At 65.7% G+C, this 55,000-nt stretch carries 60 protein-coding genes (2 of these 60 only partly in view); 34 read left to right on the forward strand and 26 right to left on the reverse strand.

Annotation, left to right across the window (positions count from 1 at the left end):
* Both GRX03_RS16480 and serA read left to right on the forward strand, forming a co-directional pair.
* Positions 1-66, forward strand: the 3' end of a protein-coding gene (locus GRX03_RS16480; protein ID WP_201289158.1) for a DUF7556 family protein. It extends 102 nt beyond the left edge of the window; 66 of the gene's 168 nt are visible here — the last part of the coding sequence; the start codon falls outside the window, past its left edge; the stop codon is at positions 64-66.
* Between the two features lie 98 nt (positions 67-164).
* Positions 165-1,751, forward strand: coding sequence for a phosphoglycerate dehydrogenase (serA, locus tag GRX03_RS02485; RefSeq protein WP_159762602.1), 1,587 nt, complete (start codon positions 165-167; stop codon positions 1,749-1,751).
* A gap of 15 nt (positions 1,752-1,766) precedes the next feature.
* Here the strand turns inward: serA and GRX03_RS02490 are convergent, their stop codons facing one another.
* Positions 1,767-3,602, reverse strand: coding sequence for an outer membrane protein assembly factor BamB family protein (locus GRX03_RS02490; protein WP_159762603.1), 1,836 nt, complete (start codon positions 3,600-3,602; stop codon positions 1,767-1,769).
* Between the two features lie 160 nt (positions 3,603-3,762).
* On the opposite strand from GRX03_RS02490, the gene mbhE reads away from it, so the two are divergent.
* The 13 genes from mbhE to GRX03_RS02555 all read left to right on the forward strand — a co-directional run bounded on the left by mbhE (position 3,763) and on the right by GRX03_RS02555 (position 16,016).
* A complete protein-coding gene (gene mbhE / locus GRX03_RS02495; RefSeq protein WP_159762604.1) occupies positions 3,763-6,108 on the forward strand; it encodes a hydrogen gas-evolving membrane-bound hydrogenase subunit E in 2,346 nt (781 codons plus the stop codon).
* A complete protein-coding gene (locus GRX03_RS02500) occupies positions 6,105-6,566 on the forward strand; it encodes an MnhB domain-containing protein (RefSeq protein WP_368277904.1) in 462 nt (153 codons plus the stop codon). Before mbhE ends, GRX03_RS02500 begins: the two co-directional genes overlap by 4 nt.
* Positions 6,563-6,907: a sodium:proton antiporter gene (locus GRX03_RS02505; RefSeq protein ID WP_159762605.1), complete on the forward strand. Its 345-nt coding sequence runs from the start codon at positions 6,563-6,565 to the stop codon at positions 6,905-6,907. The genes GRX03_RS02500 and GRX03_RS02505 overlap by 4 nt, the downstream gene beginning before the upstream one ends.
* Positions 6,904-8,493 (forward strand): complex I subunit 5 family protein, encoded by a 1,590-nt coding sequence (locus tag GRX03_RS02510; RefSeq protein WP_159762606.1) that lies wholly within the window; start codon positions 6,904-6,906, stop codon positions 8,491-8,493. Before GRX03_RS02505 ends, GRX03_RS02510 begins: the two co-directional genes overlap by 4 nt.
* Positions 8,490-9,119 (forward strand): Na+/H+ antiporter subunit E, encoded by a 630-nt coding sequence (locus GRX03_RS02515; RefSeq protein ID WP_368277905.1) that lies wholly within the window; start codon positions 8,490-8,492, stop codon positions 9,117-9,119. Before GRX03_RS02510 ends, GRX03_RS02515 begins: the two co-directional genes overlap by 4 nt.
* Entirely contained in the window at positions 9,112-9,405 is a 294-nt protein-coding gene (locus GRX03_RS02520) for a monovalent cation/H+ antiporter complex subunit F (RefSeq protein ID WP_159762607.1), read from the forward strand. The genes GRX03_RS02515 and GRX03_RS02520 overlap by 8 nt, the downstream gene beginning before the upstream one ends.
* A gap of 31 nt (positions 9,406-9,436) precedes the next feature.
* Entirely contained in the window at positions 9,437-9,829 is a 393-nt protein-coding gene (gene mnhG, locus GRX03_RS02525; RefSeq protein WP_159762608.1) for a monovalent cation/H(+) antiporter subunit G, read from the forward strand.
* Positions 9,830-9,883: 54 nt separating this feature from the next.
* Complete coding sequence (locus GRX03_RS02530; protein WP_159762609.1) at positions 9,884-11,032, forward strand: PQQ-dependent sugar dehydrogenase; 1,149 nt, start codon at positions 9,884-9,886, stop codon at positions 11,030-11,032.
* Positions 11,033-11,075: 43 nt separating this feature from the next.
* The gene (locus GRX03_RS02535; RefSeq protein ID WP_159762610.1) at positions 11,076-12,041 is read left to right on the forward strand and encodes a cation diffusion facilitator family transporter; all 966 of its coding nucleotides are present in this window, start codon (positions 11,076-11,078) and stop codon (positions 12,039-12,041) included.
* 49 nt (positions 12,042-12,090) lie between these two features.
* Complete coding sequence (locus tag GRX03_RS02540; RefSeq protein WP_159762611.1) at positions 12,091-13,017, forward strand: NAD-dependent epimerase/dehydratase family protein; 927 nt, start codon at positions 12,091-12,093, stop codon at positions 13,015-13,017.
* Positions 13,018-13,066: 49 nt separating this feature from the next.
* Positions 13,067-13,612, forward strand: a complete 546-nt coding sequence (locus GRX03_RS02545; RefSeq protein ID WP_159762612.1) for a gluconate 2-dehydrogenase subunit 3 family protein — start codon at positions 13,067-13,069, stop codon at positions 13,610-13,612.
* Entirely contained in the window at positions 13,609-15,195 is a 1,587-nt protein-coding gene (locus GRX03_RS02550) for a GMC family oxidoreductase (RefSeq protein WP_159762613.1), read from the forward strand. Before GRX03_RS02545 ends, GRX03_RS02550 begins: the two co-directional genes overlap by 4 nt.
* 173 nt (positions 15,196-15,368) lie before the next feature.
* Positions 15,369-16,016 carry a dolichyl-phosphate hexose transferase gene (locus tag GRX03_RS02555; RefSeq protein ID WP_233739819.1) on the forward strand — a complete coding sequence of 216 codons (648 nt, stop codon included), beginning with the start codon at positions 15,369-15,371 and terminating at the stop codon, positions 16,014-16,016.
* Positions 16,017-16,022: 6 nt separating this feature from the next.
* On the opposite strand, the gene GRX03_RS02560 is transcribed toward GRX03_RS02555, so the two are convergent.
* The 7 genes from GRX03_RS02560 to icd form a co-directional block, all read right to left on the reverse strand.
* The gene (locus GRX03_RS02560; protein ID WP_159762615.1) at positions 16,023-18,080 is read right to left on the reverse strand and encodes an ArnT family glycosyltransferase; all 2,058 of its coding nucleotides are present in this window, start codon (positions 18,078-18,080) and stop codon (positions 16,023-16,025) included.
* A gap of 34 nt (positions 18,081-18,114) precedes the next feature.
* Positions 18,115-19,779, reverse strand: coding sequence for an ABC transporter permease (locus GRX03_RS02565; protein WP_159762616.1), 1,665 nt, complete (start codon positions 19,777-19,779; stop codon positions 18,115-18,117).
* A 25-nt stretch (positions 19,780-19,804) separates the two neighbouring features.
* The gene (locus tag GRX03_RS02570; protein ID WP_159762617.1) at positions 19,805-20,983 is read right to left on the reverse strand and encodes an extracellular solute-binding protein; all 1,179 of its coding nucleotides are present in this window, start codon (positions 20,981-20,983) and stop codon (positions 19,805-19,807) included.
* Between the two features lie 39 nt (positions 20,984-21,022).
* A complete protein-coding gene (locus GRX03_RS02575) occupies positions 21,023-22,186 on the reverse strand; it encodes an alpha-1 4-glucan-protein synthase (protein ID WP_159762618.1) in 1,164 nt (387 codons plus the stop codon).
* A 23-nt stretch (positions 22,187-22,209) separates the two neighbouring features.
* Positions 22,210-23,286, reverse strand: coding sequence for a lysylphosphatidylglycerol synthase transmembrane domain-containing protein (locus GRX03_RS02580; protein ID WP_159762619.1), 1,077 nt, complete (start codon positions 23,284-23,286; stop codon positions 22,210-22,212).
* 187 nt (positions 23,287-23,473) lie between these two features.
* The gene (locus tag GRX03_RS16845; protein WP_267902752.1) at positions 23,474-23,605 is read right to left on the reverse strand and encodes a hypothetical protein; all 132 of its coding nucleotides are present in this window, start codon (positions 23,603-23,605) and stop codon (positions 23,474-23,476) included.
* 273 nt (positions 23,606-23,878) lie between these two features.
* Positions 23,879-25,141 (reverse strand): isocitrate dehydrogenase (NADP(+)), encoded by a 1,263-nt coding sequence (icd, locus tag GRX03_RS02585; RefSeq protein WP_159762620.1) that lies wholly within the window; start codon positions 25,139-25,141, stop codon positions 23,879-23,881.
* A 149-nt stretch (positions 25,142-25,290) separates the two neighbouring features.
* On the opposite strand from icd, the gene GRX03_RS02590 reads away from it, so the two are divergent.
* Together GRX03_RS02590 and map are read left to right on the forward strand one after the other, a co-directional pair.
* Positions 25,291-26,148 (forward strand): isoaspartyl peptidase/L-asparaginase, encoded by an 858-nt coding sequence (locus tag GRX03_RS02590; RefSeq protein WP_159762621.1) that lies wholly within the window; start codon positions 25,291-25,293, stop codon positions 26,146-26,148.
* 31 nt (positions 26,149-26,179) lie between these two features.
* Positions 26,180-27,070 carry a type II methionyl aminopeptidase gene (gene map, locus GRX03_RS02595; RefSeq protein ID WP_159762622.1) on the forward strand — a complete coding sequence of 297 codons (891 nt, stop codon included), beginning with the start codon at positions 26,180-26,182 and terminating at the stop codon, positions 27,068-27,070.
* A 6-nt stretch (positions 27,071-27,076) separates the two neighbouring features.
* On the opposite strand, the gene GRX03_RS02600 is transcribed toward map, so the two are convergent.
* Positions 27,077-27,277 carry a DUF7835 family putative zinc beta-ribbon protein gene (locus GRX03_RS02600; protein ID WP_159762623.1) on the reverse strand — a complete coding sequence of 67 codons (201 nt, stop codon included), beginning with the start codon at positions 27,275-27,277 and terminating at the stop codon, positions 27,077-27,079.
* A 306-nt stretch (positions 27,278-27,583) separates the two neighbouring features.
* Between GRX03_RS02600 and GRX03_RS16485 the strand changes: the two genes are divergently transcribed.
* The 7 genes from GRX03_RS16485 (at position 27,584) to GRX03_RS02630 (ending at position 32,132) form a co-directional block, all read left to right on the forward strand.
* Entirely contained in the window at positions 27,584-27,760 is a 177-nt protein-coding gene (locus tag GRX03_RS16485; protein ID WP_201289159.1) for a hypothetical protein, read from the forward strand.
* 86 nt (positions 27,761-27,846) lie between these two features.
* On the forward strand, positions 27,847-28,395 hold the full coding sequence (locus tag GRX03_RS02605; RefSeq protein WP_159762624.1) for an HIT family protein: 549 nt from the start codon (positions 27,847-27,849) through the stop codon (positions 28,393-28,395).
* 159 nt (positions 28,396-28,554) lie between these two features.
* Positions 28,555-28,842: a hypothetical protein gene (locus GRX03_RS02610; RefSeq protein WP_159762625.1), complete on the forward strand. Its 288-nt coding sequence runs from the start codon at positions 28,555-28,557 to the stop codon at positions 28,840-28,842.
* Positions 28,843-28,889: 47 nt separating this feature from the next.
* Complete coding sequence (gene twy1, locus GRX03_RS02615) at positions 28,890-29,864, forward strand: 4-demethylwyosine synthase TYW1 (RefSeq protein ID WP_159762626.1); 975 nt, start codon at positions 28,890-28,892, stop codon at positions 29,862-29,864.
* Positions 29,865-29,953: 89 nt separating this feature from the next.
* Entirely contained in the window at positions 29,954-31,234 is a 1,281-nt protein-coding gene (locus GRX03_RS02620) for a PH domain-containing protein (RefSeq protein WP_159762627.1), read from the forward strand.
* A 50-nt stretch (positions 31,235-31,284) separates the two neighbouring features.
* Positions 31,285-31,797 (forward strand): peptidylprolyl isomerase, encoded by a 513-nt coding sequence (locus tag GRX03_RS02625; protein WP_159762628.1) that lies wholly within the window; start codon positions 31,285-31,287, stop codon positions 31,795-31,797.
* Positions 31,797-32,132 (forward strand): ferredoxin, encoded by a 336-nt coding sequence (locus GRX03_RS02630; RefSeq protein ID WP_159762629.1) that lies wholly within the window; start codon positions 31,797-31,799, stop codon positions 32,130-32,132. Before GRX03_RS02625 ends, GRX03_RS02630 begins: the two co-directional genes overlap by 1 nt.
* On the opposite strand, the gene GRX03_RS02635 is transcribed toward GRX03_RS02630, so the two are convergent.
* Positions 32,133-32,675 (reverse strand): GNAT family N-acetyltransferase, encoded by a 543-nt coding sequence (locus GRX03_RS02635; RefSeq protein WP_159762630.1) that lies wholly within the window; start codon positions 32,673-32,675, stop codon positions 32,133-32,135.
* 104 nt (positions 32,676-32,779) lie between these two features.
* On the opposite strand from GRX03_RS02635, the gene GRX03_RS02640 reads away from it, so the two are divergent.
* Positions 32,780-33,454, forward strand: coding sequence for an MBL fold metallo-hydrolase (locus tag GRX03_RS02640; protein WP_159762631.1), 675 nt, complete (start codon positions 32,780-32,782; stop codon positions 33,452-33,454).
* Positions 33,455-33,648: 194 nt separating this feature from the next.
* Positions 33,649-35,379 carry a helicase C-terminal domain-containing protein gene (locus tag GRX03_RS02645; RefSeq protein ID WP_368277906.1) on the forward strand — a complete coding sequence of 577 codons (1,731 nt, stop codon included), beginning with the start codon at positions 33,649-33,651 and terminating at the stop codon, positions 35,377-35,379.
* A 5-nt stretch (positions 35,380-35,384) separates the two neighbouring features.
* On the opposite strand, the gene GRX03_RS02650 is transcribed toward GRX03_RS02645, so the two are convergent.
* Positions 35,385-36,116 (reverse strand): GNAT family N-acetyltransferase, encoded by a 732-nt coding sequence (locus GRX03_RS02650; protein ID WP_159762632.1) that lies wholly within the window; start codon positions 36,114-36,116, stop codon positions 35,385-35,387.
* Positions 36,117-36,213: 97 nt separating this feature from the next.
* Here GRX03_RS02650 and GRX03_RS16490 point away from each other — a divergent pair, with 97 nt between their 5' ends.
* Together GRX03_RS16490 and GRX03_RS02655 are read left to right on the forward strand one after the other, a co-directional pair.
* Positions 36,214-36,378, forward strand: coding sequence for a hypothetical protein (locus GRX03_RS16490; protein ID WP_201289160.1), 165 nt, complete (start codon positions 36,214-36,216; stop codon positions 36,376-36,378).
* Positions 36,375-37,214, forward strand: coding sequence for a BKACE family enzyme (locus tag GRX03_RS02655; protein WP_159762633.1), 840 nt, complete (start codon positions 36,375-36,377; stop codon positions 37,212-37,214). Before GRX03_RS16490 ends, GRX03_RS02655 begins: the two co-directional genes overlap by 4 nt.
* Here GRX03_RS02655 and GRX03_RS02660 read toward each other — a convergent pair whose 3' ends face one another.
* The 7 genes from GRX03_RS02660 to GRX03_RS02690 form a co-directional block, all read right to left on the reverse strand.
* On the reverse strand, positions 37,215-38,858 hold the full coding sequence (locus GRX03_RS02660) for a sensor histidine kinase (RefSeq protein WP_159762634.1): 1,644 nt from the start codon (positions 38,856-38,858) through the stop codon (positions 37,215-37,217). It abuts the gene before it with no gap.
* 83 nt (positions 38,859-38,941) lie between these two features.
* Complete coding sequence (locus GRX03_RS02665) at positions 38,942-39,343, reverse strand: hypothetical protein (protein ID WP_159762635.1); 402 nt, start codon at positions 39,341-39,343, stop codon at positions 38,942-38,944.
* Positions 39,340-40,998, reverse strand: coding sequence for an FAD-dependent monooxygenase (locus tag GRX03_RS02670; protein ID WP_159762636.1), 1,659 nt, complete (start codon positions 40,996-40,998; stop codon positions 39,340-39,342). The genes GRX03_RS02665 and GRX03_RS02670 overlap by 4 nt, the downstream gene beginning before the upstream one ends.
* A 2-nt stretch (positions 40,999-41,000) precedes the next feature.
* On the reverse strand, positions 41,001-42,671 hold the full coding sequence (locus GRX03_RS02675; protein ID WP_159762637.1) for an electron transfer flavoprotein subunit alpha/FixB family protein: 1,671 nt from the start codon (positions 42,669-42,671) through the stop codon (positions 41,001-41,003).
* Positions 42,672-42,673: 2 nt separating this feature from the next.
* The gene (locus GRX03_RS02680) at positions 42,674-43,555 is read right to left on the reverse strand and encodes an electron transfer flavoprotein subunit beta/FixA family protein (protein WP_159762638.1); all 882 of its coding nucleotides are present in this window, start codon (positions 43,553-43,555) and stop codon (positions 42,674-42,676) included.
* A 120-nt stretch (positions 43,556-43,675) separates the two neighbouring features.
* Positions 43,676-44,014, reverse strand: a complete 339-nt coding sequence (locus GRX03_RS02685; protein WP_159762639.1) for a 4Fe-4S dicluster domain-containing protein — start codon at positions 44,012-44,014, stop codon at positions 43,676-43,678.
* Between the two features lie 101 nt (positions 44,015-44,115).
* The gene (locus GRX03_RS02690; protein ID WP_159762640.1) at positions 44,116-45,837 is read right to left on the reverse strand and encodes a glutamate--tRNA ligase; all 1,722 of its coding nucleotides are present in this window, start codon (positions 45,835-45,837) and stop codon (positions 44,116-44,118) included.
* 92 nt (positions 45,838-45,929) lie between these two features.
* Between GRX03_RS02690 and GRX03_RS02695 the strand changes: the two genes are divergently transcribed.
* The 3 genes from GRX03_RS02695 to sod all read left to right on the forward strand — a co-directional run bounded on the left by GRX03_RS02695 (position 45,930) and on the right by sod (position 48,917).
* The gene (locus GRX03_RS02695; RefSeq protein ID WP_159762641.1) at positions 45,930-46,541 is read left to right on the forward strand and encodes a hypothetical protein; all 612 of its coding nucleotides are present in this window, start codon (positions 45,930-45,932) and stop codon (positions 46,539-46,541) included.
* A gap of 80 nt (positions 46,542-46,621) precedes the next feature.
* A complete protein-coding gene (locus GRX03_RS02700; protein WP_159762642.1) occupies positions 46,622-48,040 on the forward strand; it encodes a cryptochrome/photolyase family protein in 1,419 nt (472 codons plus the stop codon).
* 265 nt (positions 48,041-48,305) lie between these two features.
* A complete protein-coding gene (sod, locus tag GRX03_RS02705; RefSeq protein WP_159762643.1) occupies positions 48,306-48,917 on the forward strand; it encodes a superoxide dismutase in 612 nt (203 codons plus the stop codon).
* Positions 48,918-48,999: 82 nt separating this feature from the next.
* On the opposite strand, the gene GRX03_RS02710 is transcribed toward sod, so the two are convergent.
* From GRX03_RS02710 to GRX03_RS02725, 4 genes are all read right to left on the reverse strand, one after another.
* On the reverse strand, positions 49,000-49,692 hold the full coding sequence (locus GRX03_RS02710; protein ID WP_159762644.1) for an SDR family NAD(P)-dependent oxidoreductase: 693 nt from the start codon (positions 49,690-49,692) through the stop codon (positions 49,000-49,002).
* Between the two features lie 69 nt (positions 49,693-49,761).
* Positions 49,762-49,932 carry a DUF1289 domain-containing protein gene (locus tag GRX03_RS02715; RefSeq protein WP_159762645.1) on the reverse strand — a complete coding sequence of 57 codons (171 nt, stop codon included), beginning with the start codon at positions 49,930-49,932 and terminating at the stop codon, positions 49,762-49,764.
* A gap of 6 nt (positions 49,933-49,938) precedes the next feature.
* Positions 49,939-50,310, reverse strand: a complete 372-nt coding sequence (locus GRX03_RS02720; RefSeq protein WP_159762646.1) for a VOC family protein — start codon at positions 50,308-50,310, stop codon at positions 49,939-49,941.
* A 43-nt stretch (positions 50,311-50,353) separates the two neighbouring features.
* Complete coding sequence (locus GRX03_RS02725) at positions 50,354-51,496, reverse strand: sensor histidine kinase (protein ID WP_159762647.1); 1,143 nt, start codon at positions 51,494-51,496, stop codon at positions 50,354-50,356.
* Between the two features lie 136 nt (positions 51,497-51,632).
* On the opposite strand from GRX03_RS02725, the gene GRX03_RS02730 reads away from it, so the two are divergent.
* From GRX03_RS02730 to GRX03_RS02740, 3 genes are read left to right on the forward strand one after another with little or no spacing between them, the layout of a single operon-like run.
* Entirely contained in the window at positions 51,633-51,899 is a 267-nt protein-coding gene (locus GRX03_RS02730; RefSeq protein WP_159762648.1) for a DUF5827 family protein, read from the forward strand.
* Positions 51,896-52,705, forward strand: a complete 810-nt coding sequence (locus tag GRX03_RS02735; RefSeq protein ID WP_159762649.1) for an ATPase — start codon at positions 51,896-51,898, stop codon at positions 52,703-52,705. The genes GRX03_RS02730 and GRX03_RS02735 overlap by 4 nt, the downstream gene beginning before the upstream one ends.
* A 50-nt stretch (positions 52,706-52,755) precedes the next feature.
* Positions 52,756-53,226 (forward strand): cupin domain-containing protein, encoded by a 471-nt coding sequence (locus tag GRX03_RS02740; protein WP_159762650.1) that lies wholly within the window; start codon positions 52,756-52,758, stop codon positions 53,224-53,226.
* Between the two features lies 1 nt (position 53,227).
* Here the strand turns inward: GRX03_RS02740 and GRX03_RS02745 are convergent, their stop codons facing one another.
* From GRX03_RS02745 to GRX03_RS02760, 4 genes are all read right to left on the reverse strand, one after another.
* Positions 53,228-53,806 carry an MBL fold metallo-hydrolase gene (locus GRX03_RS02745; RefSeq protein WP_159762651.1) on the reverse strand — a complete coding sequence of 193 codons (579 nt, stop codon included), beginning with the start codon at positions 53,804-53,806 and terminating at the stop codon, positions 53,228-53,230.
* 66 nt (positions 53,807-53,872) lie between these two features.
* On the reverse strand, positions 53,873-54,283 hold the full coding sequence (locus GRX03_RS02750; protein ID WP_233739771.1) for a DoxX family protein: 411 nt from the start codon (positions 54,281-54,283) through the stop codon (positions 53,873-53,875).
* 108 nt (positions 54,284-54,391) lie between these two features.
* Positions 54,392-54,853 (reverse strand): NuoI/complex I 23 kDa subunit family protein, encoded by a 462-nt coding sequence (locus GRX03_RS02755; protein ID WP_159762652.1) that lies wholly within the window; start codon positions 54,851-54,853, stop codon positions 54,392-54,394.
* 46 nt (positions 54,854-54,899) lie between these two features.
* Positions 54,900-55,000: the 3' portion of a complex I subunit 1/NuoH family protein gene (locus tag GRX03_RS02760; protein ID WP_159762653.1), read on the reverse strand. The gene runs 952 nt beyond the window's last position; the window shows 101 of its 1,053 coding nt (coding positions 953-1,053); its start codon lies beyond the right edge, outside the window; it ends in the stop codon at positions 54,900-54,902.

Here is a 55,000-nt window from a genome sequence, read left to right on the forward strand (position 1 = left end):
AACACAGACGACGCGTTCGTGACGATGCCGCTCGAGGAGGCAGCGTCGCTGCCGGCCTGGCGGTAACGGGGGGTACACTTTCTGTCGTGTGCGGGTACGTGTCACGTTCACAGGCGTGTCTCCAGAAAACAAAGGTTATCTCCCCGCCACGGTTTGTAACGCGCATGAAGGTACTCGTCACCGACCCGATTGCGGAGGCTGGCATCGAACGGATACGCGAACAGGGCCACGAGATCGAGAAGGCGTACAACCTCTCTCAAGAGGAACTGCTCGATGCCGTCGTCGACGCGAACGCCCTGATCGTCCGCTCGGGGACGGAGGTCACCCGCGAGGTGCTCGAAGCCGCCGAGGAACTGGTCATCGTCGGCCGAGCCGGGATCGGTGTCGACAACATCGATATCGAGGCCGCGACGGACAACGGGGTCATCGTCGCCAACGCGCCGGAGGGCAACGTCCGGGCGGCCGCGGAACACACCGTCGCAATGACGTTCGCGACGGCCCGCTCGATTCCGCAGGCCCACGAACGCCTCTCCGACGGCGAGTGGGCCAAGGGTGACTTCCTGGGGACCGAAGTCAACGACAAGACCCTGGGCATCGTCGGCTTCGGCCGGGTCGGTCAGGAAGTCGCGAAGCGACTGAACAACCTCGGGATGGAACTCGTCGTCTACGATCCGTACATCAGCGAGGAACGCGCCGAGCAGCTCGGCGCGGAGCTCGTCAACGATCTCACGGAGTGTCTCCGCGCGGCTGATTTCGTGACGATCCACACGCCGCTGACCGACGAGACCGAGAACATGATCGGCGCCGAGGAACTCGCACAGCTCGAAGGCGGCTACGTCATCAACTGCGCCCGCGGCGGTATCGTCGACGAGGAAGCGCTCGCCGAGGCCGTCGACGACGGGATCCTCAGCGGCGCTGCGGTCGATGTCTTCGCCAACGAACCGGTCGAACGGGACAACCCCCTTCTGTGGGTCGAGGATATCATCGTCACGCCACACCTCGGTGCCTCGACCGAGGCCGCCCAGGAGAACGTCGCCACCGAAACCGCCGAACAGATCCTCGCGGCCTTCGAGGAGGAGCCGGTGATGAACGCCCTGAACGCCCCCTCCGTCGACGAGAGCTCCTTCCCGAAAATCGAGCCGTACATCGACCTGGCGGACACCGCCGGCAAGATTGCGGTCCAGTTGTTCGACCAGCGCGTCGAGGAAGTCGATGTCGAGTACTTCGGTGACATCGCCGACGAGGACGTTGATCTCGTCACCGCCAGCGCGCTCAAAGGCGTCTTCGAGCCCCTGGAGTGGCAGGTCAACGCCGTCAACGCTCCCCGGGTCGCCGAGCGCCGCGGCATCGACGTGACCGAATCCAAGTCCCGCCAGAGCGAGGACTTCCAGTCCCGCGTGACCGTCACGGTCAGCAACGACGAGGACAGCGTCAGTGTCTGTGGCACGCAGTTCGTCGGCGACGACTCCCGCATCATCCGGATCGACGGCTACCGCGTCGACGCGATTCCCCACGGCCACATGCTCGTCGCACGCAACGAGGACGCTCCCGGCGTCATCGGCTTCATCGGCAGCGTCCTCGGCGAGGCCGACATCAACATCGCGGGGATGTTCAACGGCCGCGAGACCATCGGCGGTGAGGCGCTGTCGGTCTACAACCTCGACGACCCGGTCTCGGAGGAGGTCCTCGAGGAACTCAACGCCGACGACCGCGTCATCGACACGAAGTACATCTCGCTGAACGGTCGGTAACGCCCGCAGAACAGCCTACTTTTCGTCCGTTTCGTTGCTGTCGATACCGACCTCGGGTCGCTCGAGCAGTCCGTCGAGGCCGTCCTCCGGCGTGTCCGGACGGCCGACCATCGTCCTGACCGTCTCGCCGGGCGCGACGGTCGCCTCGAAGGTCAGCCGCTCGCCGAGTCGCCACCCCTCGTTGAGCGGCTGGTCCGCGAGGGCGTCGGCCTCCCCGAGCACCGGTTCGCTGATGGTGATCTGTACCGGATCGTCCCGCGCGGATTCGATCTCGTACGCCGTCACCGGAGCGTCGAGCGTGTCGTCGACGTACTTTTTGACGATCACGTCCTCGCGGGCGACGGTCTCGCTGTGTTCGGCGCGGCTGATCACGTCGCCGACGATCACCGACCAGACCTCGGTCTCGCTGCGCCGGTCGAAACCCGGCATGTCGGGCTCCTCCTCCTCGTCTTCGTAGAGTTTCTCGATGGGGGCCTCCTCGACCTCGAACTGCTTGGCCCAGTCTGAGGTGAACAGCACGTACAGCCCGCCGGCGAGGACCCCGAAAAACGTCACCGCGGCCGCCGGCAGCACGAGAAACCCGAAGGGGCTGGTCTCGGGCGTCCCCAGGGGGCTGTCTTCGACCGTCGAGTTGGTGGTCGTCCCCGGCGAGAGCGTCACGTCGGCGCCGGATTCGAGCGCGTACAGTCCGCTGTTCTCGCTGCCGATGTAGAGCCGTCCGCCCGCGACCGCGGGCGAGGCCGAAATCGTCCCCAGGAGCTCGGTACTCCACCGCTCGTCTCCCTCCGTGGTCAGCGCGAACACGTCGTTGCCGAAGTTCGTGACGTACACCGTGCCGTCGACGACCGCCGGCGTGGAGTTTATCTGGCGTCCGGTGTCGAACCGCCACTGTTCCTCGCCCGAATTCACGTCTACCGCGTGGAGGAACTGATCTCTGGCCCCGACGTAGACGTAGTTCGAGGTCGCCGCTGGGGCTGCGACGATCGCTCCGCCGGTCTCGTATGTCCACTCCTGTTGACCGTTGGCGCTGTCGAGTGCGTAGACGAACCCGGCCGCGCTCTGGACGGCCGTGACGTAGACGGACCCGTTCGCCACCACGGGGGTCGTCTGGATCTGTCCGTTCGGGACGATCCGCTCCCACTTCTCCTCGACACCGCTTTCGGTCTCCGTGAGTGCGTAGACGAGACCGCCCGTGTTCGCGGCGTAGACGGTCACGCCGCCGTCGGTGACGACCGCGGGTCCGCCCCGAATCTCCACGTCGTCGGTCGTCTGTTCGCCCGTATCGAACGTCCAGAGCTCGGAGCCCGCCTCCGCGTCGATTGCGTAGACGGAGCCGTCGGTGCTCGTCGCGTAGACGGTCCCGTCGTAGACGACCGGCGCACCGCGAACCGCCCGCTCGGTGTCGAACCGCCACTGTAGTTCGGCGGTGTCCGTGTCGATCGCTCGGACGGTTCCGCTCTCGTTGCCGACGTACACCGTCCCGTCGGCGACCGTCGGGGGCGCTTCCGAGGGCGCACCCAACCCGACCGGCCAGCCGTCGACCAGTTCGCCGGTCGTCGCGTCGACGGCGTAGAGGTTACCGTCTCGGTTCGCGGCGTAGACCACCCCGTCGCTGACGGCGACGCTGGCGCGGTAGGCCTCCTCGGCGTCGAGATACTGCCACGACCCGCCGGGGTTTTCGGTCACCCCGGTTCCGTTGGGATTGTGTCCTGTGTGTGTCCGGTCGTAGCCGAAGGTCGGCCACTCCTCCGCAGTCGACTGCTGGGCGCTGACGCCATCGGCGACGGCCGCTCCCACCGCGGCCGTCCCGATCGTACCCAGCAACTCCCGGCGCGTACATCCCGAGTCCATTACCCCCAGTTACGTGTCCGGGGTTAAAACGGCGTTCTCTCGCACCGATGGGTCGCCCCGCGACACCGCTCGTCGTCGCCTCCGGTCCGGCGACTCCTGTCGACGGACCGACTGGAGTCGGTCGGCTTAAGTCAGATCTGTCCGTGAGTGCACACAATCGATGGCCGATCTGTTCGTCCTCGCCCTGGCGATTGCCCTCCCGTTCCTCGCGGCGGTGTTCGCGCCCCTTCTGTACCGCTTGCTCGGGGAGACCGTCGGCTACGTCGGCGCGGTCGTCGCCGCCGTCTGCTTCGCTCTACTGCTCACCCAGGTCGGTGCCGAGGGGACCGTCTCGACCCCCTGGATTCCCTCCATGGATGTCGCCTTCCGGTTCACCGTCGACGCCTTCGGGTTGCTCTTCGCCCTGCTGGCCAGCGGCATCGGGATCCTGATCTTCGCGTACGCGAGGGAGTACATGCACGGCAAGCCGGATCTCGGTCGCTTCTACATGGCCCTGCTCGCCTTCATGGGCTCGATCCTCGGGGTCGCGCTGGCGGCCGATCTCGTCGCGCTCTTTCTGTTCTGGGAGCTGACCAGCGTCTGTTCGTTCGTGTTGATCGGCTACTACACCGACGACGCGGAGTCGCGGTACTCGGCACGGATGGCGATGGTGATTACCGTCGGCGGGGGTCTCTGCCTGCTCGTCGGCATCCTCCTGATCGCGGTCGGCGCCGAGTCGGTCGGGCTGGCACCGTTCGACCTCGCGGCGATTCTCGCCAACCGCGGCGCGGTCGCTGACGCCATGCGCGCACAGGGCGTCTTCCTCCCGGCGCTCGCGCTGGTCGCCGTCGCCGCCGCCGCCAAGTCCGCGCAAGTTCCGCTGTACGTCTGGCTGCCCGGTGCGATGGTCGCCCCGACCCCCGTCTCGGCGTTTCTACACTCCGCGACGATGGTCAAGGTCGGCGTCTACGCCCTCGGCCGTCTCCGCCCGCTCTTTCACGGTCCCGAGTGGATGGCGCTGGTCGCGACTCTCGGGATGGTGACGATGACCGTCGGCGCGCTGTTGGCCGTCCTCGCGACCGACATCAAGGAACTGCTGGCGTACTCGACGGCCAGCCACCTCGGCCTCATGGTCGCGGCCTTCGGCTTCGAGTCACACTACGGCGCGGAGGCGGGGGCCTTTCACCTGTTCAACCACGCGCTGTTCAAGGCCACGCTCTTTCTGGTCGCGGGAATCGTCGCCCACGAGGCCGGCACTCGGGCCATCGACGACCTCGGCGGCCTGCGCGAGGATCTGCCGATCACCGCCGGTATCACCGTCCTCGCCGCGCTGAGTATGGCCGGCATTCCGCCGTTCAACGGCTTCTACTCCAAGGAGATCCTCTTCGAGGCCGCGTGGGAGGCCGCCGTCCACGGCGGCGGACTCCTGTGGCTCTACCCCGCGACGGCGGTGTTCGCGAGCGTCTTTACCGTGCTGTACTCGCTTCGGTTTCTCTGGCTGTTTTTCGGCCCCCGGCCCGACGGCCTCGGTCCGGTCCACCGCGCGCCGCTCGGTCTCCTCGCGCCGCCGGCGGTGCTTGCCGTCGCCGTCGCCGCCGTCAGCGTCGTTCCCGGCGTCGCCATCGATCTCCTCGTCGACGACGCCGCGAGCGCGACGGCGGTGAGCCACGTCGAAATCCACGCCGGCATCCCCACGTCGCTGTCAGGGCCGGTCGTCATGAGCGCGATCACCATCGCCGTCGGCGTCGCCGCGTTCCCGTTTTACGACCGCATCCGCGCGTCCCTCGAGCGCGTTCGCGCGGCGACGACGCTCGTTCACCCGACGGTTGGGTACGACGCTCTCCTCTCCGCGACGGACCGTGCGAGCGGTCTCGTCGGACGCTCGGTCCACAACGGATTGATCCGGACCTACGTCTGGTGGGTGTTGCTCTCCGCCTGTGTCCTCACCGTCGCGGGGTACGCCACGGCCACGACCGGCCTGCCGACGCCTGCCGTCGCGGAGACGCCGGTCGCGCTCGTTCTCGTCCTCGCCGTCGCCGTCGTCGCTGCCGTCGCGGTCACGACCGCCGACAGTCACGTGACCGGCGTGCTCACGCTGGGGATTCTCGGCTTTATGGTCGCAATCTTCTACATCCTCGCCAGCGGCGCGGACCTGGCGCTGACACAGTTGGTCGTCGAGACGCTGTTGCTTCTCATCTTTCTGCTCGTCCTGGAGGAGCTACCGGCGTACTACGGCGAAATCGACCTGCTCCGGGCGGCGAGAGACGGTGCGCTCTCGGTCGCCGTCGGCGCGACGGCGTTCGTCTCGGTGCTGTACGCGGCCCCCGACGGGGCCGGCGCTCCGACCCCGACGGCGTCGTTTTTCACGAACAACGCGATTCCGGAGGGCGGCGGTGCGAACATCGTCAACGTGATCCTTACGGATTTCCGGGCGTTCGATACACTCGGTGAGTCGATCGTGATCGTGCTGGCCGCGCTCTCGGTGCTCGTCCTGCTGACGATGCGAGACAGGGGTGAGACACAGTGACGACCGTCATCACGCGGACGACCGCACGGATCGTCGTCCCGATCATTCTCGTCGTCGCCGTCTCGCTGTTTCTGCAGGGCCACAGCCTCCCCGGCGGCGGTTTCATCGGCGGCGTGCTCACCGTCGCGGCGTTCACGCTGGTGTACGTCGCCTACAACCTCGACTACCTGGAGGCCGGCGTCCTGGACCGAGAGGTCGATTACGACCGCCACATCGGCCAGCACCGCACGGTCGCGGCGTACCGTCGCCTGTTCGTGTTCGGACTAGCCGTCGTCGTCGGGAGCGCCGTTGCCGGACTGTTCGTCGGGTCGCCGTTTCTCGCACAGACGTACACGTACGTCCACCTCCCGCTGTTTGGCGAAATCGAACTGGCGAGCGCGGTCGTCTTCGACCTCGGCATCTACTGCGTGGTCGTCGGTGGCCTGCTGACGATCTTCTCGGTGGTGGGTGCGGAATGAGTCTCGCACTCGCCGCGACGGTCGGCGTGCTCTTCGCCTTCGGGACCTTCCTGCTGCTGCGCGACGACCTCGTGAAAGTGGTCTGGGGGCTGGCAATTCTCTCACAGGCGGCGAACGTCTATCTCATCTCGATGGGCGGGATCACCGAACCGACCGGCGATACGGTTCCCGTCCTCGCGGAGTACTACGCGCCGTTTCCCGAGACGGCCGATCCGGTCGTCCAGGCGCTCGTCCTGACGGCCATCGTCATTAGCTTCGGGATGACCGCCTTCGCGCTGGCGCTGTCCTACCGCGCCTACCAGGAAAACGAGACAATCGACGTGACGGAGTGGCCACAATGAGTCTGCTGGCACTCGCTCCGATGCTCGCCGTGTTGCTCACCGGGACAGCGGCCCTGCTGGTCCGCGGATGGCCCCGCCTCCAGCGGGGGGTGAGTGTCCTCGGAACCCTCGGGTACGCCGGCGCGGTCGGCTCTCTCTGCTGGCAGGTCGTCTCCGGCGGCGCTGTCGTCTATCAGGTCGGCGGCTGGCGCGCCCCCTTCGGGATCACGCTCGTCGCGGATGCCCTGTCGGCGTTCATGCTCGCGCTCACGGCTATCGTCGCCGTCTACGCGGTCGTCTTCTCGGTTCGGTTCATCGACGACCGCAACCAGCGGGTCTACTACCACCCCATGTTTCAGTTTCTCCTGCTGGGCGCGACCGGCGCGTTGCTGACGGGGGATCTGTTCAACCTGTTCGTCTGGTTCGAGGTGATGCTGATGGCGAGTTACGTCTTCGTCGCCTTCTACGGCAACGCACAGCACACCGCCGCCGCCGTCCGGTACGTCGTGCTCAACATCATCGGCGGCGTGTTGATGTTGCTCGGCATCGGTGGACTCTACGCGACGACTGGCACGCTGAACATGGCCGATATGGCTCGCGTCCTCGCCGACCCCGGCGGCGTCACCGGGGCGGTCGTCGGTCTCTCGGCGCTGATCTTCGTCACGTTCGCGCTGAAAGCCGGGCTCGTCCCGTTTCAGTTCTGGGTTCCCTCGGCCTACCGCGCCGCGCCGCTGCCGGTCGTCGCGGTCTTCGCCGGTGCGACGAAGAAGGTGGGGATCTACGCGATCATCCGGCTGTATTTCACCGTCTTCGGAAACGCGGACCTCTCGGTGGCGGTCCCGGGTGCCGACGCCGGATCGTCGATCGGGTTTCTCGCCCCCGTGTTGGTTCTGATGGGCGTGGCGAGTATCCTCGTCGGCGGTCTCGGCGCGGTCACCCGGGACTCTCTGGACGAGTTGTTCGCGTACTCCAGTATCGGACAGATCGGTTTCATCGCCGTTCCCATCGGCATCGCCGCCGCGAGCACCGGTTCGCTCCGACATCTCGGCGTGCTCGCCGCGCTGGTCTTCGCGTTCCACCACGCGGTGACCAAGGGCCTGCTCTTTTTGTCGACCGGCGTCATCCGTGACGCTGTGGGGACGACACGACTCTCTCGGCTCGGTGGCCTCGCCGATAGCTCGCCGGCGTTTGCGAGCGTGATGCTCGTCGGCGGACTGTCGCTGGTGGGAATCCCTCCGCTCGCTGGCTTTTTCGGCAAACTGTTCGTCTTCGACGCCGCGTCCCGGCGGTTCGCCGTGGCCGCCGCCGGAACGGAGACGACCGCCGGTGCCGCGGCGATTCTGCTCGTCCTCGTCGTCGGTGCCGTGCTGACGATTCTGTACTCGACGCGCGCGTGGATGGGTGCGTTCTGGGGCGGTCAGACCGAGGCCGTCGTGCGCGGCCGGATCGATCCCGTCGAGGTCGCGCTGCTGTCGACGTTTGCCGCCGTCGTTCTCGCCTCCGGCGTCGGCTTCGAGCCGATCGTCCAGTTTGCCGACGCCGCCGCCGACGCCGCGCTCGATACCGACGGTTACGTCGACCTCGTTCTCGGGGGTGAGCGCTCGTGAAGATCAGACGGTGGCTCGTCGCCGGCCTGCTGTTCGCCGTGCTGTGGGTGTTCGTCGCCGGACCGAAACCGAAGCCCCAGCCGGTGGGCACGACCTTCCTCGTCGGTCTCGGCGTCGGCCTCCCCGTCGCCTACGTCTTCCGCCGACTCTACGGTGAGGAAGTTGACGTCAGCCAGACGCTTTCGGCGGTCCCGTACGTCTTCCTGTACGTGCTGGTCTTCTTCAAGGAGGTGCTGATCGCGAACCTCGACGTGGCCTATCGCGTGCTCGTCCCGGACCGGGCGCTGGAACCGCAGGTGGTGCTGGTTCCGCTCCGCGTCGAGACGGCGCTGGGGGTGACGACGATTGCCAACAGCATCACGATCACCCCGGGGACGGTGACGCTCGATCACGACCCCGACGAGAACGCGCTGTACGTCCACATGATCGACGGCCGCTCGCCCGAGGCGGTCGTCGAACCGATCCGTCAGTGGGAGGACTACGCGCTGATGATCTTCGACGAGCGGCGGTCGCCGGCCGACCCGCCGCCGGAGATCACGGTCCACCCGCCGGATCACCCCCCGGAGCCGAAGAGCATCTCCGAGGACGAGCGCCGCGAGCGCGTCGGAGGTGAGAACGATGGTTGACGCGACGACGGCGACGGTCATCGACGCCGCGCTGATCCTCGTCGCGGCGCTGTGTCTGCTCTGTGGCTACCGGGTCATCCGCGGCCCGACGGTTCCGGATCGCGTCGTCGGTCTCGACACCATCGCGACGAACGTCATCGCGATTGCGATGCTGGTCGCGCTGAAGACCGACCGGGGCCTGTTCGTCACGGTGAGTATCGTCCTCGCCATCATCGGTTTTCTCTCGACGGTGACGGTCGCGAAGTACATCACTGAAGGCGACATCATCACGCGGAGGCAACGATGACTCGCCGTGGCCCCGCGGGAGGTGGGCGCTGATGGTGGACCTGCACGTCGTCGAGCAGGTGACGATCAGCGCCCTCGTCGTGGTCGGCTGTTTCTTCCTCGCGGTCGGCACGCTCGGACTGCTTCGGCTCCCGAACGTCTACAACCGGATGCACGCCACGAGCAAGCCGACGACGCTCGGCACCGCGACCATCTTCCTTGCGGGATTCGTCCAGTTCGGCCCCGGCGGCGCCGGTCTCACCTCGCTGGTCGGGATCGTCTTCCTCTTTCTGACCGTCCCGACGGGAGCGCACATGATCGCCCGCGCCGCACAGAAGATCGGCGTCCCCTTCCTCGGCAGCGTCACCTGGCCGACCGAACACCGCGACGCCGACCCCGACAGTCCCGCGACTCGTCCGGAAGGCGACGACACCCCGGAGGACTGATCGGCTGGTCAGCCCCTGCACGACCCTTTTCACCCTCGGGCACCAATCCAGGTCGTGAACCGTCGGACGTTCGGCATCGGCGTCGGTGTCGGTGCCGTCGCGACGATCGTCGCCCTCGCCGTTCTCGTAGTCGCCGCTGTGCTCGTGTTCGGGCTGCCCGTCGACCAGTTTTTCGCGCCGACCGAGACCGGAGCCGGGTCCGGACTCTCGGCCGAGACCGTCGAATACGAGGTCCTCGCGGAGAACCTGGACGTCCCGTGGGAGGTGGTCGTCCTCGGTGAGGGGCGCTATCTCGTCACGGAGCGGTCCGGCGACCTCCTGCTGATCGAGGACGGCCAACGGCGCGTGCTCGAACAGTTCGACGAACTCGACACCCCACCGCTGGGAGAGGGCGGCTTGCTCGGCATCGCCGTCCATCCGAACTTCGAGGAGAACAACTATCTCTACGTCTACCAGACCGTCGCCCGCGAGTCAGTCGAGAACACGGTCCGCCGTTACGAGGTCGACTTCGCCTCTAACGAGCTTCGAAACGAGACGGTCATCATCGACGGCATCCCGAGCGACCGGTTTCACAACGGCGGTCGGATCGCCTTCGGGCCGGACGACCACCTCTACGTGACGACCGGTGACGCGACCCAGTCCGACCTCGCACAGGACCGCGGTTCGCTGGCGGGCAAGATCCTCCGACTCACCCCCGACGGCGGGGTCCCCGAGGACAACCCCTTCGGCAACGAGGTGTACTCCTACGGCCACCGCAACCCGCAGGGGCTGGCGTGGGACGATCGGGGCCGGCTCTGGGCGACCGAACACGGGTCGGACGCGCGGGACGAACTCAACCTCGTCGAACGGGGCGCGAACTACGGCTGGCCGGAGATTCGCGGCGACGAGACCGCCCCGGAGATGCGTTCGCCCGTCTTCCACTCCGGCGCGTACGAGACCCGGGCTCCGGCGGGGACGGCCGCCGTCGACGGCAGCGTGTTCTTCGCCGGGCTACGCGGCGAACGCCTGTACGAGGCGACGATCACCGGCGAACGAGTGAGCGCCTTCACCGCGCACTTCTCTGGCGACTTCGGTCGGATCCGCGGCGTCACGGTCGGCCCCGACCGGGAGTATCTCTACCTCACGACCAGCAACACCGACGGCCGCGGCGAGCCGGGGGCGGACGACGACCGACTGATTCGGATCCCCCTGGCGGCCTTTTGATCGGACCGAAACCTGTTTGTGCGATCCTCCTGACAGGTGGCGTATGGCCGGACAGAACACGGGCGTCGTCCTCGCGGCGATGATCGCCAACGGAGCAATCGCGGTGTTGAAGTTCATCGGCTATCTGCTCACGGGGAGTCCGTCGATGCTCGCGGAGACGTATCACTCGATTTCCGACACCGGCAACCAGGTGTTGCTCCTGATCGGGATCAAGTACAGCCAGCGCGGGGCCACGGAAGTCCACCCCTACGGCTACGGCAAAGCGCAGTTTTTCTTCGCCTTTCTCGTCTCGGTGCTACTGTTCGGTGTCGCCGGGTGGGAGAGCCTGAAACACGGGATCCACGAACTCCGGGCCGGCGGTCACGGAACCGAGACCGGCGCGGCCGAGTTCCTCAGCTTCACACTCGACGTCTCGCTTCCGGTCGACGCCTTCTGGGTATCGGTCGCGATTCTAGTGGGCGCAATCCTCTTCGAGACGTACGCCTTCGTGAAGGCTCGGGCCGAACTCAAACGGCAGATGGACGAGTACGGCTGGTCGGGCTACCGGGAAACCTTCTCCGAGACCAGCGATATCACGACGCTGACAGCCTTTACCGAGGACACGATCGCGCTAATCGGTCTCGTCGTCGCGCTGGTCGGCCAGGCGGCCTCCCGAGCGACCGGCAACCCGACCTACGACTCCCTCGGTGCGGTGGTCATCGGCGTGTTGCTGATGCTCTTTGCGCTGTTGCTCGCCTTCGAGAACAAGCGGCTGATCCTCGGGGAGAGTCTCGCCACGGACGTGGAACGGGATCTACAGGCCGCCATCACCGATCACGACGGCGTCGCCCACGTCGACGACTTCCGGACGATGTTCATCGGCACGGGCCAGGTTCTCGTCACGGCGGACGTAAGCTTCGACTCGGGACTCGAAACCGGTGAGATCGACGAGGACATCCAGCAACTCGAATCGAAGTTGGAGGGGATCGACGACCGCGTGAAACTGGTCTACATCGAGCCCCGACTCTGAGGCCGCCCCCGATCAGAAGGTCTACTACCTCGGCCGTCCAGGATCGGATATGTCACTGTCAGCCGAGCGGATTCTCGTCACGGGCGGTGCGGGCTTTGTCGGCTCACATCTCGTCGAGCGACTACTCGCGGACGGCCACGACGTGCGCGTGGTCGACGACCTCTCGAACGGAAACGAGACGTGGCTCCCCGACGAGGTGGAACTAGTCACCGGCGATCTGGCGGATCCGGAGATAGCCGCGGAGGCGATCACCGCCGACCTCGACCTCGTCGTTCACCTCGCGGCCGACAAAGACGCCTCCCGGGACGACATCGCCCAGTTTCAGTCGAACACGACGCTGACCGAGACGGTGCTGGATCGCATGGAGGCGGTCGGCCTCGATCGGATCGCATTCACCTCCTCCTCGACGGTCTACGGCGAGGCCCCTCGGCCGACGCCGGAGGATTTCGCCCCGCTGGAACCGATCAGCATCTACGGCGCGGGTAAACTCGCCGAGGAGAGTCTACTTTCGGTCTACGGCCACAGCCACGGCTTCACGGTCTGGACCTTCCGGTTCGCCAACGTCGTCGGCCCGCGGCTCCGGGGGGCGGTCGTCCCGGATTTCATCGAGAAACTCCGCGCCGATCCCGACCACCTCGAAATTCTCGGTAACGGCCGCCAGGAGAAGTCCTACCTCCACATCGAGGACTGCGTCGACGCCATGTTGCACGTGATCGAACACACCGACGATCCGGTCAACACGGTCAACCTCGGCACCCGGACGACGACCTCCGTCGACCGCATCGCGAGTATCGTCGCCGAGGAGATGGGCGTCGACCCCGACCGATCCTACACCGGCGGCGACCGGGGCTGGACCGGCGACGTACCGAAGATGCGCCTCTCGATCGAGAAACTCGCCGCGCTCGGCTGGGAGCCGACGCGGTCGAGCGACGAGGCGATCCGGGCGGCGACCCGAGAACTGCTCACAGAGCTGTAGACGGGGCGGTTTCGACGAGTATAAGGGTTTAGGCAGACCTAATCCGGGTATGGAGCTGACCCGCCGTGACGCCGTCGCCGCGCTGGCCGCAATCGGTGGTGCCGGCGGCGCGGCCTACGGCTACTCCCGTCTTCGCGACGACGACTCCCCGGAGCCGTCGAGCCCCTCTGACGAGCACGTCCTCGACACGATGCAGGCGGTCGCGGAGGTCGTCTATCCGAGCGAACTCTCGGGAAGAGAGGCGTTCGTCGAGGAGTTTGCCAGCGCGCGGCTGGCGACCGACGACCACGGCGCGGGGATCAGAGAGGCGGTGGCGGTTCTGGACGACCACACCGATACCTGGTACGACGAACAGTTCGTCTCGCTCCCGGCAGTCGTCCGTGAGAACGCCCTCGAAAACTTGGGCGCGGACGTCGCGGACGAGGATCCGACTGGCTCGACGGCCGAGCGGGTCCGTTACTATCTCGTCAACGAACTGTTGCTCGCGCTGTACAGTTCACCGACCGGCGGGAAACTCGTCGGCATCGAGAACCCGCAGGGCCACCCCGGCGGCATCGAGAGCTACCAGCAGGGCCCGGACGCACTCGACAGATGACCGACCGAACGCCCGTCTCCGACGCTTCCGTCTGCGTGATCGGTGCGGGACCGGCGGGCGCGCTCGTCGCGGACAGCCTCGCCGCCGACTACGAGGTAGTGGTCCTCGACGCCGGCCCGCGGTTCGACCCCGACGAGCGCGTCGACCGCCAGGAGCGGGCCATCCGGCCCTACTACGACCGCCCCGACGTGTGGGAGATGGGCGGTCCCCGCGACGATCACGACGCCAGCGGCGAGTGGTTCTACCCGCTGAACCACGCCCGCGTGAAAGGCATCGGTGGCTCGACGCTGCACTGGCAGGGGATGGTGATGCGCCTCCACGAGGACGATTTCAATTCCGGCAGCGCCCGTGGGGTCGGCCCGGACTGGCCCATCGAGTACGAGGATCTGCGCCCGTACTACGCCCGGGCGGAGCGGGAACTGGGCGTCGCCGGGGCCGACGACAACCCCTACGGCCCGCCCCGCGAACAGCCGTATCCCCTGCCTGCCTTTCCGCCCTCCTACAGCGACTCGCTGTTCGCCGAGGCCTGCGAGCGTCTGGGCATCGACATGCACTCGGTCCCGAACGCTCGCAACTCCGAGCCCTACCAGGGGCGCAGCCAGTGTGTCGGCTACGGCACCTGCCAGCCCGTCTGTCCCTCCGGCGCGAAGTACGACGCTACCGTCCACATCGACAGCGCAGAGCGCCGCGGAGCGACCGTGATCGACCGCGCTCCGGTGCAGTATCTCGAACACGGCCCCGAACGGATCGACGCGGCCGTCTACGCCACCCCCGACGGCGAGGAACACACACAGCAGGCGGAGGCGTTCGTCCTCGCCTGCGGCGGCGTCGAGACGCCCCGACTCCTCCTGCTGTCGGCGTCAGAGACCTACCCCGACGGACTGGCCAACACGAGCGGCGCGGTCGGCCGGTACTTCATGGACCACCTCTTCGCCGGGACCGGCGGCGTCGTCGACGAACGGACGCGTCAGAACCACGTCGGCTTCTACACGAGTTCCTCACAGCAGTTCTACGACGAGGCCGACGAGGAGTTCGCGCCGATCAAACTCGAATTCTTCAACTACGACGGCCCGTCCCCGGTCGAGACGGCGCTGTCGGCCGACGAGTGGGGCGACGACCTGCTCGGCCGACTCCGCGAGGACTACGGCAACCACCTCGGCATCGGCGCGCTGGTCGAACAGCGCCCGCAGGCAGAGAGCTACGTCGGTCTCGGCGAAGAGACCGACAACCACGGCAACCCGGTGCCCGACGTTCACTGGACCGTCGACGACCGCGCACTGCGGACTATCGAACGGGCTAACAGGATTCAGGAGCGGATCCTGAACGAACTCGACGCGGAAATCACCTGGCAGGTCGGTCCCGACGGAACCGGGCCCGCCTACCACCACATGGGCACGACTCGAATGGGGACCGACCCCACCGACAGCGTCGTCGACCCGGAGTGTCGCACGCACGACCTCGACAACTGCTGGATCGCCTCCAGCAGCGTCTTCCCGACCGGCGGCGCGGTCAACCCGACGCTGACCATCGCCGCGCTCGCGCTCCGGACCGCGGACGCAATCGACCGCTCGCTCGATAGTTGACGCGGCGACACTAATTTAGGCAGACCTAAACGCTTAACCGTCCCTAGTAGCAAGGCAGCACAATGAGTCGAGCAGAGGACGAATCACCGGGTACAGAGGAGGAGCCATCCGTTACCGCCGTCGAATCGGTCGCCGACGACGAGCCGTACACGTTCGAGGACCTGAGTGTCGTGATGGGGACTTACAACGAGGAGGAGGCGATCGAGACGGTGCTGACGGATATCGAGGAGGTCACCGACGGCAAAGCGGAGGTCGTCTGTGTCGACGGGTCGTCCGATAGAACTCCGGAGATTGCCCGCGAACACGGTGCGACGGTGATCGAACAGGAACCGCAGGGTTACGGCGTCGCCGTGCGCGAGGCGATTCTCACGCCGGACCGACCGATCGTCGTCACGACCGACTGCGACGATACCTACCCGATGGAACAGCTCCCCGAGTTTCTCGACCTGATCAACGAGGGGTACGACGTGGTCAGCGGCGACCGTCTCTACCACGGTGCCGAGGCGATGCCGGCGTTCAACCGACTCGGCAACCACCTCTTCGCCCTCGGCGCGAGCGTCCTGATGGGGACCCGCGTCCACGACACGACGACGGGCATGCGCGCGTACCGCCGCGAACTCGTCGAAGAGATCGAGTGGACCGAGAACACCGGCCTCTCCGCCGAACTGCTGATCCGACCGGTGATGCGCGGCTACGACGTTCGCGAGCACCCGATCAACTACGCCGAGCGCAAAGGCGAGACGAAACTCGACCCCATCGAGGGCGGCGCTGCTATCGCCAAGTCAATCGTCAAGGTCGCGCTCGAAGAACGGTTCCGCTGACGGTCCTCACTCGCCTTTTACGGAGAGATTCGCTCGCATCGAAATCCCGTCGCGGTGCTCGCCGGGCACGTACGCGGACTCGCCGCCACACCGCGAGGGGACCCGACACACCTCCAGATACGGCGACAGCGCCCGGTACTGCCCCTCCTCGCGGATCAGCGGCAGCCTGACGACGTACTCGAAGCCGCCGAGGCCACCCTGTCCGACGTAGCCGACCAACCGGAGGTCGCTCTCGCCGTCGTGGGCGACGGTGAGATTCTGCCGGAAGGCGGACGAACGGACGGCGATACTGCCGTCGTCAGCGACCACCGTCGCCTCGATTTCCTCGCTGATCCGGACGGTCGTGCTGTTGCCCTCGCCGTCGACGCTGGCTCGGAGTTGGATTACCTCCGCCGAATCCGGGACGCCGAGCGTGAGATTCATTCGCACCCGTTCGCCGCTGACGTGTTCGATCTGTCGGAGTCGCGGTGCGACCGACCGGCCGGTAAACGGTGCCCACTCGCCGCGGATCGTGTACCGGTACAGCGTCCGCTCGGGGAAGGCTTCTGCCACCGCGAACTCCCGGTGTTGGAGGGCGTAGATCACCTCCCCGTCGAAGCCGGGGTCGTTGCGCAGTTTCTGGAACGGGTGGTTGAGCCAGTCGCCGTACGGCGTCGGCAGATAGACCAGCCCGTTCTCGACGGACTGCTCCTCGAAAGGCTGGTAGGCCGTTTCGTACTCCTGGGTCGTCTCGTAGTTCTCCGCGAGCGGAACGGCGACCGCTCCGGCGGTCACCCCCGCCACGACGAGGACGGCGACGACTCCGATCGTCGGGAGCGCCCGCGCGGCGGGGCCGTCGAGCCGTCGCTGGAGGTCGACGACAGCCGACCAGAGCCACCTGAGCCCCACCGCGCAGAGTGTCACTGTCGACAGCAGCAGTCCGACGTGGTAGTACGGACCGAGCACGGCGACGAGCCCGTCGCTGGGGTCGCCGAGTTCACCGAGGACGTTCAGCGTCCCCCAGAAGTAGACGTTTCCGAGTGTGATCGTCAGCCCCGTCCCGAGGACTGCGAGTAACCGAGGATCGGTCCGTCGCGTCGTGTCTCGGAGGACTGTGCCGGCGCCGACCGCAGCGATCACGCCCCCGAGCGGCGCGGCCGGCACCCACCGGGTGAGATAGTACCAGAGGTTCCGAGCGTTCGCTTCTATTGCCAGCGCGGGCGTGTACTCACGGTCGTAGCCGGCGATTTCCCGTTCACCGAAGCCGAGTCCGTCCCGCGGGGCGAAGGCCTCGTAGGGGAACAGCAGGGGGTCGCCCGTCATGACGGCGTTGTAGCTCAGCGCGACGGTGACGCCGACCAGGCCGAGCGCGGCGATGATCGCCTGTCGCAGTATCGTCGCCCGGTCGAGGCTCCGCAGCGTCCACAGCGCGTGGCAGACGAACGGGGTTGCGAACAGCACGGCAGTGTACGGGCGTGCCCAGAAGGACAGCCCCACCACCGCCCCGGCGACGGCGGCCCACCGTCCGCTGTCGAGGCGGTCGGCCCGAAGATACGCCCACGCGAACAGCAGATTCAACGTGAACGCCGGCACGTACGGGAGAAAGACCGCCGCCTGGAGGACGAACAGCGGTGAGACGACGAGTAGCCCCGCCGCGAGCAGTCCGGTTCTGTCGTCGATCACCTCGCTGACGACGGCGTCGGTCAGCGCGACGGCCAGCGCGGCCAGCACGGCCAGCGTGAGCCGATACGAGCCGACGAGACCGCCGAGCGCGAACAGCCCGGCCGTGACCGGCGTGTACTTGGGGTAGATTCCCTCGCCCTCGGCGACGAAAAACCACGGCCGAAACGACTCCTCGACGGGTGGGTACATCCGCAACTGCCCGTCGAGCAGCATCTCCGCCTGCTGGAGATAGACGGCCTCGTCGTGGTTGGACGTCAGATGCGGGAAGACGCCCTCCCCGATCAGAAAGACGCCGACGCCGGCCAGCACCGCCAGTACCAACGTGGCCTGTCGGTCCCGGGTCAACTCCGAGCGGCACCGCTCTCGCAGTCGATCGAGTCGGGTGTCGGCCGTCGCCGTCATACTGTTCTCACCTCCTCTCCGAGCGCCCGGTGGCTCAGGTGCCGTCGTAGCCGTCCTGCCGAAGGATGACGACCATCGACAGTGCCGAGACACAGACCAAGAGTAGCGCCGGCACGGCGGCCTGACCGTAGTATGCGGCTTCCTGGACCTGCCAGATGTAGGTGACGACCGTCTGGCTGCCGATCGGTGCCAGGATGAGCGTCGCCGGCAACTCCTTCATCGTCGTCAGGAAGACCAGCGCTCCGCCCGCGACCAGCCCCGGGGTGATCTGCGGTAACACCACTCGACGGAACGACCGCAGCGGCGAATCGCCCATCGACCGAGCGGCCTCGACGTACTTGGGGTCGACCTGCAGAATCGAGGATTTCATCGTTCCGATGGCCTGCGGGACGAACCGGATCACGTACGCGAACACGAGGATAACGACCGTCTTGTACAGCGCCACCCGGAGCCCGAAGGAGATCAGCGCGAGACCGACGACGATCCCCGGGGTCGCGTAGCCGATGTAGCTGGCTCGTTCGGGCAGCGAGGCCAGCCTGGAGTCGCCCCGAGCGGAGAGATACGCGAGCGGCAGGCCGACCACCACAGAGATGATCGCCGCCGCGAGCGAGACGCTCATCGAGTTGAGCACGTAGCCGAACTCGAACTCGAAGCCGCCCGCCGCGTAGCCCGGGGAGGGCCGGCGCAGCCACATGACGAGGATGCCGATCGGCAGCGCGAGTCCGAGGCCGGCGATCAGCGCACAGAACCCGACCGCCGGCCACTTCCAGTAGCCGAGACTGATCCGACTCGGGTCGCGGTCGCCGCTCGAGACGTACGCCCCCTCGTTGCTGGCGCTGATGCGCGACTCCAGCCGCAGGATGACGACCGTCAACACCAGCAACAGAAGCGAGAGCACGGCGGCCCGTCCGAGCGCGAAGTTGTCGTACCAGACGTAGATCATCCGGGTGAACACGTCGTAGCGCATGATCTGCGGCGTTCCGAAATCCGACAGCGTGTACAGCGCCACCAGGAGCGATCCGGCCGCGATTCCCGGCTTGATCTGTGGCAGCGTCACCCGCCGAAAGGCCTCCCACCGGGTGTGGTTCAGCGTCCGCGCGGCCTCGACGACCGTCCCGTCGAAGGCGAGCAACGACGCCCGCGTCGTCAGGTAGACGTACGGATACGTGTACAGCGTCAACACGAGCGTCGCGCCGAGCAGTCCGTATATCTCGGGCAGTTGTTCGACACCCAGCGGGGCGAGAATATCCTGTAAGACCCCGCGCGGACCGAACGCCGAGACGAAGGCGAAGGCGCCGATATAGCTGGGAATGACGAGCGGTAGCGCCGCGACGACGGTCCAGAACCGCCGGAAGGGAAGGTCGGTCTGAACGGTCAACACCGCCAGCGGCACGCCGATCAGGATCGAACAGCCCGTGACGGTGGCGGTCAACACCACCGAGTTGACGATGATGTCGAGCGTGTTGGCGCTCGAGACGAACGCGGTGATTTCCTCGAAGCCGAGCGCGCCTGCCTCCCGAAGCAGCCACGCGAACGGCGTCAACAGAAGCAGCGCGATCAGCGTCGCCAGGAGGGCAAGCCCGACCGCGAACGGCCGCGAAGACTCGAATATCGCCTGTAGCCGCTGGCGTCCGTCGTCGAGTCGCGCCAGCAGTCGACGGCGACGGGATCGTTCGGTTGACTCCGGTGTACCGTCCATCCATCTGGAGTTTGGCGTCTGCTCGTTAGAGGATTCCGGTTTCGTTCAACAGTTCGAGCGTCGGTTGCGTGTCTGCCAGTTCCGCGAGATCGATCTCCGGCGGGTTCAGTTCGTCGATGGTCGGCAGTCCACCCACGGGATCGACGCCCGGAATCGTCGGGTACGCGAACGTCCGGGTCGCGAAGAACTCCTGGGCCTCCGCCGAGAGGAGATGTCGGATGAAGTTCTCGGCGAGTTCGGGGCTGCTGGCCCCCTCGATGATCTGCGCACCGGAGACGTTGATCAGCGCGCCCGCGTCGCCGCTGGTGAACGCCAGTTCGATGGGGGCGTTCTGACGCTGGCTGCGGACGCGCAGCGCGTAGTAGTGGTTCGCGAAGCCGGCGTTGAGCGCGCCGTTTGCCACCTCGTTGGAGATGAGGAACTCGTTGTTGAACTCCTCGACACCGGCGCTGACCATGTCGTTCAGCCAGGCTCGCGTCTCGGATTCCCCGCGGATCAGCCGCATCGCGGTGATGAAGGACTGGAAGGCTCCGTAGGTGGGTGCCCAGCCCATCGAGCCGTCGAGCGCCGCCGTCCCGGGGAAGTCCTGCACCGTGTCCGGGATGTCGGAGGCGCTCAGCTGGTTGGTGTTGTACGGCACCGCACGGGCGCGACCGGCGAAACCGATCCATCCCTCGGCCTGTAGCGCCGCGGGGACCAGGTCGGTCGTCTCCGAGGACAGCGACTGTGCCGCGTCGCTCTGTGCGACGTTGCCCAACGCTCCGGCGTCGACCGCGAGGAAAAGGTCCGCTGGGCTCGCGCCGGCGTCGACCTCCTCGGTGATCTGGTTCGAGAGCTGACTCGACGAGCCGCGAGAGGACTCGTACTCGAAGTCCGGGTAGATCTGACCGAACAGATCGATCAGGTCGAGATACAGCCCACTCTCCCCGCCGCCGAGATAGAAGACGAGTTCGCCTTCGAGATCCGGCAGGTCCGCGATCGAGGTCCCGCCGGGCTCGGGCCGTTCCGACACCAGCGGCCCCGAACCGCGGAAATCGGAGATGCTGAACTCGAGCGCTTCGCCGTTGTCGTCCCCGCCTAGCATGCCGAAACAGCCCGCCAGCCCCGCCGTACTCGCCGCCGCGGCACTCGCCAGAAACTGACGGCGTCTCGTGCCGTTCGTCCGCCCGATTCGACTGTCGCTGTGTTCGCGTTCGTTGGTCATTGTTTTAGGGTTGCCTAAATGACGGTTATATGTGTCGGTTCAGTCGTCCGCCGGGACTCGCTTGAGCGCGCTCAGCGCGTCGAGCCAGTCGTGCATGTGCTCGCCGACGTACGGCAGGAACTCGCCGTTGCGGTACGCGTCGGTATCCGCCGCACAGAGCGCGTCGGCCATCGCGCGGTAGGCGTCGACGTAGTTGTCCGCGCCCGTTCCGGCCTCGTCTACTAATTCCCAGATGTGCTCGTTCAGTTCGAGACCGGCGACCTCGTTGTGCAGGTCGTCGAAGGTGGACCGGGCGGCCTTGTTGTGCTCACAGAGCGGCCGGCCGTTGTAGACCTGCTTGCCCAGCAGATCGCAGGCCCGCTTGAGGAAGACGCCGCTCCAGATGTCGTCGAACCGGCCCACGTCCCACTCGTTGTCGTCCATCGGGAGCTGGTAGAAGGCGGGGATCACTTCCCGCCGGAAGGCCAGATTCATCGAACAGACCGTGAGGTAGTTGCCCTCCGCGGCGACGAAATCCGCGCCGAAGTCGTCCTTTTCGGTCCGGGTCTGAGCCTGTCCCTGCAGATCCCCGTCCATCAGGATCCGCACCGCGTCCAGGTCCGGCACGTTCGTCCACAGCCCCTGCGAGGCGACGATATCGCCCTGTTCGATGGTCTCCGTCCCCGTCGTAACCGTCTCGTCCATCGCCGAATACGGGTAGCCGCGTGGATACAACCCGTGTTCCTCCGCCTCCTGATAGAGGACGTTCACCCACTGCGTGTCCGAGGAGACGGACTCGATCTCACCCTCGAAAGCGAGGTTCTCCATGTGACCGCCGAAGAAGTCGCTGTCGTGTGGCAGGGTGTCGTCGTCGATGAAAACGCCGTACTCGAAGCGAGGGTTGTCCCACATGTACAGCAGGCCGAAACTCGTCTCGGCGTGACTCGCCGCCGGCACGACGTGGCCGTACTCCTCGATGTCCCGATCCTCGTACCACTGCTCGCGGCGACTCCCGTCGAAGACCGCCCCGGAGACGTCCAGGTCGTCCAGCATGGCCTCCATCTGCTCCGTCTCGCAGAAGTCCTCCGTCACCAGCACGAAAAACAGCCGCGACGTGTCGAACCCGTGTTCACGGGCGTTCTCGACGTAGGCCCGCACGCAGTCGTACTCCCGAATCGTCGGGACGATCACACAGATGTCTTGCTCTCCTGTCCGCTGTCTCATACGGCCCAATTTTTTAGGCAGACCTAAAGATTTGACGATTCGGCCTCCGGCTGTGGCGGCTCCTCGCTCACCGTGGTCGGGGAGACGTTCAGCGCGAGGGCGCTCGCCGCGCCGCCGAGGACGGTGACGCCGTTTTTCAGGGCGTGGTCGACGATGGCGGCGGCGAGCGCGGTGGCCGCGGCGACCGGTGAGACGGCGACGACCACCGCGGTGAATGCGGCCTCGTACAGCCCGATACCGCCCTGCGAGAGCGGTAGCACCTTCGCCAGGTTCCCGACGGTTACGGCGAGAGTTCCGATGGCGGCGGTCGTCGACGGCGAGAGGGCGTCGGTCACGGCCCGGAGGACCAGCACCGCAGTCAGCACGTCGAGCGCCCAGACCGCGAGACTTCCGACGCCGATTCGACCGATCGCTCGGGGGTCGGCCGCGACGACCCGCACGTCCCCGCCGAAGTTCACGACGGCGTCGACAACCGGAGCGACTGCCGATCCCTCCGCTCGACTCTCAAGCCACGCGCCGAAGTCTCGTCTGCTGCGGGCGAGGGCCACGAGCACGACGGCCGCACAGATCGCACACGCCGCGACGATCCCCGCGCCGAGGATCGTCGGGCTCGACTCCCCCCCGACCGTCTGGCCGTCGAGTACCAGCCACCCGGTCGCAACCGCACCGAAACAGGCCAGCGCGAGCAGATCGAAGAGTCGCTCGACGGTCAGCGACGCCAACCCCGTGGTGTAGGCCACGTCCCGCCGCGTCTTCAGCAGGTACGCCCGGACCCCGTCACCCGCCCGCGCGGGCACGACGAGGTTCGCGAGCTGGCTCACGAAGACCGCGGCCGTGAGGAACCGCCGTCCGCAACGCCGGCCCATGACGCCGAGAATCCGGTCGTACCGGTGACCGCGGAGCGGCCACGACGCCGCGTACACCCCGACCGCCGCGGCCAGCAGTCGGGGGTCCGTCAGCCGAACTGCGTCGACGACGCGGTCTCCATCGACCGTCCTCGACGCGACGACGACTCCGACGACCACCACCAGTATCGTCCCCAGCAGGCTGAGCCGCCGCTGTGTGAGGTAGCTGGCGTCTCCCTCGGCCGACGACTCCATACCCACCGCTGACCGCTCCAAATATTTAAGCCCACCTAAAACTGGATACTCCCGAGGTTCGTCCCGGGATTTATCGAAAGTCCGACCGGAGACGGGCGAAATACTGTGCCCGATCCCGACGTTCGAATCGTCCGGTCGAGCTGTCGCTAACGTGGCAGTAAAAAACGTCGCCCCCAGCGATTCCCCTCTATGCCGTTACGCGGTAGGACGGCTTGTACGCGATTTCGGTCTGGTGACAGCTCGGACAGACGTACTCGGTGAGTTTTGTCGTCTCGTCGTTGTGGCTCATCCGCGTCCCACACGTTGTGCACTCAGGCATTACGATTCGACGTTAACAACCATGACATTAAAGCCTTATGTTCCTATTATCGATTATACAATGTTAGGGTGGCCGCGGCCCTCGGTGGGACCTAGATGGTAACACTTAGCATACTACGGGCGCGGCGAATCGGCCACCTCCGACGGTCGGGGCTCTGTCGGTTTCAGCGGTTGCCTCGTGACGGTAGACGAAAAGTTCGCAGTTTCGGGCTCCGCGGCGAGACGGGAGTTTTTCGATTTCTGACGGCTGTGCCGTCAGCGCCTGGAAGGGCGGTTAGGCTAGCTTTTCGATGTTGTTGACGACTTCCTCGGCGTACTCGCTGGTGGCGAGCTTTTCGCCGCCCTCGATCTGGCGGTGGAGGTCGTAGGTGACCTTCTTCGAGGAGATGGTCTCCTCGACGGCGTCGCGGATGAGCTGTGCGGCGTCGTTCCAGCCCATGTAGTCGTACAGCAGCACGCCGGAGAGGATGATCGCGGTCGGGTTGACCTTGTCCTGGCCGGCGTATTTCGGCGCGGAGCCGTGGACCGGCTCGGCCAGACAGAGGGCGTTGCCGAAGTTCGCGCCCGGCGCGATGCCGAGCCCGCCGATCTGTGCGCCACAGGCGTCGGAGAGGTAATCGCCGTTGAGGTTCGGCATCGCCAGCACGTCGTAGTTCTCGGTTCGGGTGAGAATCTGCTGGAGCATGTTGTCGGCGATGCGGTCGTTGACGACGACGGCGTCCTCGGGCTGTTCGCCGTCACGCTCCTCCCAGAGGGTGTCCTCGGTGATGACCTCGTCGCCGTACTCCTCCTCTGCGACCTCGTAGCCCCAGTCGCGGAACTGGCCCTCGGTGAACTTCATGATGTTCCCCTTGTGGACCAGCGTGACCGAGTCGCGGTCGTGTTCGAGCGCGTAGTCGATGGCGCGGCGGACGAGCCGTTTCGTCCCGAACTCCGTGATCGGCTTGACGCCGATTCCGACCGCTCCCTCGTGGATCGTGTCGTCGAAGCCCATCTCCTCCTCGACGAACTCCCGGACCCGCTCGACTTCCTCGGTTCCTTCCTCCCACTCGATGCCGGCGTAGACGTCCTCGGTGTTCTCCCGGAACGTGACCATGTCCATCTGCTCCGGGTTCGTGACCGGAGACGGCACCCCCTCGAGGTGGTAGGTCGGCCGGACGTTCGCGTAGGTGTCGAGTTTCTTCCGCAGCGCGACGTTCAGCGAGCGGAACCCGGCCCCGACCGGCGTCGTGAGCGGCCCCTTGATCGCGATCCGGAACTCTTCGATCGCCTTGACGGTGTCGTCGGGCAGGTTCTCCCCGTACTTCTCGCGGGCGCTCTCCCCCGCGTAGATCCGCATCCAGCTCACGTCTCGACCGGTCGCCTGCGCGGCGGCGGTCAGTACCTTCTGTGCGGCTGGCCCGACGTCCGTTCCGATCCCGTCACCGTACAGAATCGGGATGATCGGGTGATCCGGCACCTCGAACTCGTCTGCTTCCTCGTCGAGTACCTCTACCCGTTCGCCTTCGTCGGGTACCTCGATTTGCTCGAATTCCATATACCGGGTGTTCTCCTTGCGGGGGTAAAGTAATGCCGCTTTCTTCGCCACGGTTTGTCATGGTTTTTCCTTGAAGTTCCGGCGGTGACCGCCGCCAGCGGTACACATTCGGTCGTGGGAATTATTACTGGGTCGGTCGATCATCAACTATGCATCTGCTCGCCCACGGCGGGGCCGGCAGCCGTCCCGGTGAACCGACACAGCGACAGGCCGTGCTCGACCGCGCCGCGGCGGCCGGCGTCGACCCGGACAGTCCCGCAGAGGCCGTCGTCGCCGCAGTGACGGTGCTGGAGTCTGATCCGCGATTCAACGCCGGCGTCGGCAGTGCGGTCCAGAGCGACGGCGTGATCCGGACGGACGGCGGGTTCATGCTCGACGACGGGACGACCGGTGCCGCCTGCTCGATGCCCGGTGTCGAACGCGCAATCGAGGTGGCGCGGCTGGTCGCGGAGGAGACACCACACATCCTCCTCTCGGGGGATCACGCTGTCGAGTTCGCGCGTGCGCACGGCGTCGAGACAGACCGGGACCTCTGGTGTGACCGGACCCGGGACCGCTGGGCCGACCTCTCGGATCGGAGCGGCGCCGGGGTCCGCGACCAACTCGACTGGGTGCGCGAGCAGTTCGGCGGCACCGATACGGTCGGGGCAGTCGCGACCGACGGCGACCGACTGGCGGCGGCGACCTCCACGGGCGGGCGATGGGCCGCCCTCGCCGGCCGCGTCGGCGACGTTCCGCAGGTCGGCAGCGGCTTCTACGCGAGCACGGAGGCGGCCGTAAGCGCCACTGGCGCCGGCGAGGCGATCGCTCGGTTCGGGCTCGCCCGCCGGGTCGCCAACGCCATCGACGACGGCGACGACCCACAGACAGCGACCGACCGGCTGATCCGGGCGTTCGGCAGCGAGACCGGCGAGCAGGCGGGCGTGATCGCGGTCGACTCCGCGGGTCGGATGGGATCGGCGTTCAACTCCGAGGCGATGCAGACCGCCAGCGCCCGAGAGCGGTAACACTTTGACTGTCTGCCCCGAACCCGGTTTCATGAGCGACGTGGATTTCGATTCCGAGCAGTACCAGAAACACCGGGAGGCCGGAGAGATTCTCGCCACCGTCCGCGAGGAGACCGTCGAGCGGATCGAGGTCGGGGCGAGCCACCTCGAAGTCGCCGAGTTCGCCGAGAACCGGATCCGGGAACTCGGCGGCGAACCCGCCTTCCCGCTGAATATCTCCGTCGACGAGGAGGCGGCCCACGCCACCCCGCGGATCGGCGACGACTCGACGTTCGGCGAGGAGATGATCAACATCGACATCGGCGTCCACGTCGACGGCTGGCTTGCCGACTCCGCGATCACCGTCGACCTCTCGGGCAACGACGAACTCGTCGAGGCCTCCGCGGAGGCGCTGAACGCCGCTATCGAGATGATCGAACCCGGTATCGACACCGCGACGCTGGGCGACGTTATCGGCCGGACCATCGACGGCTACGGCTACAACCCGGTCGTCAACCTCACCGGCCACGGTCTCGGCCACTGGGAACAGCACACGACGCCGAACATTCCGAACCGAAAGGTTCCCCAGGGGACGACACTGGAAGCCGGCGACGTGGTGGCAATCGAACCCTTCGCCACCGACGGCGGCGGCAAAGTCCAGGAGGGCAGCGAGGAGGAGATTTTCGCCTTGGAGACGGACAAATCCATCCGTGACCGCCAGGCCCGGCAGGCCCTCGAACAGATCACCGAGGAGTTCAGGACGCTGCCGTTCGCCACCCGATGGCTCGACGTTGCTCGGCCGGAGATGGCGCTGCGCCGTCTCAAACAGGAGGATGTCGTCCACGGCTACCCGGTGCTCAAAGAGCAGGCGGGCTATTACGTCAGCCAGAAAGAGCACACCGTCATCGTCACCGAAGACGGCTGTGAAGTCACGACCCGCTGATCCCGCTCACGCGTTGTTCATCCGGCGTTTTGTCGTTGTACCGCACTCGCTGCACGTACTGACCCGGTACGGCTCCCGGGAGTACTCGGCGTTCTGTTGTTTGCCACTCTCTGTGAGAATCTCGACTGACACTTCGTGCGGGGTCTGCTGTTCACAGCGCGGGCACTCTTCGGTGATGTCTGCGACCGATTCGTCTGTCGTTGCCATCGTACCTTCCTCTCTGTCCTATATGGATATAAAAAAGCGAGATCGTTGAGTCTGTTCATCACAAAGTTCGCTCCCAGATCAGTCTTTTCCCGATTTCTCCTCCGATGAGGCCTTTTTTCGCCGTCTGAAATCGCTGGTTCGACTGTTCTAGCCCTGAACGGCCGATATCTTTTTATAGCTTCACCAGCGGGTAGCTCTGCGCCGGTACCCGTTCTCACGATTGAGAATTGGGGCTGCCGCGGGGCCGACTCCACCTCGTCCTCCGGAATCCGGGATTCTTTTACTCGATAATCCCCTCGAACGCCTATGAACGAGACGGCGATCCTTCACATCGTCTTCGCGCTGTCGGTCGGCGCGGGGATTCTCGTCCAGTCGCTGCCGCTTCGCATCGGACTGTTCGCCTTCGGTGGCGCGTGTTTCGTCGCGGGCGTCGTCCTCGCGCGACGGGGGGACAACAACCCCGACTACGCCGCCGACTCGTGAGCTGTCTCACCGGCACTGCTCTCGCCTTCCGGTGTGGTCGGTCACGCGTCGAATACGTTGAAGTGGCTGTAGCCGTTTCGCCGGATATGGACCAGATCTTCGCACCGTGGCGTATCGACTGGGTCGAACGCGAGGGCAACGAGGAGTTCGACGACTGCGTCTTCTGTGAACTTCCCGACGCTGACGGCTCCGACCGGGAGTACAACCTGCTCGCGCGCGGCGAACACGCGTTCGTCCTGTTGAACAACTACCCCTACAACCCCGGCCACGCGATGGTGATCCCACACGAACACACCGGCGAGTACCGCGACCTCGACGAGACGAGTCTCCTCGCGAAGGAACGGCTGGTCCAGCGGACAATCGACGCGATGGACGAGGCCCTCCGACCCGACGGATACAACGTCGGCTACAACCTCGGCCACGCCGCCGCGGGCGGGTCGATCGGTGATCACCTCCACGCCCACATCGTCCCCCGCTGGGAGGGCGATACGAACTTCATGCCCGCCATCGGGGAGACGAACGTGATCGTCGAGGCCGTCACGGACACCTACGACAGACTTCACGAGGCCTTCGAGGCTCAGGACGGTGTCACGAGCGACCGCCCGGAGCGCGCCGTCAGCGTCGACGCCCGTTGATGTTCGGGAGAAGATTTATCGCTGAGAGAACATAGTTTGTTGCGGTGCGGTCGAACGCACCCTGTTGACGGTCCAGTCCCTCGCCCGTTGTGTCTCGCACAGGCCACCCACCCCCAGGCCGTGCGAGCCATTTTTCATCGGTCGGTCGTATGTGTACACATGCGTCACAGTGACAGCAGTTCCCACGGCTGCGGGTTGGACGACGACCCCGAAGAGGCCGCCCAGAAGACGGCGACCGCGACCGGGTTCACCGGGTCGGTTCTGGGCTCTGTCGGCGGGCCGGTCGGTGCCGCCGTCAACGGACTCGTCTGGGGAACCGCCGGCTACGTCGCCGGCTACGCCGCTGCGAGTGCCAGACAACACCGACGCGAGGAGTCGGCCCACGCCGACCACGACGAGTCCACCAACCACCGCGACGACCCGAACGGCGACGCTGCGACCGAATAGCCCCACTACCGTGGGTGTTAATTGGATGGACCCTCCTACGGCGATGTATGAGTGACTCGGAAGGCGGCCCGAAACAGGTAGACAACCCCAGCTACCACAGCGACGATCACACCGCCGTCCAGACCTGCGGGTGGACGAAAAACGCCCTCCGAGGGGAGGGCAAGTGTTACAAGAATATCTTCTACGGCATCGAGTCCCACCGCTGTGTCCAGATGACGCCGGTCGTCAAGTGCAACGAACGCTGTGTTTTCTGCTGGCGTGACCACGCCGGCCACGCCTACGAACTCGGTGACGTGGAGTGGGACGACCCCGCCGCCGTCGCCGACGCGTCGATCGAACTGCAGCGGAAACTGCTCTCCGGGTTCGGGGGCAACGAGGAGGTCCCTCGCGAGCGGTTCGACGAGGCGATGGAACCGCGCCACGTCGCCATCTCGCTGGACGGCGAACCGACGCTGTACCCGTATCTCGACGAACTGATCGAGGAGTTCCACGACCGCGACATCACGACCTTTCTCGTCTCGAACGGCACCAGACCAGAGGTGCTCGCCGACTGCGACCCGACTCAACTGTACGTCTCCGTCGACGCCCCGGACCGACAGACCTTCGAGTCGACGGTCAACGCCGTCGAGGACGACGCCTGGGAGCGACTGATCGAGACTCTCGACGTCCTCTCCGAGAAAGACGAGACCCGGACGGTGATCCGGACGACGCTGGTAGACGGCCACAACATGCACCATCCCGAGTGGTACGCGACGATGTGCGAACGCGCCCGAGCGGATTTCGTCGAACTGAAAGCCTACATGCACGTCGGCCACTCGCGGGGCCGCCTCGACCGCGACTCGATGCCCGACCACGAGGATGTCGTCGCGTTCGCAGAGGAGATGCGGCAGTATCTCCCGCACGACGAACTCAAACAGGTGCCCGCCTCCCGGGTTGCGATGCTCGCCCTCGACGACGACACCTGGGTGCCGAAACTGAAGAAAACCTCCGAGTTCTGGGCCCGGGATCCGCTCGCCGAGTGAACAGCTATCAGTATCGAAAATTGGACGCTCGGGAACCGTTATACCAGTCTGCGCCGAACCGCTCACAACGACCAGACAGGGGCGCGATTATGTCACTCACCAGAACTATCCTGCGAGAGAAGCTCACCCCGGGCGGCTCTACCGACGACCCCGAGGAGGCGGTCCTCGACGCGCTCGACGGCTCCATCGAGTCGGGGGAGGAGATCAAATACCAGTTGCCGGGGAAAGGAACGATCGTTCGGGAGCAGGACGGTCAGACACGCGAACGGACCGTGGCGGGTGACGCAACGGCGCTTGCCGTCGTCACGGATCGGAAACTCGTTTTCGTCCTCGCTGGGCCCGACCAATCCTCGCGGATCGATCTCTCCTACACCGAACTCAAGTCCGTCGACGCCGACGACGGCCTGTTGCGTTCGACGCTGACCGTCGAGGTCTGGGGTGCCGGCGAGTACCGCTTCGCGATTGCCGACGCCTCCGACCTCGGGGCCGCAGTCCAGTACCTCCAGCAGTCCAGTGAGTGCTGGGACCGGGTTATCGCGGTCCTGGAGGACGCCGCCGACCGGACCGCGGAGATGGGCGAGCGGATCGAGGCGGGGGACCTCGAAGCCGCCAGGGAGAAACGGGAGGCGGCGACGGCCAAGATCGACCGGAGCAGGGAGTATCTCGCCCGGTTCGACATCGAACCGCCGACCGCCCTGGAGACGAAAATCGCGGCGGCCGAGCGCGAACGCGACCGCACTGAGATCCGCACGCGCATCGCCCGTGCGGAGACACTGATCACCGAGGGGACGCACTACACCGACGCCAGGGAGTACACGCGGGCCTACCGGAGCTTCTGGTACGCGCGGGATCATCTCGAAACCGCCGCGTCGATCGCGCGCAGCGGCGACGTGACCGAACCGGCGGAGATCGACGCGAAACTGGAGACCCTCGAAACGCGTCTGTCACACCTCGAAGTCCGACCCAGGGCGCTCGCCCGCCAGGCCTGCGAGCGGGCCGAAGGGACCGACAAACTGGCCGTCGAGGTCGAGGCCTGGCAGGAGGCCTTCGAGCACTACCGCGATGCGCTGACCGCTGGCTGGGGGACCGACCTGGAGTTCTCCGGCGACGTCGAGACGCTTCGCTCCCGGATCGAGACCGTCGTCGGGACGCTGATCGAGCGCCGGGCGGATCTCGCCGCGGATCTCGAAGCCGAGGGGGACGACTGCCGCGAACGGGATCCGGCGACGGCCCGACGGCGGTACGACGAGGCGCTCGAACAGCTCGAAGCCGCCCTCCAACTCGCCCGGGAGTTCCGGTCGGGTGACCCCGACGCGCTCGCGACGGACCGGGAGCGGATCGGGGCCAAGCGGTACAACGTCGACGGGTAACCGTCACGCCGACCGCCAGCCATTTACTGCCAGCCGCCGACCTGTTAGGTATGAGTGAGTTGACAGCGACGCTGCACACGAGCAAGGGCGACATCGAGATCGAACTCTACGAGGACAAGGTTCCCAACACGGTCGAGAACTTCGTCGGACTCGCGACCGGTGAGCAGGAGTGGGAGGATCCCGAGACCGGCGAGACCCGGACCGATCCGCTGTACGACGACGTGCTCTTTCACCGCGTCATCGACGACTTCATGATCCAGACCGGCGACCCGACGGGGACGGGCCGGGGCGGACCGGGCTACACCTTCGACGACGAGTTCCACGAGGATCTGCGCCACGACGGCCCCGGCAAGGTGTCGATGGCCAACCGCGGCCCCAACACCAACGGCTCGCAGTTTTTCATCACGCTGGCGGCCCAGCCGCATCTCGACGACAAACACGCCGTCTTCGGTGAAGTGATCGACGGGATGGACGTCGTCGAGGAGATCGGTTCGGCCGACGTCGACGGACAGGACAAGCCGACCGAGGACATCCTGCTCGAATCCGTCGAGATTCACGACTAATGGCCGACGAGCCGATCGATCCCGCGGAGATCGGCGGTGAGGACGAGCCGCCGATCGAGGAGAAGCCGTACAAGATCATCTTCGAGGCGAACAAGTGTATCGGGGCCGGCAAGTGCGCCGAGGTCTCGGAGAACTGGGAGTTGGATCTCTCGACGGGCATCGCCAGCCCGAACAGCTACTTCATCGACGACTCCCAACTCGAAGCCAACGTCCGGGCGGCGGAGGTCTGCCCGGCGAAAAAGGACGACGGAGTCATCCACGTCATCGACCGCGAGAGCGGCGAGGAACTCGCCCCGGACCCCGACGGCGACGGCTCGCTGTCGGTCGACTGGTAGTCAGACCCCGTCGGGGGCCTCCCACTCCTCGGCCAGCACGCCGTACCGGAGGATGTCCTGATACTCGCCGTCGATAAACGTCGCCTCCCGCCGTCTCCCCTCCTCCCTGAAGCCCAGGCTCTCCAGTAGGGCCTGTGAGGCGTCGTTGAACTCGAAGACCCGGGCTTCGATCCGGTGACACCCTCGCTGGCTGAACCCGTACTCGGTGAGCAGGGCGGCGGCGTCCGACCCGTACCCCTGGTTGTGGTGTTCGGGTGCGATCCAGTAGCCCAGTTCTCCGCTCTGGACCGCCCGCTGGTCGAGGTCCAGTCCGACGGTCCCGACCGCCTCGCCCTCGGCACAGACGAGCAACTGGACCGATCCGTCGTCGCAGACGACGTCCTCGAAAAACTCCCGCTCCTGTTCGGCGTTGACGGGATCTGACCGTCCGATTCCCCGCCACACCTCGGGATCGTTGACGTACCGCTGTAGCACGGGGAGATCTTCCTCCTCGATAGTCCGCAGTGTCACCTGTGCTCCGTCGATAAACGTTGGACCGGGCATGTACCATCCCTCGCGGGCCTGTCAGAAAACGGTAGTGTACGTGTGCTATCACGCCTCACGCTACTGCCGGGGTGATTTTTGCCCGCTCGGCCCAACTAGCGGGTATGTGCAGGCAGTTGCGCGAACACGTCTGGTGGATCGATCTGTCGGGTGTCAACGCCTATCTCGTCGACGACGACGGTACGTGGACACTTATCGACGCGGGGATGCCGTGGCACCACGAGGAGATCCAGCAGGCCGTCGCGGAGGTGGCAGGATCGATAGCGGCCGTCGACCGCGTGCTGCTCACGCACTACGACCTCGATCACGTCGGGGCGCTCGCCCGTCTCGACGGCCTCGACGCTCCGATCTACGTCGGACGGGCCGATTATCCCTTCCTCGTCGGCCAGCACAAACCGCCGTTGAACAACCACAAGGGCGCGTTCCAGCGAGCCGTCGGCTGGCTCGTCGACTCCCCGGACGGCCCGGTCGAGACCATCGAAGACGGCGATCAGATCGGGAGCTTCACCGCACACCACGCGCCGGGGCACACCCCCGGACACACCGTCTACGCGAGTGAAACGCTCTCGACGGGGATCCTGGGTGATCTCGTCCGCGAGGACGACGGCGAACTCGTTCCCTCGCCGTACGTCATCAGCTACGATACCGACGACGTTCGTGACTCGCTTCGAGCGCTGCCGGACGAACTGCCGGCGTTCGAGGCCGCCTGCCAGGGCCACGGCGTGCCGTTCCGCGAGGGCGGGTACGACCGACTCCGGGAGTGTGCGGCCGGGTACTAGATCAGCGCCAGCGCGACCGCTCCGGCGAGGACGACGAACAGGAGCGCACCGACGACCAGTATGGCCATGAGCCGTTCGAGGGAGCGCTCGGGGAGGGGATCGTTCGACATCGGGTCCGGCTACGGGCCGAGCGGCTAAAACCGCTCGTCCCCGGGAACCCACGGACTTAAGACCGATCGGCGGGCAGTACGACCGTGGAGCCTTCGCGTATCTTCGAGGAGTTCCCCGCCCCCTCCTACCGCGGCGCACAGAAGCAGGCGCTGTCGGACATCAAAGACGCCTTCGAGGCGGGCAACGACGTCGTCTTGGTCCGCGCTCCGACCGGCAGCGGGAAGTCCCTGCTCGCCCGCGCCGTCGCGGGGTGTGCCGCCCGCCCGAGCGAGGTCGGTCCGGAGGAGCCAGTCGGGGCGTTCTACACGACGCCGCAGGTCTCACAGCTAGACGACGTGGCCGGGGATCCGCTGCTCGACGACCTGAATATCATCCGGGGGAAGAACAACTACTCCTGTATCCTCCCCGGCGAGACGGACACGCCGGTCAACCAGGCCCCCTGCGCCCGCGAGCGGGAGTTCGACTGCCAGGTCAAACACCGGTGTCCGTACTTCTCGGACCGATCTATCGCCGCCAACCGCGAGATTGCGGCGATGACGCTCGCGTACTTCATGCAGACCGCGGGCTCGGACGTCTTCGGCCAGCGCGACGTGGTGGTCATCGACGAGGCCCACGGACTGGGCGACTGGGCGGAGATGTACGCCGCTATCGAACTCGGCCCCTCGACCGTGCCCCCGTGGGACGACGTTCGACCCGACGAGATCGACGGACTTGACGATGCCGCCGAGTACGCCGAGTACCTGACGACGATCTGTGACCGGGGGCTGGACTCGCTGCGGGGCAACGCCGAACTCTCTCCGGAGGAGGTCCAGAAACGCGACCAACTGACGACGCTTCGGACCGACCTGAACTGGTTTCTGGAGGAGTACCGCGATCCCGACAGCGCGACGACGTGGGTCGTCGACCAGCACGGCGACGCGGGCGCGCCGGTGACGATCAAGCCGGTCAACCCCGAGCGGTATCTCAAACACACGGTCTGGGACCGCGGGAAGACGTTCCTCCTGCTGTCGGCGACGATTCTCAGCCGCGACGCCTTCTGCGCCGGCGTCGGCCTCGACACCGACCGCGTCGGGATGGTCGAGGTGCCGCACACCTTCCCGCTGGAACACCGGCCGCTGTTCGACGTGACCCAGGGGAAGATGACCTACGAACACCGCGAGCAGACACTGCCGAAACTCGCTCGGGTGCTCGTCCGCCTGATGGCCCACCACCCCGAGGAGAAGGGCCTGGTCCACTGCCACTCATACGCGATCCAGGAGCGACTCGAAACGCTGTTGCAGGAGTTCGGCGTCGGCGCCCGGATTCGTAGCCACGACCGCGAGGACCGGGACGGCCAACTCGCCGCCTGGCAGCGCAGCGACGACCCGACGGTCTTTCTCTCGGTCAAGATGGAGGAAGCGCTGGACCTGGAGGGTGATCTCTGCCGCTGGCAACTCCTCTGTAAGGCACCCTATCCCAACACGAACGACTCCCGGGTCGCACGCCGACTCGAAGACGGCCAGTGGGCGTGGTACTACCGGACGGCGCTTCGGACGGTCATCCAGGCCTGCGGCCGGGTCGTTCGCTCCCCCGACGATTACGGCTACACCTACCTCGGTGACAGTTCGCTGCTCGAACTGTTCGAGCGAGCGCGGACGGATATGCCGGACTGGTTTCAGGCACAGGTCGAGGCGATGGAACGACCGGATCTCCCGGAGTTTTCGCCGGAGGCGGCACGCGGCGAGACGACGACACGGAAACAGCGGACGAGCAGACGATCACGCGAGCAACGAGACGCCGACGATCACCCTCTCTCCGACGTCTGGGGCGAGTGAGCGAGCTACAGTTCTCGGGCCATCATCACCTCGTCGATGTAGTGGCCGTTGAGTTTGTAGTGGTCCTCTCGAACCGCCTCGGTCTCGAAGCCGTGGTCCTCCAGGAAGTCGATTGCCGACTGGTTTTTCGCTGGAATCGCGTTGTACAGTTTCTCCAGACCCTGATCGTCGGCCCAGTCGACGCCGTGTTCGAGCAGGTGGCTTCCGATCCCCTGGCCTCGATACGCCTCCAAGACGCCGAGGGTGAGTTCGGCGGTGTGTTTCAATTTCTCCAGGTCGACGTGTTTCAGGTGGACCCAGCCGACGACATCACCCTCGACACAGGCGACGAAGAACATCCGCGATTCGATCTCGTTGTGCCGGATGAGCACGCCCTCGCTGTCGACGATGTCCGCCACCGTCTCCGCTTTGACGTACTCGCCGCTGCCGATCGCCGCCCGAATCGCCCCGACCAGTCCGGTCAAATCCTCCTCGCGGGCCTGCCTGATCGTGTAGGAGACCTCTTCGGTCTCGTATTCCTGTCGATCGCCCGCGTCGAAGGCGATCCGCAGTTTTCCGTCGACCTCCTCGATGACGTTGTCCCGCTTTAGAATCGCGACGTGGTGGCCGAACTGTCGTTTCTCCATCCCCAGCGCGCGCCGGACGCTCCCCGGGCGCGTCGCCCCCTCTCGTTCGACGTACTCGTAGACGTCTCGCCTGTCGTCGTGGCTGATCTCCGGTTTCTCTAACGCTTCCATGGTGTGTCATACCACATCATAGTACTTAATTCATCCGGCGAAAAATGCCGGCTGTTTGCCGGCCAACGTATTTGTCGGCCCCGCGAGTAGGCTGTCTATGGTCTGTCCACACCTGACCTATCGCGAGGCCGAGAAGTTCGACACCGAGCGCGCGTACTGTACGATCACCGGGGAGTTCGTCCAGCCGATGCGCGCGGACATCTGCAACGACCGGTACGACCTGGCTCACGACCGCCACTGTGAGATCTACCGCGAGCAATGAGCTACCAGTCGTATCTGGACGGTGATCCGGTGATCGTCACCGCCGCGCTCACCGGCGGCGTCCACGGCAAGGAGACCTCCCCGCACCTGCCCGAGACGCCCGCGGAGATCGGCGCGGCCGCGGCCGCCGCCGAGGAGGCCGGGGCCGCGGTCGTCCACGTCCACGCCCGCCGGGACAACGGTGAGCGGTCCTTCTCGACCGAGCGATTTCAGGAGATCGACGACGAGATCCGCGCCCGGACCGGCGATATCATCATCCAGCACTCGACCGGGGGGACGGGCGCGCCCGCCGATCTGCGCCACCAGCCGCTGCGGACCGGTCCGCCGCCGGAGATGGCCTCGCTCGACATGGGACCGCTGAACCGCTACGATCACCTCACCAGCGAGAACACCCGCGGCATGGTCGACGCGCTCCACGAGGAGATGACCGAGCGGGGGATCAAACCCGAACTCGAACTGTTCAACGACGGTCACATCAACGAGGCCCACGGACTGCTCGACCGCCGCGACCTGGCGGAGCCGGTCTACGCGACGCTGATCTTCGGCGGCGGCACGCTCACCCGCCCGACCCCGCCAAACCTGCTCAATTCCGTCGAGAACCTGCCCGACGGTGCGCTGTTCAACACCCTCGGGTTCGGCCCGCACCAACTCCCGTTGACGACGATGGGGATCCTTCTCGGCGGACACGTCCGGGTCGGCCTCGAAGACAACGTCTACTACGACGACGGCGAACTCGCGACCAACGAGCAGTTGGTCGAACGAACGGTCCGGATCGCGGAGGAACTCGGCCGTCCGGTCGCCACGCCCGAGCAGGCCCGCGCCATCCTGGGCCTGTGATCAGGACACGCTGCGGTCCGGGACGGTCATCTGGACGGTCGTCCCGCTCTCGTTGGTGAACGTGACCGTGCCGTTGAGCTTCTTGATCCCCCACTTGATCCGCCAGAGACCGAGACCGGTGCCGTGTTGCAGCGGCGTCTCGGAGCCGGCGTCGAGCGCGGCGAGTTCGGAGTCGGGGATGCCGGGGCCGTCGTCGCTGACGGTGATCCGGTAGCCGGTCGCGTACTCGGTGATCCCGACCTCGACGGTCGTGTCGGCGTACCGGACGGCGTTGCCGACCGAGCTATCGAGCGCCGCGGTCAGCGCCTCCCAGTCAGTCACCAGCGACGCGGACTCGGGCGCGTCGAGTTCGATCTCGACCTCGTTGTCCGAGCGCTCGCAGCGATCCGCGATCACCTCCTCGGCGACGGCCACCAGATCCCGTTCGGTCTCGTGGATCCGCCGCGAGACGAACCGGTCTATCGAGCGGGCCTTGTGGCCCAGATCCGCGAGTCCGTCGGCGGAGTCGATGATCGCCTCCGCCCGGTCGTCGTGGCCGTTCTCCGCGAGCACTTCGGCGTTGCTCTTGATCACGTCGACGTTGTTCCGGAGGTTGTGCCGGAGCACGCGGTTCAGCACTTCGAGGCGCTGTTTCCGGAGTTCCCGTTCCGTCACGTCGTGGAGGCTGATGATACAGCCGAGCTGTCGGTCGTGCTGGTCCGTGAAACTCGAAATCTCGGGGTCGAACTGCTGTCTGCTCACGCCCGACCGGCGCTCGTAGGTCTCCATCCCGCGCAACTCTTCGAGCGTGACGCCGAGGATGTCGCTGATCGGCTTCCCCAGCGGCTCCGTCCGGCTGAGGCCGAACTCCTCGGCCGCCTTCGGGTTGAGCTTGATCACCCGCTCGTTGTCGTCGACGACGAAGATCAGGTCGTCCGTCTCCCGGGCGATGGCCTGTTCACCGACGGTCCCGGCCGCCGGCGTCGACTCGAATATCTCGAAGCCGAACAGGGCGAACACGAGCAACCCGGCGGGAAACAGAAAGCCGACGGCGTATCCTGTCGCCGCGGCGGTCAGCCCCACGTCCTCCAACAGCGTCGGCGTGATGTTGAGGATGAACAGGGGGCTGATCGCGGCCGTCCCGAGGACGATACCCTGTCCGAGCGAGAGGTGGCCGTACTCGTGGGTCGTCCGGACGACCAGATAGATCCCGATGATCAACAGGAAAAAGACGTGTACGGTCGCCAGCGATCCGATCGTCTGCAGGATGACACCGTCCACCGGTAGATTGAACACGGAGACGAAGACCAGTCCGGTGACTCCGACGAGCGGGAGCGACAGCAACGCGACCGTCCGCCGGCGCAGTCGGGTGTAGGTGCCGGTGTACTCAAGAGCGAAGACCAGCCACGGCAACATGGCGAACGCCCACGACAGAAACGCGATGTCGGACCACAGCGGGGGCCCTCTGCTGGGCCCGGACGCGCCGAAGGCCATTCCGACCGCTCCGCCGACGACCGCGCCGATCCCGAGCAACAGGGTGAACATCCCGAACGCAGTGACCCCTGGCTCGTCCCACCTGCGGTTGCAGTACGCACCGAGCGTACAGAGGAGGACTCCCGACAGAAACGCGATACCGAACAGAGCGGTATCGAGCGGGGTGGTCATTGTCAGTTCGTTTACTCGGATCGGATAAAAAACTGTACTGCTTTCTCTCCCGGAGAAAGTGCCGCCTGCCGAAACGACACGGTTCAGGACCGCTCGGGGACGCCGGTCAGTAGCTGTGCCACGTCCCCGATATTGTGCGTATCGAGCAGCAACTCGGCGGCCTCCCGCAGCGCGAACTCGGGGCTCATCTCGACGCCGTAACAGGCCGCGTACAGCCCCAGCCAGTCGTTCATCGCCCCTTCGAGGGCGCGGTACTGATCCGGCGGGAACTGTACCATCTGTCCGCCGGTGCGGGCCTCGATGTACAGCGAAATCGCCGGGCCTGCCCCCGTCCGGAGGTAGCTCATCGCCCGCTGTTCGTCCGGGGGCGAGGCCGGCGGCTCGAAGGCCGCACAGTCCTCGGTCGCCCGGTCGGCCAGGTCGTCGATGCGCTCGCCGAACCGCTCGACTGCCGGCCGGTCGCTTCCCGGCTGTTCGGTCGTCATCCGTCCTCGAACTCGACACCCTTGCCGCCGCCGGGATGCTCCCACTTCGTGTCCGCGACCACCGCACAGGTGCCACACTCGACGCAGGGCTGGGTGTCCAGGCTGACTTTCTTCTCCTCGGTTCCGTTCGTCGTGACGGTCTCCTCGCGGTAACAGCCCCCGCCGAAGCCGCTCGCGCTGACCGGACAGGCCGTGACCGCCGTCCCGGAGGCCTCGAAACTGTCGTCGAGCAGTTCGATGTGCGGATCGTCCACGTCGTAGGTCAGATCGCCGATCCGGTCGTCCAACTCCGGCGGATCGATCTCGCTCTCGTCGACGACCCGGGTTCCGAGCACTTCCCCGATCCGGGTCGGCACGTCGACGTAGGTGAGCCGCGTGTCGGGGATCATCCCGAGCAGATACGGGGAGTTGTACGCGCGTTCGAGCAACCCGCCGAACAGTTTCAGGCCCGCGGTCCCGACCGGGGAATCGAGCAGCCGACTCCCGACGCCGGTCACGAGGTCGCTCTCCGACAGCGCATGGGTCGCCCGGTAGCGTCGCGGTCGGAGTTTCGCCATCACGCCCTCGTCGTACAACTTCTGCTCGTAGAGGTCGCCGGCCGAGCGCGGATTCCCGCGGGCTTTCGCCTCCATGATCGCCTCGGCGGCCAGCCCGCCGGCAGTGACGGCGTGGTTCATCCCCTTGATTACCGGTCCCTGCGCCTGCATCTGCCCGGCCGCGTCACCGACCAGCAGCAACCGCCCGCGGTGGGGCGAGGGGTGGGCGACCTTCTTCGAGTCCGGGACGAGTTTCGCGGAGTACTCCCGTTCGTGGTACTCCCCGTCGAACCACTGCTCCAGCAGCGGATGCGTCAGCAGGGAATCGAGCAACTCGTGTGGCTCCGCGCCGCTGTCGGCAATCGAGTCCAGGTGGAAGACCGTCCCGATGGACAGCGAGGACTCGTTCGTGTACAGGAAGCCCCCGCCCCGGACGCCGTCGAAGAGATCACCCGAAAAGAGGTGTGCGTCCCCTTCGTCCTCCTCGAGACCGAACCGCTCGTTGATCGTCTCGGGGTGCATCTCGACGACGGCCTTGACGCCCTGGAACCACTCCTCGGGTTCCTCCCAGTCCATCAGCCCGGCGTCGCGGGCGAGTTCGGAGTTGACGCCGTCGGCCGCGACGATCACGTCGGCTCTGATCGGGTCGAGTTCCTCGGACGTGACGCCGACGATCTGTCCGCCTTCCCGCAGCAGTCCGTTCACGTGTACGTCCGTCAGGACGCCACCGCCGGTCTCGCGCGTGGCCTCGTGGACTCGCTCGGCGACCCAGGAGTCCATCGTCCGCCGGAGGACGGAATCGCACCACTCGGTGTCGTGGTGGTGCAGTTTCCCCAGGTCGAAGGTCTTCACCGTGTCGCCGGCGATGTTGTGGATGTAGTGGTCGTCGACGGGCCGCTCGGTCGCCTCCGCTCGCACCCCCGGAAACACGTCGTCGAAGGTGTACGGGGCGGACTGCTCGCCGTAGAGCAACCCTCCGGAAACGTTTTTCGCCCCCGCATCGGTCCCCCGTTCGAGCACGAGCGTCTCGACGCCCTGTTCTGCCAGTGTCTTTGCCGCCGTCGCGCCGCCGGGGCCACACCCGACGACGACGGCCTCGTAGTGTTCGTAGTCGGTCATTGTTAATCGTCACTCGCTTTCGCGACAGCGTCGGTCAGTTCGCCCGTCTCCAGGGCCTCGGTGAGCCGCGGCAGCACCTCGAAGAGGTCGCCCTCGACGAAGTAATCCGAGAAGCCGCGGATGTCGGCCTCCGGATCGGTGTTGATCGCCACGATAGTGTCCGACTCGTCCATGCCGACCTTGTGCTGGACCGCGCCGGAGACGCCGGCGGCGATGTACAGATCCGGTTCGACGACCTGCCCGGACTCGCCGATCTGGCGCTCCTCGGTGATGTACTGCTCGACGTGGCCCTCGAACTCGTAGGAGGCGGTGATGACCCCGCGGGTCAACCCGAGTTCGGCGTCGTCGAAGGCATCCCGGAGTTCGAGGCCGAGTTCGATCCCCCTCGTGGGGTCCTCGCGGTCGATCCCTCGGCCCATACAGACGATCACTTCGTGCCCGGAGAGGTCGACTCCCTCCTCCAGGCGGTCGTACTCGGTCACCTCGATCTGGAACCACTCCTCGGGGAGGTCGATATCGTGTTCGACGACCTCGCCCTCGCGGTCGGGATCGGGATCGGGCACGTCGAACGTGCCCGGGATGACGCTGGCTCCCTGCGGGTGGAAATCACGGTGTGGCTTGTCGATACAGAGAATCGTCGAGTACTCGAACCCGGAGAAGTCGGGTCGGGGCATGTGTAACACCCGCTCGAACTCCTTGGACTCGCCCGGCGCGCCCGTCTTCGCCGGGTTCGAGATCATCGCCTCGTCGATGTACAGGTCCGAACAGTCCGAGGCGAGTCCGCTGTCGAGTTCGCCCTGGACGAGCGCGGAGAGGTCCCGACCGTTGTTCGTCGCCGGGAAGACGTTGTACCGGGGCTCGTGGTAGTCGCGCCACTCCTGATCGAAGTCCCGACACATGTGACAGAAGATCTCCGTGTACGGCTTGTGTCGGAACCGCCCGAGTCGCTCGTCCTCGTGATAGACGACCCGATCCGCGCCGTACGCGATCGCCTCGTCGGCGAGTGCAGCGACGTCGTCGCCGATGATGACCGCGACGACCTCCTCGGGGTCGCCGTCTTCGTCGCCGCCGTAGGCGGCGGTGTCCTCGCGCTCGCCGTCCTCGCGGTTGTACTCGTCCATCAGTTCGCGCGCACGGCCGAGCATCTCTCTGGCTGTCGTCGTGAGATCACCGTCCTGTGTCTCACAGTAGACCCACATGTCGCGGTAGGTCTCGCCGGAGACCCCCTCGACGTACTGCTTGTCCGCCGTCGGATGATCGAGGTCGGGATACTTCTCTTCCGGCGGGACGTACTCGACTTCTTCCGTGTCCGATTCGTCGGTCCCCTCGACGGACTCGATTCGGCTTTCGATCTGGTTGATCGCTCCCTTGCGTTCCTTCCCCTCCTGTTCTCGCTCCAGCAGATCTTCGAGCACGTCGACATCGTCGATGTCCCGGACCATGTTCGCGATGTCCGCGATAGTCAACTCCGTCAGGTCGGCCTCGCTCGGATCGTCCTCCTCGTCGTCTTCGAGAGTGTCGATGCGGCTCTCGATGAGCTGTTTGACGGGGGTCCGATCCTCGCCCTCCTCCTCCAGTGCCAACATCTCCCTGAGTTCGTCGGCGTCGTCGATCTCGTTGACCTTCGGCCCGAGATCGGCAATCTCGTGGTCTGTCGGATCGAGTTCGACCATCGTCAGTCACCTCCCGCGTACGCCGCCAGTTCCTGGAACACGCTGTCCATCTCGCTGTCGTCGCTGGGATCGATCATCGTCGCCTCTCGCTCGTCCGGCCCCTTCGGGATCGGGTCGACGCCGGCGACGATCGTCGGCGAGCCGTCCAGCCCGATGAAATCCGGGTCGAGGTTGAGATCCTCGTGATCCCAGACGGTGATGTCCTCCTCGGGATCCAACGCCTCGGCCCGTTCTTCGGCGTCCTCGCGGAGGTCCTTGTACCGCAGGCGATACTCCGCCCGGCGGTAGCTCGGCTCGAACTCCGGATCGGTGACGATGAACGCCGGCAGATCGGCCTCGACGGTTTCGATCTCGGAGATGTCGCCCTCGACGAGCCGTTTCGCCCGCACTGTCCGTTCCTCCTCGTCGATATCCAGCGAGATGACGTGGGTGATGATCGGGCGGTCGGTCAGTTCGTCGTTGATGTCGATACACCAGTTCGTCTGCGGTCCGGTGTGGCCGGTCTCTCCGTCGGCGGTCTTGAAGCCGGCGAAGATCAGATCCGGTTCCTCGTCGAACATCGCCAGTCCCGTCGAAATCGTCATCGCCGTCGCCCACGTGTCCGCCGCGCCCATCTCCCTGTCCGACAGCAGGTACAGGTCGTCGGCGTAGACGTCCTCCATGCCCTCCTGGAGCACCTCCTTGTAGCCCGGCGGCCCCATGCTCATCAGCGAGACACGCCCCCCGACGCGAACCTTCGCCTGCAACGCCGCCTGTAACGCGATCTTGTCGTTCGGGTTCATGACGGTCGGCGTCTTCCCCCGTTCGAGATGACCCTCCTCGTCGAACGATACCTTCCCCTCCCTGAAGTCGGGAACGCCCTTGGTGAGTGTGACCATGTGCATGTATAGCACTACCCTAGATTGAGTACGCGACACACTCCGTGGTAAGTGTTTCGCTCGTTCACATGTTCGTCTTCTTCGGGTGAAAAACAGCGCTGTGAGGCGTCTTCCTACCGCTTTCGTCTAGATACGACCGGCGCGACTCGGATCGACATCGATCGCATCGACCGGACAGACGTCGACACAGAGCATACAGTCGATACACTGCTCCTCGTGTGTCGGGTGTGCCTTGATCTCGCTTTCGGGGTGGCCGGGTGTGTCGACCCACTCGAAGACGTCGACCGGACAGTCCTCGAGACAGGCCCCGTCGGCCAGACAGATGTCGAAATCCACCGCGACGTGCGTGCCGTGGATCCCCTGTTTCTCCTCGGTGAGTTCCTCTCCGTCCGGCGACCAGATCGCCACGTCGTCGTTCTCACCGATCTGCTCGTAACTCTGTTCGAACTCTGGATCGATTGCCATTGCTAACTGTACCCACTCCTCCCGTACAGTTAAATTTTCCACCGAACGGACAACACGACGGAACTGGCGCGCTCGGGGCTATCGCTTAGCAAACGCGGCGATCAGGAGTGTGTGTAGTAGGCGACCCGTTCCTCGTCGACGGCGTCGATCCGAACGAATCCGACCCGCTCGAACTGCAGTCGGTCGTCGGGGCCGTACCCGGAGACGCCGGGTTCCGCGTACCCCGAGACGTCGCCGTCCGGGGTCCGCAGTCGGAGGGAGACGTTCTCGCCGGCCGGCACCCAGTGGACGATATCGACATCTTCCTCCCGGGTCACGTCGAGGTCGTCGCCGGTGTACTCGAAGCGGTCCTCGGTGTGTCGAACACAGCCGAACCCTTTCAGCCAGACGCGTTCGCCGGTCGGGGGGAGATCATCGGACTCGACGAGCACGCCGTCGTCGGTTGGTATCTCCCGTGTCCCGCGGTCCTCGTGATCGGGGTGGATCGGGACGCTCGCGGTCGCCGGTCCGCCGGACAGGGACTTCTCGACGGCACCGCCGTCCTCCTCGCGGACGAAAAACGCCCGGTCGGTCTCGTCGTCGATCAACTCGCGGTTGTTCGCGTACACCGAAGACATCGCCAGGTCGACGTTCGAGGTCGACATCCCGAGTTCGGTCATCGCCTCGACGATAGCCTCGCCGCGAATCCCCCGTCGCCGGAGGCTCTCGATAGTCGGTGCGCGCGGGTCGTCCCAGCCGTCCAACTCGCCGTCCTCGATCAGTTCGCTGATCGTCGAGGTCGACATCGGCACGTCGTACTCGTCGATTTCGACGTGGCCCCAGTGGATCACTTCGGGATACTCCCAGTCGAAGTAGTCGTAGACGAACTGCTGGCGTTTGGCGGAGTCCTGCAGGTCGATCCCGCGGATGATGTGGGTGACCCCGGTCAGGTGATCGTCGACCCCGCTCTGGAAATCGAGCATCGGCCAGCACCGATACTCGGCGGCCTCCTCGCGGGGGTGTGGCGTGTCGATCATCCGGAACCCCACCCAGTCCCGCAGCGCCGGGTTCTTGTGTTCGATGTCGGTTTTCACCCGGAGCACCATCTCCCCGGAGCTGTACTCCCCCTCGATCATCTCCGTGAACTCCTCGTGGACCGTCTCGGTGTCCTTGTCGCGATGCGGGCAGGCCTCGCCGGCGTTTTTCAGCTCCGAAAAGTCGTCGCCGGAACACGAGCAGGTGTACGCGCCGCCGGCGTCGATGAGGTCTCTGGCGTGGTCGTAGTAGGTTTCCAGCCGGTCGCTCGCTTTGAGCACCTCGTCGGGCTCGAACCCGAGGTACTCGATCGCGTCGAGAATCTGCTCGTAGGCGTCGAGGTCGGGCCGCTTGGTCTCCGGGTCGGTGTCGTCGAACCGGCAGATGAACGACCCGTCGTAGAGTTCCTTGTAGGTGCCGACGACGGCGGCCATCCGTGCGTGACCGATGTGCCACGGACCGTTCGGGTTCGGGGCGACGCGCATCCTGACCTCCCCCTCCTCGGCGTTCGGCAGGTCCGGGAGAGCCTGGTCGTCTTCTTCCTCCTCGGCGTCGATCTCTTCGAGTCGTTCGGGAGCGAGTTCGTCGAGGCGCTCGCGGCGCTGCTCGTGGCTCAACTCGTTGACCCGCTCGACGACCGGCGCGATCACGCCGGGAATCTCGTCACCGTACTCACGGAACTCCGGGTTCTCGCCCATGAGCGGCCCCATGATCGCGCCGACCTGGGCCTCGCTTTCGTGTTCGATGGCGTTGTACAGGGCGTCGATCTCGGCCTGTTCTTTGATCCGGTCACGAAGATCCTCGTCCATTACCCCCTCATTGGGGGCGGGGAGGTGAAAACTGGGGCGGTCTGGCCCGGCCACGGTAATCCTTATACCACGCTAGACAGTAGTCCCGCCCGATGAGCGAGGACGACGACGCCATCGAGCCGTACGACCGCTCCCGCCGCCCGAGATCGACGGACGGTCGTCCCTCCCCGCCCGCGACCGACTCCGGGGACGCCACCGATCCGACCCGGGTCGACGACTCCCGACCCCGGACGGACAGCCAGTCTGGACCGGAGACTCTCGCTGACGCCGTCTCTCGGACCGCGACCAGTCCGACGACGGTCGAAAGCCGGTCGGTGTCCGCCACGCTGGTCGGCGTCCCGCAGATCGACCTCCGGGATTTCGTCTACGCTCACCAGCTCGATCCCGGCGAGGACGATCCACGCCAGGTCGCGCTGTTCGACATCGAGAACCGGACCGACCAGCGGCTCCGCTGGCGCAGCGCCCGCACGAAGTTCATCGGGACCGACGAGTACACATACGGACCGGCACAGCTCTCGCTGGAACCCGCACAGCTCGGCCCCGGCTGTCACACCCGCCAGGTCGAACTCGAACCGAACAGCAAGGCCCGGATGGTCACGCTGGTCGAGCGGCTCCCCCGGGGCGTCGAGGTGGCGAAAGTCGTCCAGACGATTCCCCGCCGCGGCGCGGCCCAGAACGAACGGCTCGTCTTCGCGGTGGAGTGAGCCACACCCCGGCTCGCGATTGCCTTCTGGCCCGGTGCGGAAACGCGACTGTTCAAGTGGCTGGCGTCCAACACGCCTGCATGCAGATTCACTGGCACCGCCGGGATCTCCGTCTCGCCGACAACCGGGGGCTCGACGCCGCGACGGCCGACGACGCCGTCGGGCTGTTCGTCTTCGATCCGACCGTCCTGACCCACGGCGCGTCCCCCCGAGTCGCGTTCATGCTCGACGCGCTCGAGTCGCTACGGGCGGCCTACCGCGACCGCGACAGCGATCTGTTGATCGCGCACGGGAATCCGACCGAACTCGTCCCCGGTATCGCCGCGGCGCTCGACGCCGACGGCGTAACGTGGTGTACCGACTACACCGGCCTGGCCCGTCGTCGCGACGCGGCCGTCCGGCAGGCGCTGGACGACGCGGGCATCGAACGGACGGCCGTCCAGGACGCGGTCCATCACGAACCCGGCGAGATCACGACCAACGACGGCGATCCCTACAAGGTGTTCACTTACTTCTCGAAGAAGTGGCACGACCGGGAGAAACTCGATCCGCTGGAGCCGCCGACCGCCGACGATCTCGCCGCCGTCGAGTCGGGAGAAGTCGAGCGCACCCGTGCGAACATCCCCACACTCGACGAACTCGGCTTCGAGGAGCCGGACGCGGATCTGCCGGAGGCGAGCACGGAGGCCGCCCGCGAGCGACTCCGGGAGTTCTGCGCGGAGGATATCTACCGCTACGACGAGCGCCGCGACTACCCCGCCGACCGCTGTACCTCACGCCTCTCCGTCCACCTGAAGTACGGTACGATCGGCGTTCGAGAGGTCTACGACGCGACCGACCGCGCTCGCGCCGACGGCGACTCCGAGAGCGAGCGCGAGTCTGTCTTCGAGTTCCAGGACCAACTCGCCTGGCGGGAGTTCTACACGCAGGTTCTGTGGGACAGACCCGACGCCGTGACGGAGAACTACAAGTCCTACGAGCACGAGATCGAGTGGCGCGAGGACCCGGAGGCGTTAGAGGCCTGGAAGCGCGGCGAGACGGGCTATCCCATCGTCGACGCCGGGATGCGCCAGCTCCGGGAGGAGGCGTACATGCACAACCGCGTGCGGATGATCGTCGCCTCGTTTCTGACGAAGGATCTGCTCATCGACTGGCGGGAGGGGTACGACTGGTTCCGCGAGCAGTTGGTCGATCACGACACCGCGAACGACAACGGCGGCTGGCAGTGGGCGGCCTCGACCGGCACCGACGCACAGCCGTATTTCCGGGTGTTCAACCCGATGACACAGGGCGAGCGGTACGATCCGGACGCCGAGTACATCAGGGAGTACGTCCCCGAACTCGAAGACGTGCCGGCGGAGACGATTCACTCCTGGCACGAACTCGACATCGGGACGCGGAAGATGCACGCCAGCGAGTACCCGGCCCCCATCGTCGATCACAGCGAGCGTCGGGAGGAGGCGATTGCGATGTTCGAGAGAGCGCGTGGCGACGAGTGACGCGAGATCCGAGCGCAGCGAGGATCTCGGTTCGCACGAACGGGGAGCGTAGCGACCCGTGAGTGAGCGAAGCGAAGGAGTCGGCTCTCGACCCTCGGCTCGCGGGCGAAAAGAGCCACGTACGGGTCCGCTGGACCCACGGTGGGGGTTACGCGGCCAAATCCCACGACGGCGGGTGATCCGCTCTTCGGACGGACGCTAAATCACCGGCTCGGGAACCTTTTTGACACTGCCAGCCGACATATGAAAACAGAGGGATCAAACTATGCCAGAACATTCAGACCCAGCACTGCCGGAACTTCCGTACGACTACGACGCGCTCGAACCGCACATCTCCGAACAGGTGGTGACGTGGCATCACGACACCCACCATCAGGGATACGTCAACGGCCTCGCGAGCGCCGAAGAGACACTCGCCGAGAACCGCGAGAGCGGTGAGTTCGGCTCCTCGGCCGGAGCACTCGGCAACGTGACCCACAACGGAAGCGGTCACTACCTCCACACGCTGTTCTGGGAGAACATGCACCCGGACGGCGGCGGCGAACCCGAGGGCGAACTCGCTGACCGCATCGAGGAGGACTTCGGTTCCTACGAAGGCTGGAAAGGCGAGTTCAAGGCCGCCGCATCCGCCGCAGGCGGGTGGGCGCTTTTGGTCTACGACCCGGTTGCGAAACAACTTCGCAACGTCGCGGTCGACAAACACGACCAGGGCGCGCTCTGGGGCTCACACCCGATCCTCGCCTGTGACGTGTGGGAGCACTCCTACTACTACGACTACGGCCCGGACCGCGGCGAGTTCATCGACGGCTTCTTCGAGGTCCTCAACTGGGACAAGGTCGCAGACGAGTACGATACTGTCGTCGAACTGTTCGAGTAGAGTCGTCGCCGAGCACTCGGGCGCGCAACCATCGCCATTTTTTCGAGCACGACCGGACAGCACCGGCTCCGTGCACCGAGCGCTACCAGGGTTTCAGTGACTTGTCCCGCCAGAACTCCCCGCTCGGGGCGTCCGGCCGGAACCGCGCGAGCCAGACGGGCGTTTCGGCCCCCTTCTCCGGCGTGCGCGGTGCCGACCCCTCGGTCATGTCGGTCTGGACGTAGCCCGGACAGACCGAGTTGGCGATCACCTCCTCGTACTCGCCGTCGAGATACTTCGTCAGCCCGTTCAGGCCTGTTTTCGAGATCCGATAGGCCGGCATCCCCCCGGTCTGTGTGTCCGTGAGTTTCCCCAGTCCCGAGGAGACGTTGACGACGCGCCCGCCGGGGCGATCCAACAGCAGATCGAGCGCCCCTCTGGTCAGATGAATCGGGCCGTGGAGGTTCGTCTCCAGAGTCTGTTCGATGGTTTCGGCCGGCATCTCGGCGAGGGACTCCCGGCTGTCCATGATGCCAGCGTTGTTGACCAGTACGTCGAGTCGGCCGGCTTCGTCCTCGATGCGGTCGATAGCGGCCCTGCGCTGGGCACCGACGGTCACGTCCAGTTCGACGGGCCGCCGGTCGTCGTCGGTGATGTCGTCGGTGTCACGCGCCCCGGCGTAGACGATTGCGCCGTGGTCGACGAGTCCGTCGGCGATTCGTCTTCCGATTCCGCGGGTCGCCCCGGTCACAAGCGCTACCTGCCCCTCCAGGTGCTCGTACAGCGGCACGTCCATATCCGAGCGAGGGCCAGCGCACCCAAAAACCACCCGCCGCGGGTGATATCCGCCGTGTTCGAGGCTCGATCAACGCGCGTCGACCGGATACTCCCGATCGGCAATCGCCTCGAGTACCTGTGCTCTCTCCGCGTCAGTGAGTCGTTGCCACGAGGTGATCTCCGCTACCGTCCGCCCGCATCCGACACAGATGTCGCCGTCGAGCGCGCAGACATCGACACACGGTGACTCGACTCCCATCGATCGCTATTCGAGTGGCTCGATCAGTTCGACGACGTGGCCGTCCGGATCCTTGAGGAAGGCGGTTCGAGCGCCGGCAGCGGGCTGGTCGCTCGGCTCCTCGACGACGCCGTGGTCGTCGATCTCCTCGAAGGCCGCGTCGACGTCTTCGACGTGGACTGCGAAGTGGTCCCACGCCGTCCCCGCGTCGAACTCTTCGTTGCCCTCGGTGTCCGAAAGTTGGAGTTCGAAGCCGTTGTCGTCGGCGACGTAGACGTTTCGCGTTTCGCCGTCCTCGCTTGTGAACTCCCAGGAGTCCTCGAAGCCGAGGTTGTCCTTGTACCACTGTGCGAGTTCGTCGGCGTCCGAGACGTTCAGACAGACGTGAAGTGCGTCCATGCTACGGACTGTGTCGGCCCGGAAAATAAACACGTCGAAGCCGTCACTCCGCCGCCTGCGGGGTGAGTTCGTCGGGGGCCTGATCGACGCCAGTGAACTCGAACTGTGCACCGCCGTCGGCCGACTCCGTCACCGAGACCGTCCAGCCGTGGCCCTCCGCGATCTCCGAGACGATTGCGAGGCCGAGACCCGTCCCGTCCTCGTCGCTGCAGTAGCCCGGCTCGAAGATCGACTCCCGGTCGTCCGGGTCGATTCCCTCCCCGTCGTCGGCGACGAAAAAGCCGCCGTCGATCCGTCCGATCTCGATCGACACGTCGTCTCCGCCGTGTTCGACCGCGTTCCGAAAGAGGTTCTCGAACGCCCTGACGAGTCGCTTCTCGTCTGCCTGAATCACTAACTGCGTGTCGAGAGACAGCGACGCGTCGTCGGTGTCGACGTGTGACCACGCGTCCATCGCCGCGGTCTCGATGGGGACGGGTTCGGTCTCACCGATCCCGTGGCCGTCCCTGGCCAGCGTCAGCACGTCGGTGATGATCTGGCGCATCCGTTCGTGCGATTCCTGTGTCCGGGCGAGGTGGGTTTCGAGTTCCGAATCGTCGAGTTGCTCCTTGACGGCGTTCGTCCGGCCGATGGCAACGTCGAGCGGGTTCCTGAGGTCGTGAGAAATGAGGCTCGCGAACTGCTCTAACTGTTCGTTTTCGGCTTCGAGTTCGGCCCGGCGGTTCTGGTGTTCGGTCACGTCGTGAAGCACCACCACCCACTTCCGCGGCGGCCGCGGCTGGCGACCGATCGGGTACAACTGCACCCGATAGGTCCGCTTGCCCCCTTCGCTGTCGAGTTCGACGACCGTCTCGTCTTTCTCCTCGACCGCTGTCTGGATCTCCGGATGCGAGCCGAACACGTCCGCGGCCGCTTCGCCGCTGAGATCCTCGCCGAACATCGCCCTGAACGGGACGTTTGCGAGAAGTACGTCGTCCTCGGGGTCGAGCACGGTGACCGGTTCGTCGAAGGCGTTGATCAGCCGCTCGGCGTCGACGGATTCCGTCCCCGATTCCGTCCGAAGCAACCAGAGTCCGAGACCCGCACCGATGATAAGCAGTACCAGCAGAAACGCCGCTATGTAGTACGCGAGCGAAAATTCGCCGGGTGCGAGTTGCAGCACGGACGGCCGGCCCAGCCAACTCATTGCCAGATATTGGTGCCACAGACTCATATATGTTCAGCAACTGGCCCAACACTGCCTTCTCTCGTACGTATAGCCGAGGCCCCGCGTAGCTCCCGCAACCGGAGTGTTTACCAGCGCCGTTGTATTACGGGTCGATATGCCGATTGCGAGAGACTCAGCCGACGATCTGCGACCGCTTGCCTTCCGCGAACCGGACGAGGTTCTCGATCCCGACAAACTGTACACCGTCTACGAGATCGGTCGACTGTTGCAGGGGCTCGACCCCGACGAGGAACTCGATGTCGAGACCGAAAACGTCCTGCTCGACTGGGCGATTCCGTGGATGATGAACCACGCCGAGGAGTTCGTCTTCGCGGAGCCGACCGACGAGACGGAGCCCGGCTACTACGGACTCGCACGATGACGCTTCTGGTCGTCGGCTCGGAGCGCGTCGACGCCGGAAAGACGACGTTTTCGACCGGTCTCGTCGCCCGGACCCGGGCCGTGGGGTTCAAACCCCGGGCCGGCAACGATTACTGGTTTCACCACGACGACTACCGCAGCGCAATCGAGCGGGGGACGCTCCACGGAAAAGACGCCGCCCGGTTGGCGGCCGCCAGCCCCGGCAGTCTCGACCCGACAGATATCAACCCCGTCCATAGGCTCTGGCAGCCGACACACGACGGCGGCGGACTGCTCGGCCAGGAGGGCCGGGAGTTCCTGATCGACCGGGCGGGCGAGCAGTACGTGTGCAACGGGTCGGCAGCCCTTCCCGAGTCCGCCCGCGAACACCTCCCGCTGTCTGATTCGGTCGTCGTCGAAGACGTTGGCGAGTTCAACCGGGTGATGGAACGTGCACACATTCCGGCCCTGGAGGCGCTTCGACGGACAATCGAGACGACCGACCGGGCTGTCGTCGAGTCCTACAGCGACATCGCCCGGCCGATCCGCGGGATCGAACCCGACGGCGTGGCCGTCGTCGAACCCCGGCGGGTCCGGATCTACGACGGCCCGCGGTTCGTCAAGGCCTGTTCTGTCGCCTCCGGGACGGAAGGCTCGTTCCACGGCCAACTCGAAGAGCGCGTCTCGTCGGTGACCGGGTTGGCCGATCCGGTCGAGACGGCCTCGCTGCCACCGCTCACCAGCGAACAGCGACGGGATCCCGACACCGTCGCGACCGAGTACGGCGACGCCTACGACGCCTTGCTCGCCGTGGCCGACGGCTGGTAGCTCTCCGACGGCAGTACGTTTTTTAACAGATCCGCCCCGCATTTAGGTGCATGAATACAGTCGACCTTGACGACCTCGATCCGCAGTCGAACCCGATGAACAGCGACAGCGTCGCGGATGCGCTCGACGCGGCAGAGTTCGCGATGAACTACTACGTACTCGAACCCGGGGAGGAGTTTACCGGCGGCCTGCACGCCCACCTCGATCAGGAGGAGGCGTTCGTCGTCCTCGAAGGCGAAGCGACGTTCGAGGTACAGGAGTCACCGACGGCCGACAGCGAGACGGTCACCGTCGGTGAAGAGGAGATGATTCGGTTCCCGGCGGGCGAGTACCAGCAGGGCCGCAACGAGTCCGACGACGTAGTGCGTGCGCTCGCCCTCGGCGCGCCACAGGAGTCCAGTGACATCCGCGTCGCCGCCCCGTGTCAGGCCTGCGGCGACAGCGACTACCTGGAGTTCGTCGCGACCGAGGCGGGCGCGATGGTGGAGTGTCCCGAGTGCGGCGAATCCTTCGAGGCGTAACTCAGCGCATCTGGGCGGCCTGGTAGGCGAGTTCGATATCCTGAATCGGATTCGTCGTCACGCTCGGGCCGTGGCCGGTGTGCATCTCCGAGCAGTTCTCGCCGACGGCTTCGAGCAGTTTCTCGATGCTCTCGATCAGTAGCTCACGGTCCCCTTCGTCGAGATCCGTCCGACCGAAGCCGCCGTTGGCGAAGACCAGATCCCCGGCGAAGAGCACGCCCGAGGCCGGTGCGTACAGGCAGACGTGGTCGTTTTTGTGTCCCGGCGTGTGGAGTGCCTCGTAGCTGTGGTCGCCGATGTCGACCTGATCGCCGTCCTCGATTTCGTGGTCGACACCCGGCTGTTCGGGGTCGAAGCCCCACACGTCGACGCCGAAGGCCTCGGTCACGTCGTCGAGATTTCCGACGTGGTCGGGGTGAGTGTGTGTCAGCACGACGGCGTCGACGTCGTCGACGTACTGCGTTGCTTCGCCGACCACGTCGAACTCCATCCCGACGTCTACCAGCACCGTGCGGTCGCCGTCGACCAGGAAGACGTTGCTCGTCATCCCGGCCTGTCCCGTCGCGAGATTCTGAATCATACCTCCGGGTAGGAGCGGCGATGGCTTGGATATACCGGTCGACGCCGCTCGCAGTCACGACTCCGCTCAACCGCCCTCACTGAGCGCACCGCTGGCCGAGCGGCGCTCGCCGGAGTCGGTGTACCACAGCGCCCACGCCACGAGCACCCCCTGCAGCGGTAGCCGGCCCCACCGGACGAGTTCGCTCCCCACGACACCGCTGACGGCCATGTAGATGTTCGCGGGATAGATCGCGACCAGCAGCGCGACCGTCGCCAGCGCCGCGTAGTGTCGCGTCTGCGGGATCACCACCCCGACGCCGACGACGATCTCCGCGACTCCGGAGAGGTACACCAGCGCCAGCGGCGCCGGGAGCATCGGCGGCATGATCTGGAGGTAAAAGTCGGGGTTGACGAAGTGCAACACCCCAGCGACGACGTAGAAGACTCCCATCACGTAACACAGCGGTCGCTTGAGCCGGGCCAGCAGGGTACGCATTGACGGGAGTAGTCACTGCTCGGGTAAAATCCGACCGGTCACCGATCCTCCGCGGAGCGAAAACACCGACAACCCGCGAACGCGGTTCGCCTTTGACGATTGCCCCGGCTACTGATAGTCGAGTTCGCCCTCGCCCTCGCCGACCCACGCCTCCCGGTCCGGTTCCCGGGTCTGGACGGGATCGATATCGTTGTACCACGGGACGTTTTTCAGCTCTTCTTTGTTCAATGCGAACTCGTCTTTCGTGTCGGCGACGAACTCGAAATTCTGGGTGAGAACGATGGCCTCGACGGGGCAGACCTCCTCACAGAGCCGGCAGTAGATACACTGGCCGATGTGGAGGTTGTACTGCTCGCCGTTGCGCTTGTCGTCCATCACGATCTGGATCGTGTCGTTCGGACAGACGTTCTCACACTGGCGACACCAGATACAGCGCTCCTGGCTGAACTTGTGCACGCCGCGGAACCGCGGCGACACCTCCGGTTCGTCGTCCGGATAGGCGACGGTGAACGTCTCTCCGTCCAGGGCGTGTTTCATCGTCGTCGCCATTCCCTTGAGGACCCCGATCATGGCTCGATACCTCCGTGTACGGACTCGGTGGTTGAATAGCTCACGTTCATGACGGAAGCACCCCCACGATGACCGCGGTGAGGAACAGGTTCGCAATCGAGAGGACGAGCATGCCCTTCCAGCCGATTTCGATCAACTGGTCGATCC

Source organism: Halovenus carboxidivorans, assembly GCF_009831575.1.
Taxonomy (GTDB): domain Archaea; phylum Halobacteriota; class Halobacteria; order Halobacteriales; family Haloarculaceae; genus Halovenus; species Halovenus carboxidivorans.

Excerpts from the sequence above, each read along its gene's own strand:
- serA (WP_159762602.1), top strand. The coding sequence starts at position 165 with ATGAAGGTACTCGTCACCGACCCGATTGCGGAGGCTGGCATCGAACGG.
- GRX03_RS02490 (WP_159762603.1), bottom strand. The coding sequence starts at position 3,602 with ATGGACTCGGGATGTACGCGCCGGGAGTTGCTGGGTACGATCGGGACG.
- mbhE (WP_159762604.1), top strand. The coding sequence starts at position 3,763 with ATGGCCGATCTGTTCGTCCTCGCCCTGGCGATTGCCCTCCCGTTCCTC.
- GRX03_RS02505 (WP_159762605.1), top strand. The coding sequence starts at position 6,563 with ATGAGTCTCGCACTCGCCGCGACGGTCGGCGTGCTCTTCGCCTTCGGG.
- GRX03_RS02510 (WP_159762606.1), top strand. The coding sequence starts at position 6,904 with ATGAGTCTGCTGGCACTCGCTCCGATGCTCGCCGTGTTGCTCACCGGG.
- GRX03_RS02520 (WP_159762607.1), top strand. The coding sequence starts at position 9,112 with ATGGTTGACGCGACGACGGCGACGGTCATCGACGCCGCGCTGATCCTC.
- mnhG (WP_159762608.1), top strand. The coding sequence starts at position 9,437 with ATGGTGGACCTGCACGTCGTCGAGCAGGTGACGATCAGCGCCCTCGTC.
- GRX03_RS02535 (WP_159762610.1), top strand. The coding sequence starts at position 11,076 with ATGGCCGGACAGAACACGGGCGTCGTCCTCGCGGCGATGATCGCCAAC.
- GRX03_RS02540 (WP_159762611.1), top strand. The coding sequence starts at position 12,091 with ATGTCACTGTCAGCCGAGCGGATTCTCGTCACGGGCGGTGCGGGCTTT.
- GRX03_RS02545 (WP_159762612.1), top strand. The coding sequence starts at position 13,067 with ATGGAGCTGACCCGCCGTGACGCCGTCGCCGCGCTGGCCGCAATCGGT.
- GRX03_RS02550 (WP_159762613.1), top strand. The coding sequence starts at position 13,609 with ATGACCGACCGAACGCCCGTCTCCGACGCTTCCGTCTGCGTGATCGGT.
- GRX03_RS02555 (WP_233739819.1), top strand. The coding sequence starts at position 15,369 with ATGGGGACTTACAACGAGGAGGAGGCGATCGAGACGGTGCTGACGGAT.
- GRX03_RS02560 (WP_159762615.1), bottom strand. The coding sequence starts at position 18,080 with ATGACGGCGACGGCCGACACCCGACTCGATCGACTGCGAGAGCGGTGC.
- GRX03_RS02565 (WP_159762616.1), bottom strand. The coding sequence starts at position 19,779 with ATGGACGGTACACCGGAGTCAACCGAACGATCCCGTCGCCGTCGACTG.
- GRX03_RS02570 (WP_159762617.1), bottom strand. The coding sequence starts at position 20,983 with ATGACCAACGAACGCGAACACAGCGACAGTCGAATCGGGCGGACGAAC.
- GRX03_RS02575 (WP_159762618.1), bottom strand. The coding sequence starts at position 22,186 with ATGAGACAGCGGACAGGAGAGCAAGACATCTGTGTGATCGTCCCGACG.
- GRX03_RS02580 (WP_159762619.1), bottom strand. The coding sequence starts at position 23,286 with ATGGAGTCGTCGGCCGAGGGAGACGCCAGCTACCTCACACAGCGGCGG.
- GRX03_RS16845 (WP_267902752.1), bottom strand. The coding sequence starts at position 23,605 with ATGCCTGAGTGCACAACGTGTGGGACGCGGATGAGCCACAACGACGAG.
- icd (WP_159762620.1), bottom strand. The coding sequence starts at position 25,141 with ATGGAATTCGAGCAAATCGAGGTACCCGACGAAGGCGAACGGGTAGAG.
- GRX03_RS02590 (WP_159762621.1), top strand. The coding sequence starts at position 25,291 with ATGCATCTGCTCGCCCACGGCGGGGCCGGCAGCCGTCCCGGTGAACCG.
- map (WP_159762622.1), top strand. The coding sequence starts at position 26,180 with ATGAGCGACGTGGATTTCGATTCCGAGCAGTACCAGAAACACCGGGAG.
- GRX03_RS02600 (WP_159762623.1), bottom strand. The coding sequence starts at position 27,277 with ATGGCAACGACAGACGAATCGGTCGCAGACATCACCGAAGAGTGCCCG.
- GRX03_RS16485 (WP_201289159.1), top strand. The coding sequence starts at position 27,584 with ATGAACGAGACGGCGATCCTTCACATCGTCTTCGCGCTGTCGGTCGGC.
- GRX03_RS02605 (WP_159762624.1), top strand. The coding sequence starts at position 27,847 with ATGGACCAGATCTTCGCACCGTGGCGTATCGACTGGGTCGAACGCGAG.
- GRX03_RS02610 (WP_159762625.1), top strand. The coding sequence starts at position 28,555 with ATGCGTCACAGTGACAGCAGTTCCCACGGCTGCGGGTTGGACGACGAC.
- twy1 (WP_159762626.1), top strand. The coding sequence starts at position 28,890 with ATGAGTGACTCGGAAGGCGGCCCGAAACAGGTAGACAACCCCAGCTAC.
- GRX03_RS02620 (WP_159762627.1), top strand. The coding sequence starts at position 29,954 with ATGTCACTCACCAGAACTATCCTGCGAGAGAAGCTCACCCCGGGCGGC.
- GRX03_RS02625 (WP_159762628.1), top strand. The coding sequence starts at position 31,285 with ATGAGTGAGTTGACAGCGACGCTGCACACGAGCAAGGGCGACATCGAG.
- GRX03_RS02630 (WP_159762629.1), top strand. The coding sequence starts at position 31,797 with ATGGCCGACGAGCCGATCGATCCCGCGGAGATCGGCGGTGAGGACGAG.
- GRX03_RS02635 (WP_159762630.1), bottom strand. The coding sequence starts at position 32,675 with ATGCCCGGTCCAACGTTTATCGACGGAGCACAGGTGACACTGCGGACT.
- GRX03_RS02640 (WP_159762631.1), top strand. The coding sequence starts at position 32,780 with ATGTGCAGGCAGTTGCGCGAACACGTCTGGTGGATCGATCTGTCGGGT.
- GRX03_RS02650 (WP_159762632.1), bottom strand. The coding sequence starts at position 36,116 with ATGGAAGCGTTAGAGAAACCGGAGATCAGCCACGACGACAGGCGAGAC.
- GRX03_RS16490 (WP_201289160.1), top strand. The coding sequence starts at position 36,214 with ATGGTCTGTCCACACCTGACCTATCGCGAGGCCGAGAAGTTCGACACC.
- GRX03_RS02655 (WP_159762633.1), top strand. The coding sequence starts at position 36,375 with ATGAGCTACCAGTCGTATCTGGACGGTGATCCGGTGATCGTCACCGCC.
- GRX03_RS02660 (WP_159762634.1), bottom strand. The coding sequence starts at position 38,858 with ATGACCACCCCGCTCGATACCGCTCTGTTCGGTATCGCGTTTCTGTCG.
- GRX03_RS02665 (WP_159762635.1), bottom strand. The coding sequence starts at position 39,343 with ATGACGACCGAACAGCCGGGAAGCGACCGGCCGGCAGTCGAGCGGTTC.
- GRX03_RS02670 (WP_159762636.1), bottom strand. The coding sequence starts at position 40,998 with ATGACCGACTACGAACACTACGAGGCCGTCGTCGTCGGGTGTGGCCCC.
- GRX03_RS02675 (WP_159762637.1), bottom strand. The coding sequence starts at position 42,671 with ATGGTCGAACTCGATCCGACAGACCACGAGATTGCCGATCTCGGGCCG.
- GRX03_RS02680 (WP_159762638.1), bottom strand. The coding sequence starts at position 43,555 with ATGCACATGGTCACACTCACCAAGGGCGTTCCCGACTTCAGGGAGGGG.
- GRX03_RS02685 (WP_159762639.1), bottom strand. The coding sequence starts at position 44,014 with ATGGCAATCGATCCAGAGTTCGAACAGAGTTACGAGCAGATCGGTGAG.
- GRX03_RS02690 (WP_159762640.1), bottom strand. The coding sequence starts at position 45,837 with ATGGACGAGGATCTTCGTGACCGGATCAAAGAACAGGCCGAGATCGAC.
- GRX03_RS02695 (WP_159762641.1), top strand. The coding sequence starts at position 45,930 with ATGAGCGAGGACGACGACGCCATCGAGCCGTACGACCGCTCCCGCCGC.
- GRX03_RS02700 (WP_159762642.1), top strand. The coding sequence starts at position 46,622 with ATGCAGATTCACTGGCACCGCCGGGATCTCCGTCTCGCCGACAACCGG.
- sod (WP_159762643.1), top strand. The coding sequence starts at position 48,306 with ATGCCAGAACATTCAGACCCAGCACTGCCGGAACTTCCGTACGACTAC.
- GRX03_RS02710 (WP_159762644.1), bottom strand. The coding sequence starts at position 49,692 with ATGGACGTGCCGCTGTACGAGCACCTGGAGGGGCAGGTAGCGCTTGTG.
- GRX03_RS02715 (WP_159762645.1), bottom strand. The coding sequence starts at position 49,932 with ATGGGAGTCGAGTCACCGTGTGTCGATGTCTGCGCGCTCGACGGCGAC.
- GRX03_RS02720 (WP_159762646.1), bottom strand. The coding sequence starts at position 50,310 with ATGGACGCACTTCACGTCTGTCTGAACGTCTCGGACGCCGACGAACTC.
- GRX03_RS02725 (WP_159762647.1), bottom strand. The coding sequence starts at position 51,496 with ATGAGTTGGCTGGGCCGGCCGTCCGTGCTGCAACTCGCACCCGGCGAA.
- GRX03_RS02730 (WP_159762648.1), top strand. The coding sequence starts at position 51,633 with ATGCCGATTGCGAGAGACTCAGCCGACGATCTGCGACCGCTTGCCTTC.
- GRX03_RS02735 (WP_159762649.1), top strand. The coding sequence starts at position 51,896 with ATGACGCTTCTGGTCGTCGGCTCGGAGCGCGTCGACGCCGGAAAGACG.
- GRX03_RS02740 (WP_159762650.1), top strand. The coding sequence starts at position 52,756 with ATGAATACAGTCGACCTTGACGACCTCGATCCGCAGTCGAACCCGATG.
- GRX03_RS02745 (WP_159762651.1), bottom strand. The coding sequence starts at position 53,806 with ATGATTCAGAATCTCGCGACGGGACAGGCCGGGATGACGAGCAACGTC.
- GRX03_RS02750 (WP_233739771.1), bottom strand. The coding sequence starts at position 54,283 with ATGCGTACCCTGCTGGCCCGGCTCAAGCGACCGCTGTGTTACGTGATG.
- GRX03_RS02755 (WP_159762652.1), bottom strand. The coding sequence starts at position 54,853 with ATGATCGGGGTCCTCAAGGGAATGGCGACGACGATGAAACACGCCCTG.